45 protein-coding genes (1 of these 45 running past the window's edge) are annotated in these 57,671 nt (G+C 72.6%); 7 read left to right on the top strand and 38 right to left on the bottom strand.

All coding sequences use genetic code 11. The annotated features are described in order from the left end of the window. On the top strand, positions 1-43 hold the end of the coding sequence (locus ABT369_RS08700) for a winged helix-turn-helix transcriptional regulator (protein ID WP_350611110.1). Its footprint begins 401 nt before the window's first position; 43 of the gene's 444 nt are visible here — the last part of the coding sequence; its start codon lies beyond the left edge, outside the window; it ends in the stop codon at positions 41-43. Between the two features lie 147 nt (positions 44-190). Here the strand turns inward: ABT369_RS08700 and ABT369_RS08695 are convergent, their stop codons facing one another. From ABT369_RS08695 to ABT369_RS08685, 3 genes are all read right to left on the bottom strand, one after another. Next, positions 191-1,765 carry a methyl-accepting chemotaxis protein gene (locus tag ABT369_RS08695; RefSeq protein ID WP_350611109.1) on the bottom strand — a complete coding sequence of 525 codons (1,575 nt, stop codon included), beginning with the start codon at positions 1,763-1,765 and terminating at the stop codon, positions 191-193. Positions 1,766-1,990: 225 nt separating this feature from the next. Beyond that, positions 1,991-3,322, bottom strand: coding sequence for an aspartate aminotransferase family protein (locus ABT369_RS08690; protein ID WP_350611341.1), 1,332 nt, complete (start codon positions 3,320-3,322; stop codon positions 1,991-1,993). Positions 3,323-3,386: 64 nt separating this feature from the next. Then, on the bottom strand, positions 3,387-4,910 hold the full coding sequence (locus ABT369_RS08685) for a CoA-acylating methylmalonate-semialdehyde dehydrogenase (protein WP_350611108.1): 1,524 nt from the start codon (positions 4,908-4,910) through the stop codon (positions 3,387-3,389). Between the two features lie 108 nt (positions 4,911-5,018). On the opposite strand from ABT369_RS08685, the gene ABT369_RS08680 reads away from it, so the two are divergent. Continuing rightward, complete coding sequence (locus tag ABT369_RS08680; RefSeq protein WP_350611107.1) at positions 5,019-6,638, top strand: PucR family transcriptional regulator; 1,620 nt, start codon at positions 5,019-5,021, stop codon at positions 6,636-6,638. Between the two features lie 31 nt (positions 6,639-6,669). Here the strand turns inward: ABT369_RS08680 and ABT369_RS08675 are convergent, their stop codons facing one another. The 17 genes from ABT369_RS08675 to ABT369_RS08595 form a co-directional block, all read right to left on the bottom strand. Beyond that, complete coding sequence (locus ABT369_RS08675) at positions 6,670-6,888, bottom strand: hypothetical protein (protein WP_350611106.1); 219 nt, start codon at positions 6,886-6,888, stop codon at positions 6,670-6,672. 5 nt (positions 6,889-6,893) lie between these two features. Continuing rightward, complete coding sequence (locus tag ABT369_RS08670) at positions 6,894-7,301, bottom strand: hypothetical protein (protein ID WP_350611105.1); 408 nt, start codon at positions 7,299-7,301, stop codon at positions 6,894-6,896. 80 nt (positions 7,302-7,381) lie between these two features. Continuing rightward, positions 7,382-9,196 carry a hypothetical protein gene (locus ABT369_RS08665; protein WP_350611104.1) on the bottom strand — a complete coding sequence of 605 codons (1,815 nt, stop codon included), beginning with the start codon at positions 9,194-9,196 and terminating at the stop codon, positions 7,382-7,384. Next, positions 9,190-10,560, bottom strand: coding sequence for a lipopolysaccharide biosynthesis protein (locus ABT369_RS08660; RefSeq protein WP_350611103.1), 1,371 nt, complete (start codon positions 10,558-10,560; stop codon positions 9,190-9,192). The genes ABT369_RS08665 and ABT369_RS08660 overlap by 7 nt, the downstream gene beginning before the upstream one ends. Further along, the gene (locus ABT369_RS08655; protein ID WP_350611102.1) at positions 10,557-11,423 is read right to left on the bottom strand and encodes a polysaccharide deacetylase family protein; all 867 of its coding nucleotides are present in this window, start codon (positions 11,421-11,423) and stop codon (positions 10,557-10,559) included. Before ABT369_RS08655 ends, ABT369_RS08660 begins: the two co-directional genes overlap by 4 nt. Next, positions 11,420-13,729: a glycosyltransferase gene (locus ABT369_RS08650; protein ID WP_350611101.1), complete on the bottom strand. Its 2,310-nt coding sequence runs from the start codon at positions 13,727-13,729 to the stop codon at positions 11,420-11,422. Before ABT369_RS08650 ends, ABT369_RS08655 begins: the two co-directional genes overlap by 4 nt. After that, positions 13,716-14,729, bottom strand: coding sequence for a phosphotransferase family protein (locus tag ABT369_RS08645; protein ID WP_350611100.1), 1,014 nt, complete (start codon positions 14,727-14,729; stop codon positions 13,716-13,718). The genes ABT369_RS08650 and ABT369_RS08645 overlap by 14 nt, the downstream gene beginning before the upstream one ends. 26 nt (positions 14,730-14,755) lie before the next feature. Next, complete coding sequence (locus ABT369_RS08640) at positions 14,756-16,057, bottom strand: nucleoside/nucleotide kinase family protein (RefSeq protein ID WP_350611099.1); 1,302 nt, start codon at positions 16,055-16,057, stop codon at positions 14,756-14,758. Further along, on the bottom strand, positions 16,054-17,517 hold the full coding sequence (locus tag ABT369_RS08635) for a GH39 family glycosyl hydrolase (RefSeq protein ID WP_350611098.1): 1,464 nt from the start codon (positions 17,515-17,517) through the stop codon (positions 16,054-16,056). Before ABT369_RS08635 ends, ABT369_RS08640 begins: the two co-directional genes overlap by 4 nt. Before the next feature lie 64 nt (positions 17,518-17,581). Next, a complete protein-coding gene (locus ABT369_RS08630) occupies positions 17,582-18,589 on the bottom strand; it encodes a GNAT family N-acetyltransferase (protein ID WP_350611097.1) in 1,008 nt (335 codons plus the stop codon). Between the two features lie 154 nt (positions 18,590-18,743). After that, positions 18,744-19,676 carry a glycosyltransferase family 2 protein gene (locus ABT369_RS08625; protein ID WP_350611096.1) on the bottom strand — a complete coding sequence of 311 codons (933 nt, stop codon included), beginning with the start codon at positions 19,674-19,676 and terminating at the stop codon, positions 18,744-18,746. Between the two features lie 496 nt (positions 19,677-20,172). After that, on the bottom strand, positions 20,173-22,407 hold the full coding sequence (locus ABT369_RS08620; RefSeq protein ID WP_350611095.1) for a hypothetical protein: 2,235 nt from the start codon (positions 22,405-22,407) through the stop codon (positions 20,173-20,175). A 514-nt stretch (positions 22,408-22,921) separates the two neighbouring features. Then, complete coding sequence (locus tag ABT369_RS08615) at positions 22,922-23,809, bottom strand: NAD-dependent epimerase/dehydratase family protein (RefSeq protein ID WP_350611094.1); 888 nt, start codon at positions 23,807-23,809, stop codon at positions 22,922-22,924. Further along, the gene (locus ABT369_RS08610; protein ID WP_350611093.1) at positions 23,794-25,335 is read right to left on the bottom strand and encodes a class I adenylate-forming enzyme family protein; all 1,542 of its coding nucleotides are present in this window, start codon (positions 25,333-25,335) and stop codon (positions 23,794-23,796) included. Before ABT369_RS08610 ends, ABT369_RS08615 begins: the two co-directional genes overlap by 16 nt. Beyond that, entirely contained in the window at positions 25,332-26,507 is a 1,176-nt protein-coding gene (locus ABT369_RS08605) for a cytochrome P450 (protein ID WP_350611092.1), read from the bottom strand. The genes ABT369_RS08610 and ABT369_RS08605 overlap by 4 nt, the downstream gene beginning before the upstream one ends. After that, positions 26,504-27,256, bottom strand: coding sequence for a glycosyltransferase family 2 protein (locus ABT369_RS08600; protein WP_350611091.1), 753 nt, complete (start codon positions 27,254-27,256; stop codon positions 26,504-26,506). Before ABT369_RS08600 ends, ABT369_RS08605 begins: the two co-directional genes overlap by 4 nt. Then, positions 27,253-28,275, bottom strand: coding sequence for a 3-oxoacyl-ACP synthase III family protein (locus ABT369_RS08595; protein ID WP_350611090.1), 1,023 nt, complete (start codon positions 28,273-28,275; stop codon positions 27,253-27,255). Before ABT369_RS08595 ends, ABT369_RS08600 begins: the two co-directional genes overlap by 4 nt. A 48-nt stretch (positions 28,276-28,323) precedes the next feature. Between ABT369_RS08595 and ABT369_RS08590 the strand changes: the two genes are divergently transcribed. Beyond that, positions 28,324-29,505 carry a cytochrome P450 gene (locus ABT369_RS08590; protein ID WP_350611089.1) on the top strand — a complete coding sequence of 394 codons (1,182 nt, stop codon included), beginning with the start codon at positions 28,324-28,326 and terminating at the stop codon, positions 29,503-29,505. A gap of 55 nt (positions 29,506-29,560) precedes the next feature. Here the strand turns inward: ABT369_RS08590 and ABT369_RS08585 are convergent, their stop codons facing one another. The 7 genes from ABT369_RS08585 to ABT369_RS08555 all read right to left on the bottom strand — a co-directional run bounded on the left by ABT369_RS08585 (position 29,561) and on the right by ABT369_RS08555 (position 38,366). Further along, a complete protein-coding gene (locus ABT369_RS08585) occupies positions 29,561-30,484 on the bottom strand; it encodes an NADP-dependent oxidoreductase (RefSeq protein ID WP_350611088.1) in 924 nt (307 codons plus the stop codon). Positions 30,485-30,591: 107 nt separating this feature from the next. Continuing rightward, the gene (locus ABT369_RS08580) at positions 30,592-30,987 is read right to left on the bottom strand and encodes a MerR family transcriptional regulator (RefSeq protein ID WP_350611087.1); all 396 of its coding nucleotides are present in this window, start codon (positions 30,985-30,987) and stop codon (positions 30,592-30,594) included. 109 nt (positions 30,988-31,096) lie between these two features. After that, the gene (locus ABT369_RS08575; RefSeq protein WP_350611086.1) at positions 31,097-32,941 is read right to left on the bottom strand and encodes a sensor histidine kinase; all 1,845 of its coding nucleotides are present in this window, start codon (positions 32,939-32,941) and stop codon (positions 31,097-31,099) included. A gap of 195 nt (positions 32,942-33,136) precedes the next feature. Then, complete coding sequence (locus ABT369_RS08570) at positions 33,137-33,886, bottom strand: ABC transporter ATP-binding protein (RefSeq protein ID WP_350611085.1); 750 nt, start codon at positions 33,884-33,886, stop codon at positions 33,137-33,139. A gap of 1 nt (position 33,887) precedes the next feature. Beyond that, entirely contained in the window at positions 33,888-35,771 is a 1,884-nt protein-coding gene (locus ABT369_RS08565; RefSeq protein WP_350611084.1) for a dipeptide/oligopeptide/nickel ABC transporter permease/ATP-binding protein, read from the bottom strand. Position 35,772: 1 nt separating this feature from the next. After that, a complete protein-coding gene (locus ABT369_RS08560; RefSeq protein ID WP_350611083.1) occupies positions 35,773-36,741 on the bottom strand; it encodes an ABC transporter permease in 969 nt (322 codons plus the stop codon). A gap of 26 nt (positions 36,742-36,767) precedes the next feature. Beyond that, positions 36,768-38,366 (bottom strand): ABC transporter substrate-binding protein, encoded by a 1,599-nt coding sequence (locus ABT369_RS08555; RefSeq protein WP_350611082.1) that lies wholly within the window; start codon positions 38,364-38,366, stop codon positions 36,768-36,770. A 230-nt stretch (positions 38,367-38,596) separates the two neighbouring features. On the opposite strand from ABT369_RS08555, the gene ABT369_RS08550 reads away from it, so the two are divergent. Continuing rightward, positions 38,597-40,234 carry a DUF885 domain-containing protein gene (locus ABT369_RS08550; RefSeq protein ID WP_350611081.1) on the top strand — a complete coding sequence of 546 codons (1,638 nt, stop codon included), beginning with the start codon at positions 38,597-38,599 and terminating at the stop codon, positions 40,232-40,234. Here ABT369_RS08550 and ABT369_RS08545 read toward each other — a convergent pair. From ABT369_RS08545 to ABT369_RS08495, 11 genes are all read right to left on the bottom strand, one after another. Then, entirely contained in the window at positions 40,214-41,464 is a 1,251-nt protein-coding gene (locus tag ABT369_RS08545) for an amidase (RefSeq protein ID WP_350611080.1), read from the bottom strand. The genes ABT369_RS08550 and ABT369_RS08545 overlap by 21 nt on opposite strands. Next, positions 41,461-42,663, bottom strand: a complete 1,203-nt coding sequence (locus ABT369_RS08540) for a CaiB/BaiF CoA transferase family protein (RefSeq protein WP_350611079.1) — start codon at positions 42,661-42,663, stop codon at positions 41,461-41,463. The genes ABT369_RS08545 and ABT369_RS08540 overlap by 4 nt, the downstream gene beginning before the upstream one ends. Beyond that, positions 42,647-43,876: a methylaspartate ammonia-lyase gene (locus tag ABT369_RS08535; protein WP_350611078.1), complete on the bottom strand. Its 1,230-nt coding sequence runs from the start codon at positions 43,874-43,876 to the stop codon at positions 42,647-42,649. Before ABT369_RS08535 ends, ABT369_RS08540 begins: the two co-directional genes overlap by 17 nt. Beyond that, the gene (locus tag ABT369_RS08530) at positions 43,876-45,816 is read right to left on the bottom strand and encodes a S9 family peptidase (protein ID WP_350611077.1); all 1,941 of its coding nucleotides are present in this window, start codon (positions 45,814-45,816) and stop codon (positions 43,876-43,878) included. Before ABT369_RS08530 ends, ABT369_RS08535 begins: the two co-directional genes overlap by 1 nt. A 194-nt stretch (positions 45,817-46,010) precedes the next feature. Continuing rightward, complete coding sequence (locus tag ABT369_RS08525) at positions 46,011-47,657, bottom strand: PucR family transcriptional regulator (RefSeq protein ID WP_350611076.1); 1,647 nt, start codon at positions 47,655-47,657, stop codon at positions 46,011-46,013. Between the two features lie 82 nt (positions 47,658-47,739). Beyond that, complete coding sequence (gene menC / locus ABT369_RS08520) at positions 47,740-48,855, bottom strand: o-succinylbenzoate synthase (RefSeq protein WP_350611075.1); 1,116 nt, start codon at positions 48,853-48,855, stop codon at positions 47,740-47,742. A gap of 10 nt (positions 48,856-48,865) precedes the next feature. Continuing rightward, a complete protein-coding gene (locus ABT369_RS08515) occupies positions 48,866-50,380 on the bottom strand; it encodes a serine hydrolase domain-containing protein (RefSeq protein WP_350611074.1) in 1,515 nt (504 codons plus the stop codon). After that, positions 50,364-51,563 carry a diaminopropionate ammonia-lyase gene (locus ABT369_RS08510; protein WP_350611073.1) on the bottom strand — a complete coding sequence of 400 codons (1,200 nt, stop codon included), beginning with the start codon at positions 51,561-51,563 and terminating at the stop codon, positions 50,364-50,366. The genes ABT369_RS08515 and ABT369_RS08510 overlap by 17 nt, the downstream gene beginning before the upstream one ends. 1 nt (position 51,564) lies before the next feature. Then, on the bottom strand, positions 51,565-52,383 hold the full coding sequence (locus ABT369_RS08505; RefSeq protein WP_350611072.1) for an HpcH/HpaI aldolase/citrate lyase family protein: 819 nt from the start codon (positions 52,381-52,383) through the stop codon (positions 51,565-51,567). After that, positions 52,380-53,360 (bottom strand): MaoC family dehydratase, encoded by a 981-nt coding sequence (locus tag ABT369_RS08500; RefSeq protein ID WP_350611071.1) that lies wholly within the window; start codon positions 53,358-53,360, stop codon positions 52,380-52,382. Before ABT369_RS08500 ends, ABT369_RS08505 begins: the two co-directional genes overlap by 4 nt. Continuing rightward, entirely contained in the window at positions 53,357-54,799 is a 1,443-nt protein-coding gene (locus ABT369_RS08495; RefSeq protein WP_350611070.1) for a leucyl aminopeptidase family protein, read from the bottom strand. The genes ABT369_RS08500 and ABT369_RS08495 overlap by 4 nt, the downstream gene beginning before the upstream one ends. 190 nt (positions 54,800-54,989) lie before the next feature. Here ABT369_RS08495 and ABT369_RS08490 point away from each other — a divergent pair, with 190 nt between their 5' ends. The 3 genes from ABT369_RS08490 to ABT369_RS08480 form a co-directional block, all read left to right on the top strand. After that, entirely contained in the window at positions 54,990-56,117 is a 1,128-nt protein-coding gene (locus ABT369_RS08490; protein WP_350611069.1) for a M20/M25/M40 family metallo-hydrolase, read from the top strand. Further along, a complete protein-coding gene (locus ABT369_RS08485; protein ID WP_350611068.1) occupies positions 56,114-56,896 on the top strand; it encodes a GNAT family N-acetyltransferase in 783 nt (260 codons plus the stop codon). The genes ABT369_RS08490 and ABT369_RS08485 overlap by 4 nt, the downstream gene beginning before the upstream one ends. Beyond that, on the top strand, positions 56,893-57,671 hold a 779-nt coding region (locus ABT369_RS08480; protein ID WP_350611067.1), incomplete at its 3' end, for a M20/M25/M40 family metallo-hydrolase. The genes ABT369_RS08485 and ABT369_RS08480, both read left to right, overlap by 4 nt.

Here is a 57,671-nt window from a genome sequence, read left to right as displayed (position 1 = left end):
CGTGCTCGCCAACCGCGCGACGTACGACAACCACGTCGCCTGAACCCGGCATCACGACGTCACCCAGCCCTGCCGCCTCCATCGAGCGCACGCTCTGCGACAGGGCTTTCGCCCGGCACCGGGAGTGGCGCGAGGACCGGCGGGCGGGCTGGTGGTGCGGGGCAGGCCGGTTCGTACCGGCCGCCGCAGCTCAGTATCGGAAGCGGGACACCAGCGCCTGCATGCGGGCCGACATGCCGGCCAGGTCATCGGCGGCCTGGCGGGTGTCGCCGACGGTGTCGGTGGTCCGCCGGGTCGCGTCCGAGACGCCGGCGATGGTGGTGGCGATGCCGCTCGCGCCGCCGGCGGCACGCGACAGCGTGCGGCTCATTTCGTCGGTGGTCGCCGACTGCTCCTCGACCGCGGAGGCGATGGTGACCTGGATGTCGTTGATGCGCTCAATGATCGCGGAGATCTCGCCGATGGCCGTCACCGCGCTGGTGGTGTCGGACTGGATGGTCCCGACCCGGGCGACGATGTCCTCGGTGGCCTTGGCGGTCTCCTGCGCGAGGTCCTTGACCTCGCTGGCGACGACGGCGAAGCCCTTGCCGGCCTCGCCGGCCCGGGCGGCCTCGATGGTCGCGTTGAGCGCGAGCAGGTTGGTCTGCTCGGCGATCGCGGTGATGACCCTGACCACGGTCGCGATCTCCGTCGAGGACTCGCCGAGGCGGGCGACGGTCGTGCTGGTGGTGTCGGCGACCTGGACGGCCTCGGCGATGACGGTGGTGGCCTCCGAGGTGGAGCGGCTGATCTCGCGGATCGAGGCGCCCATCTGCGCCGAGCCGGCCGAGACGATCTGCAGGTCGCCGGAGACCTCACCGGCCGCGGCGGCGACGTGCGAGGCCTCCGCGGACGCCTGCCCGGCGGTGGTGTCGACCGCCTGCGACACGGACGTGAGCCGCTGCGCCGCCTGCTGCAGGGTGCCGGCGTTGCCGGCCAGTTCCAGCACGTCCTCACGCAGCCGCGAGATGCCCCGGTCCAGGGAGATGGCCATCCGGCCGACCTCGTCCTGCGCGAGCACGCCGGAGGTGCGGGTGAGATCGCCCTCCGCCAGCCCGTCGGCGACGTGCAGCACCCGGTTGAGTGCGCGGCGGGCCCGGCGTACGACCGCGAATCCGATCGCCAGGCTGAGCGCGATGCCGACGGCGAGTACGACTGCGATGATCCAGGATTGGGTCGCCGCGCGGTCGCTTGCGACCTTGATGCTCGCCTCGGCCTGAGCCCGCGCGGCGTCCTGCAGCGCGGTCTGGTCCGCTCCGAGCGCGGCATAGATGGTGTCGTACTGCTGGACCGCGGCCGCCAACTCCGCCGGGGTCGCCTTGGTCCGGTCAACCGCGATGAAGTCCATGTAGGCCTTCCAGTCCTGACGCGCCTTCGCCACGCCGGCGGGCCCGCCGGACGCCCCGGCCAGGCTGGTCTCCAAGCTGGCCAAAGACTCCTCGACGGCGCGCCGATTGGCGTCCAGGTTCTGGGTGAGCCGATCGGTCAGACTCGGGTACAGCCGCAGCGCCGAGATGTTGCCGCTGAACGCCTCGATGTTCTTGGCGAACGTCCCGGCCGCGGCGAGCGAGACGACACTCGTGCGCTGCGCCGCCGCCGCGTCCTGCTGCGTCGACCGGACACTGGCGATGGCCAGCCCTCCTACGATCACCCCGCTCACCGCGGCGACCAGGATCGCCGCCGTGACCTTCGTGCCCAGCGAGCGATTGTCGAACGCACCACCCATCGAGCTCTGCCCCATCGCCCTGCCTCCGGTCGCCAGCGCATCAGTAGCCGTCACAGCCACCATCGGCGGCACTCCGGAACACTGAAGGCTTTCCGGTCTCGGGCCGAATGGCAGATGGAATCCGTCGTCGGGCGGCACGTAATCAGCGCCGGCGGGCATACAGCGACGGGCCAGCCGACGGTCGCCGGGAGAGGCGGAAGATCGCCGCCGCGAAGTCGGCCTCACTCAGGCTTGGGCACCAGCGTCGGCGATGGCCGCGTCGAGGATGTCGATCGCGTCGGCGACCTGCTCGACGGTGCTGGTCAACGGTGGCACCAGGTGGATGCGGTTGTAGTTGACGAACGGCAGCAGGCCGCGCTGCTTGCAGCCGGCGACGATCCGGTTCATCGCGTCGCTGCTTCCGCCGTACGGCGCCAACGGCTCGCGGGTGACCGGGTCGGAGACGAACTCGATCGCCCAGAACGCGCCGACACCGCGGACCTCACCGATCCACTCGTGCTTCCCCGCCAGCTCGGCCAGCCGCGGCGCAAACACCTCCTCGCCCAGGGCCGCGGCCCGCTCGACGGCGCGCTCGTCCTCCATGGCCCGGATGGTCGCGACCGCCGCCGCGGCAGCCAGCGGGTGTCCCGAGTAGGTGAGTCCGCCCGGGTAGACCCGGTCGGCGAAGGTGGCAGCGATAGCCTCGTTGATCGCCACGCCGCCCATCGGTACATAGCCGGAGTTCACCCCCTTGGCGAAGGTCAGCAGGTCCGGGACGACACCCTCGGCGTGCTCGATCGCGAACCACCTGCCCGCCCGGCCGAAGCCGGCCATCACCTCGTCGGCGATGAACACGATGCCGTGCCTGTCGCACAGTTCCCGCACCCCGGCCAGGTAGCCGGCCGGCGGCACCATGATGCCGGCGGTGCCGGGGATCGACTCCAGCACGATGGCCGCGATTGTCGAAGCGCCCTCGAGCGCGATCACCTGCTCGAGGTGCCCGAGCGCCCGCTCGCACTCCTCCGCCTCGGTCGTCGCATGGAACGCGCTGCGGTACAGGAACGGCCCGAAGAAGTGCACCGTCCCGGCCGCCCCGTTGTCGCTCGGCCAGCGGCGTGGGTCGCCCGTCACGTTGACGGCCAGGTGGGTGCCACCGTGATACGAGCGGTACGTCGACAGCACCTTCTGCCGGCCCGTGTGCAGCCGGGCCATCCGGATCGCGTGCTCGTTGGCGTCCGCGCCGCCGTTGGTGAAGAACACCTTGTCCAGGCCGGCCGGGGTGTGGCTGGCGATCAGCCGAGCAGCCTCCGAGCGAGCCGCATTGACGTAGCCGGGCGCCACGGTGCACAGCTCGGCGGCCTGCTCCTGGATCGCCCGCACGATCCGCGGGTGCTGGTGACCCATGTTGGTGAACACCAGCTGGGAGGTGAAGTCGAGCAACTGGGCGCCCTCGCCGTCCCAGACGTAGGAGCCCTCGGCCCGGGTCACCACCATCGGCTTGATCTGGGCCTGCGCGGACCAGGAGTGGAAGACGTGGGCCCGGTCGAGCTCGTACGCGCGCTCGGCCGAGGAGTCGATCAGCTCGGACAACGACGGAACAGCACCGGCGGTCGTGGCAGCGGTCGGGGTGGTCAGCGTGGTGTCAGACATTGCGCGGGAACCCCAGCTCGAGGCCGCCCTCGGGTCGGTTGGCCGGGTCGATCCAGCGGCTGGTGACGACCTTGCCGCGGGTGAAGAAGTGCACGCCCTCCACGCCGTAGGCGTGGGTGTCCCCGAAGAGCGAGCGCTTCCAGCCGCCGAAGGAGTAGTAGGCCGCCGGCACCGGAATGGGCACGTTGACGCCGATCATCCCGACGTGCACGTCGGCCTCGAAGCGGCGGGCGGCGCCACCGTCGTTGGTGAAGATCGCCGTACCATTGCCATAGGGGTTGGCGTTGATCAGCTCGACCGCCTCGGCGTAGGTCTCCACCCGCACCACCGACAGCACCGGGCCGAAGATCTCCTCGCGGTAGATCTCCATCTCCGGGCGGACGTGGTCGAACAGCGTCGGGCCGAGCCAGAACCCGTCCTGCCCCCCGCGCGCCTGGGCGCCGCGCCCGTCGACGACGACCTTCGCGCCCTCCCGCTCGCCGGCATCGATGTAGGAGGCGACCTTGTCCCGGTGTGCCCTGGTGACCAGCGGGCCCATGTCCACCTCGCGCTGTGCCCCCGTTGCCTCCGCCGAGCCGTCGCCGATCTGCACGGTGCGGGTGCGGTCCGCGACGCGCGCGACCAGCTCGTCGGCCACCGACCCGACCGCCACCAGCACGCTGATCGCCATGCACCGCTCCCCCGCACTGCCGAAGCCGGCGTTGACGGCGGCGTCGGCGGCCAGGTCGAGGTCGGCGTCGGGCAGCACCACCATGTGGTTCTTCGCGCCGCCGAGCGCCTGCACCCGCTTGCCCGCCTTGGAAGCCCGCTCGTAGACGTACTCGGCGATCGGGGTGGAGCCGACGAAGCTGATCGAGGCGATCCGGGGGCTGTCCAGCAGCGCGTCGACCGCCTCCTTGTCGCCCTGCAGCACGTTGAAGACGCCGTCGGGCAGGCCGGCCTCCTTCCAGAGCTCGGCCAGCCACAGCGAGGACGACGGGTCCTTCTCGCTCGGCTTGAGCACCACGGCGTTGCCGGTCGCGATGGCGATCGGGAAGAACCACATCGGGACCATCGCCGGGAAGTTGAACGGGCTGATGATGCCGACCACGCCCAGCGGGTCACGCTTGGAGCGCACATCCACGCCCGTCGAGACCTGCTCCGAGTGCCCGCCCTTGAGCAGGTGCCCGACGCCGCAGGCGAACTCCACGACCTCCTGGCCGCGGGCGATCTCGCCCAGCGCGTCCGAGTGCACCTTGCCGTGCTCGGCGGTGATGATCGCGGCCAGCTCCTCACGCCGCGCGTTGAGCAGCTCGCGGAACGCGAACAGCACCTGGGTACGCCGCGCTATCGAGGTGCGTGCCCAGCCCTGCGCAGCAGCTGCGGCACCCGCGATGACCGCTTCGGCATCCTGAACGGACGCCAGCGCCACCTGACCCGACACGGCGCCAGTGGCGGGGTTGGTCACATCGGCGGTGCGGCCGCTGGACCCTTCGAAGATCTGGCCTGCTGCCCAGTGGGCGATCGTGCGCGACATTGGTGTCCTCTCTTGCGGGTGTGCCCATCTTCTCCGCCTCGACGACGAGAACGTGCCGTCGTTCTGTAGGCTCTGACCGAGGAAACCGACAATTCGACGGGACGTTCCATGGCAGTTTCGGTCGCGGACGTGTTGGCCATGCCGGCCGTCCGGGGCGCTGATCCCGAGGTGCTGGCCGCTTCCAGTGAGCTCGGCCGGGCCGTGCGGTGGGTCCACACCACCGAACTGGCAGACATCGCCACCCTGCTGCGCGAAGACGATCTCGTGCTGACCACCGGCATCGCACTGCCAGAGACCAAGGAGGGCCTGACCGGGTTCGCCGTCAGCCTGGTCGAGTCGGGCGCCGCCGGCTTGTTCATCGAGCTCGGTCGCCGTTGGAAGAGCGTTCCGCAGGCTCTCGTCGATGCGTGTGAACAGCACCGGCTCGTGTTGGTCGCGCTGCGACGCGAGGTCCGATTCGCGAGCGTTGCCCAGAGCGTCGGAGAACGGATCGTCGACCAGCAGCTCACCGAGCTCCGCGAGGCCCAACAGGTCCACGACACGTTCACGGCACTCAGCGTCGCCGAGGCCGGCCCGAGCGAGATTCTCGGCGCTGTCGCCTCGCTCGCGGGAGCGACCGCCGCTCTCGAGAGCGAGGACAGGCGGGTCCTCGACTACGTCGCCGGCCCCGGCAACTCGTCCGCGTTCTTCGATGATTGGCAGCGACGCTCACACGCCGCCCGGATGCAGGGTCGCTCGGAGTGGGACAGCAGCAACGGGTGGCTCCTGGCACGCGTCGGGAGGGCCGAGCGTGGTTGGGGACGACTGGTCATCGGTTGTCCCGCTCCACCCACCCAGCGCCTGATCGCCGTGGCGGAGCGAGGCGCGGCCGCCTTGGCGATGCACATGCTGCACGACCGGCAACGCATCGGCCGCGACCGCCAGCTGCATCACGAGCTCCTCGTGGCGATCATGGCCGATCCCTCCTCCCCCGACGTCGAGCAGCGCTGCCGACTGGCCGGGCTGCCGACCGCGAACCGTCAGTTCGTTGCAGTCGCCATGCGAGATGCTTCGAGCGGCGTCGCCGGCGAAGGTCGTAGGTCCACGGGACCCGATGAGCTCCTGGCATCGGTCGTCCACGCGACCGCGGTACCAGGGCTGCGGGCACTCGTGGCGGCGGTCGGTGGCGTCATCCGGGTGCTGCTGTCCCTGCCGAAGCGGCACTCGGCCACGAAGGCGGTCGACGATCTCATCGCATCCCTGCCGTCTCGGTTCTCGTTCGTCGCCACCGCCGGTACCGTCGTGGCCGACTTCGCCGTCGTCGACCGCTCGATGCGTGAGGCGCACCAGGTGATGGGTTCGCTGGGCTCCTCGGCACAGCCGACCCGGCAGGTGCTGCGCCTCAAGGACGTCCACCTTCTCGGTTTGCTGACGCTGCTGATCGACGACGAGCGTCTGTCCACGTTCAGCGAGCGTGAGCTGCACACCTTGCGCGCCGCGGACGTGGCGCACGGCGGACGCTTGGAGAAGGCGTTGCGGGCCCTGCTCGAGCACCCGGAGAGCAAGTCGGCAGCCGCCGCGAGCCTCTCGATCTCGCGCCCCGTGCTCTACGAGCGGATCGCACACGTCGAACGGCTCCTCGGCGTCGATCTGGCCCGGGGCGAGACTCGAACCTCACTGCATGTCGCACTGCTCGCCTCGGACACCAGGATGGCGGCTGATCACCGCGACCCCCTGACACAGCCGTAGCCCGCAGCGGCGCCGGGCTCGAACGCGATCGCTAGCTGAGCCCGCGAAACCGTTGCAGCACCACGACGAGAAAGACGACGAGCAGCGGTGCGATCGCCATGTTGAGCACGCGAAGGGCCTTCTGGTTCGGCGACCGTACAGCACCCTGCAGCACGACCCTGGCGACGAGCGTCCCGAGCAGCAGGGTGAGCAGGACGGCGTGGCCCCACGCCCAAGGGCCCTCGCCGGTCCACAGCGATCTGACGAGCATCGGGCTCATGAGGAGTTCACGCTCCCGCGTCGCGTCGTGCGCCTGTTCCGGACCAGTTCGGTCAGCGCCGCGACCGAACCTACGGTCACGAGGGCACATAGCCCGAGCAGCGGTGACCAGCGCCGCAGCTGCACCATCGCCTGGGCGACGAGGGTGCCGAGCGCCAGGCTGAGCGCGACGCCGAGGACGACCTGCGTGAGGCGGTCCGGCAGGCGGATCAGCCGCACGCAGGCCAGCCCCGGGACGATCGTGAGGTAGGCGAGCACGGCGACCGCTCGCACGGTGGCGGGCCCGCTCAGCAGGACGAGGGCGAGGACCCCGGCGCCGGCGAGCAGCGTCAGCAGCGGTGGCCAGACGTTGGGCGGCCGGGATCCGTCCGGCCAGCGCGGCGTCGCGGCCCGGTGCTTAGGCATTCCGGTCACCCGGCGCGGGCTGGGAATGCTCTTCCGGCTCGCCACGCTCGGCTTCGCCGCTCTCGGCTCGGTGGTGTCCGTCATCGGCTTGCGCCTCCCGGGGCGGCGAGGACGTAGATCCTCGCTTCAGGGGTGGTGTAGACCGGCCGGAACCGGCCGGAGCCGACCACTTCGCGTTCGATGCCCTCGCCCCAGCCCGCCGGTTTGCCGAGGAACGACTCGGCGAAGACGAACTGTCCCTTCGTGATGACCAGGTATGCACCACGCGGGTTGGCCCGCATGTCGTTCTCGATCTCGGACAGTGAGGCCGGCCCGAGGTCCTCGCCGAGGGGCACGTACCGGTACCGCTCGATGTTCTCCGCACGCCAGGGCACATTCGACGTCAGCGAGACGAACGAGGTGCCCGCCGGCGCATTCGCATAGAGCCAGTCCACCGCCTGCGAATCGCCGGGGCGGACCTGCTCGAAGGCCTCGTTGCCGTACCGCGCGACAAGAAATGCGGCGATGAGCACGGCGCTGAGCGCCCCGGTCAGAGCGGCGGTGAGGACGCGCCGCCGCGCCGGCCAGCCGGCCGTCGTCAGCGTGGCGACGAGGATCACCATGAACGGCAGGGCGAGGGCGTAGACACGCAGGAAGATCTCGCCGCCGTAGCTTTGCAGGGCCAGTAACAGGAACGGAGCGGCGGCGAGCGACATCAACGCGAGGTCCCCCCGCCCGCGCCGCATCCGGCGCCACGCTGCCACGGCCGCCAGACCCCAGACGGCCGCGGCGAGACCGAGCCGCGACAGCACCACGATCTGGTGGCCGGGGTCGCCCCGGACGCGCTGCACCGCTGCGCTGCTGACGGTACCGCCGACATGGCCGACGGAGCCGAACATGTCGTGCAGGTGCCCCGACCAGTACGGGACCGTGCCGTAGCTGATGTAGGCGGCGACCACGACGCCCAGCAAGATCGGCAGTGTACGCATCGTGCAGCAGCCGGTCAGCACCAGCGCGCCGGCGGAGACGACGATCGCGATCGGGGTGAGCTGGTGGCTCACGGTGCTGGCGGTGAAGATCACGAGGACCACGCTGATCAGGCCCACCAGTGACACCGGGCCCGCCGGATGCGGGTCCGGGGCAAGCCGCAGCGCCCTCGGCGGGAGCCGGAACGCGCGCAGGAGCCAGCCGGTGACCTGTCCGGGTGACCGCGGCGGGGCATCCCGACGCCGGCCGAACCACGCCACCAGCACCAGCATCAGCACCAGGTAGAACAGGTAGTTCATCCCCTGCGGCCCGAAGTAGTCCTGCCCCACCCAGTTCGCCGGCACGAACAGCCAGACGGCCAGCCACGCCGTACGCGCCCGCGACGACAGCTGCCGGGCCAGCCGGAAGACGGTCGCGCAGTACAACAGGTTGAGGAAGACGGCGGTCCAGGCGAGTAGCGGCATGGCATCCGGCATCCCCGCCGCCCTGGTCGCCATCGCCACCAGGGCGAAGAACCCGGGCCAGTTGAATCGGGCGTCGAGCTGCGGCAGCGTGTCGCCGGTCCGTGCGATGTAGTCGGCGAAGCCGACATGCAGCCAGCTGGGGATCATCCGCGGCAACGGCTCGACGACCGCCGCCGCGCCGTGCAGCAGGACGACGAGCACGACGACGTGCGCGGCGAGCAGCGGGCCTGGAGCGGGCCGGGGACGGAACACGCCGACGACGAAACTGGCGGTGAGCAACGCGAGCGCGACGTACAGTCCGGGTTGCAGCGCTGAGACGAGGCCGAGGGATCCGATGTCGGCGACGTCCGACCGCCGCAGGGACAGTAGCCCGAGCCCGAGCGCGATCACGGGCGCGCACCACACGGCAGCTGCTCGCAGGTCGACGCGCACCCGGCGCTCCGGCACGGCCGCCGCGGTCAGCATGGCTCCCTCGCCGCTCTCGGTTTGCCCCACCCCAGTCGCAGCAGCGCCGGCAGGACGGCTCCCGCTACGATCAGCTGCGCGATCAGGTAGGCGACGCCGACCCCGGTCACCCCGAGCTCGTCCACGGTGAGAAGGGTCAGCGACAGCACCAGCGTGCTCGCCGCGGCATTGACCAGAATGATGCGCCCGATCCTGCGCTGCACCCTGGATGCGGCAATGAAGACGATCACCACCACCTTGGGTAGCACCGCGACGGCGAAGAGCCGCAGGGTGTTCGCGCCGGCTCCGGCGTACTGCTCACCGAACACCTTCAGCAGCAGCGGCGCCGTCGCGCAGAGCAGGGCGACCGCCGGCGTGAAGAGGAGCAGCGCCCGGCGCAGCATCTGCCGTGTGTACGCCGCGAGCCGGGACTCGTCGGCGGCGGCCTCCACGGTGAGCGAGGTGCCGAAGTGGTACGCCACGAGCTCCGCCGAGCTGCCGAGCAGCCACGCCACGTAGAACACGCCGTTGGCCTCCGCGCCCAGTTCGGCGGTCACGATCAGGGGCAGTGCGTTCGTGCCGGCCTGCATGAACAGGTACCCGACGTAGTCCAGCGCCACGAACCGGGCCAGGGCCCGGCGGCCGGGCAGGGCGGCCGCGTCGCCCCGCGCGTGCAGCCGGGGCAGCAGCCTGCGGAACACCAGCAGGTTGATGGGGACGAGCGCGGCCACGACCGCGAGATTCCAGGAGGCGAAGATCCCGAGGCCCGGTGCCGTACCGGCCAGCAGTACCAGCAAAGCGACCTTGAGGATGCCGAAAACAGCGTTCTCGGCCGGGACCCAGACGGCTCCCCGCAGCGCGGTCAGCACGCTGTCCTGCAGCGTGAAGACGCTCCAGCCGGCGACCGCCAGCGCAAAGCAGAGGGCGAGCAGCGGGGTGCGGTGCAGGAACTTGAACTGGCCGGTGACGAGGGGGGCGATCGCCAGAAAGGCGCCGCTGATGCCGAGGGCCACCAGACAGCTGGTCCCGTAGGCGTAGCCGACCAGCCGGGTCCCCTGCCGGCCCGCGGCCGGCAGGAAGCGGGCGAGCGTCCCGTTCAGGTTGAGCTGGGACAGGTTGCTCAGGAACGTCATCGTCGAAACCGTGGCGGCGCCGATCCCCAGCTGTGCCGGGGAGTACAGCCTCGCCGCGATCGCCCAGTACGCGACGCCCAGCAGCGAACTGAGGACCGTGTTGACCATCAGCGCGTAGACGTTGCTGTTCAGCGGATTGCGCAAGTGGCGGCGCAGCCGCGTCGCGACCGGAGCGGTTTCGGCGATGAGGTCGAGGGCGGTCGTGCCGTCCGTGATCGCCGGATCTGCGACTCCAGAGTGCCGTCCGGTCATGACGCCACCTCCCGGCCGCGGTCAGGCGGCTCACCCCGGTCCGGCACGCGCGGTTGACCGGCGGCGGGGCGCGCCGCGTGCACAACCTGGCGGACCTGCCGGTACGCGCGCCAGCCCCGCGTCCGCAGGTGCTCGCCGCGCCAGGCCAGCGGCCAGCCACGCCCGTCGAGCAGCGCGTCGAGTGCCTCGGTGCCGGTGTCGCGCTCGATCAGGACCCGGGCGATGGCGAAGACGTCGTCTTCCTCGTGGCTCAGCGCGTTCTTCACGGCACAGGCCGCGGAGTAGCCGGCCGCCTGTACCGCGCGGCAGACGGCCGGGCTGTGGTAGCCGTACGGGTAGGCGAACGACGACACGGGCGCCTGGAGACCGTCCTCGAGCTCCCGCCTGCTGTGCGCGATCTCCGAGTCCAGCTCCCGGCGGTGCAGGCAGTCGAGTGCACGGTGCGTGCGGCTGTGCGACCCGATCTCCACCCCGTGCGCCCGCAACTCTGCCAGCCCGTCCCAGTCGAGCGCCGGATCGCTGCCGGTCGCCGGCTGGGTGACGCCCAGCCGGGACGTGATGACGTACGCGGTCGCCGTGAGGTCGTACCGGCGCAGCACCGGCAGCGCGGCCTCGGCGAGGTCGGGGAACCCGTCGTCGAAGGTGATCAGCACCGGTCGCGGCGGCAGCGGTGCTACTCCACGCAGCGCGGCGGCATACCGGCCGACCGTCAACGGGGTGCACCCCCGCTGCCTGATCAGCGCCATCTGCTCGTCGAAGTCGCCGGGGGAAACCGACCATCGCAGCGTCCCGTCGCGGCGCTCGTCGCTGATGCTGTGATACCCGAGCACGGGCACGACCGTCCTCGGTCGCGCGGCGCTCATCGATGGCTCCGCCGCGAACGGGCCGACCACGCGGCGGCGGCGTAGTAGGCCGGGCCCAGCGCCAGCCCGCACAGCTCCAGAGCGGTGAAGGAGGCGGGGTAGCCGTCGCGCTTCCGCGCGTTCTTGCCGGACTGTGGCAGGAGGGCGTACGCCATGCCGCGCGGCAGCCGTCTCAGCAGGTCCACGCGGGCCGAGGCATCGGTGGCGACGCACTTGGCGAGCACCGCGCTGAGGCCGGTGCCGTACTGGTACACGGTGCGCCGTAACGCCCGGACCTCACGCCGATGCGTGTGCCACACGATCGCGCCCGGTTCGTACACCAGCGCGTGGCCGGCCAGCACCAGGCGCAGCAGCACGTCGATGTCCTCGCCGCTGGGCAGTCGCGGGTCGAAGCCGCCCAGCCGGCGCAGCTGCGCGGCACGGAACGCCATGTTCGCCCCGGAGCCGTACGAGCCCGGGAGGTACGGGTAGAGCGAGCGGGGCGATGCGGAAACCCGGTGCATGCGCTGCGCCTCGAGCGTCTCGAACCCGGTCCGGTCGAACCGCCGGCGCCGGCAGCCCTTGCCGTAACCGCCGTACTGCTCGATCCAGATCTGGGCCGGCGCCTCGAGCTCACGGGCGAGCACCTGTCCGGTCACTCCGGCGACGTCGGCGTCGGTGAAGCCGTCGACGAGGGCTCGCAGCCACCACCGGTCCACCATCACGTCGTCGTCCGCGAAGGCCACGATCTCCCCCCGGGCCTCGGCGAGCCCCCGGTTGCGTGCGTGGGTGACGCCAGGTCGCGGTTCACGGGTGCAGCGGAACCGGGGATCGGCAACGGCCCGCCCCGCGACGATCCGTGCCGTGTCGGAGCGCTGAGGGGCGTTGTCGACGACGACAATCTCGTACCGGGGGTAGTCCAGCGCGGCGAGCGAGTCGAGTGCCGCCTCGAACAGCGGTGTCCGTCCACACGTCGGCACGATCACGCTGACGAACGGACTGGGCTCCTGCAGTGGCCGCCGCAGTTGGCACGACACGCCGCCGCCGACCGTTCCGGCCTCGCCGCCGTCCTCCCGCAGGTGCTCGCCGATTTCGTCGCCGAGTCGTTCCCGGATCACCCCGGCCAGCGCCGACGCGGTCAGGCCGCCGGGCGGCAGCGGGACGTCGAGTAGCCCCAGCGGCTGCCCGTGCAGCCGGACCAGGATCTGTGCCGCCGCGTACCGGCTCCCGTCCAGGCCGTCGTCGGGCACCGCGGGCAGCCCGTCGGAGAGTTCGACCGTGAGCACGCGTATCGGTGCCGGCCCCGGCTTGCGCCGTTGCCGAGCGGGCTTGCCGGCGGCGTCCGAGGCGCGCATCGCCTGACCGGAGACGTAGCCGGAGGCGGTCACGAGCAGCCCGGCGACGATTGCCCCGGCCCGCAGCAGCCCGGCGCCGTCGCCGTCGCGGATCTGACGCAGCCCGCGGCGCACCCCGTCCGGCAGCGCCTGGCGGGTGTACGCGCGCTCCGCGGACAGTCCCGCGTCGCTGCCGACCAGGCGGGCGACCACCGCCTTGGACCGCCCTTCCGAAAAGCAGCGCTGGCGGAAGTAGCGCCAAGTCGTCCGGTCCGTGGTCACCCGGTGCCGGACTCGCGCCGCAGGCTCGTACAGGACGATGCCGTCCGGGTGCTCGCGCCGGATACGGATGCACAGTTCCGTTTCCTCACAGCCGACCGGCGTTCGCCCGATCCGTCCGAGCGCGGGATTGAAGCCGGCGATGCGGTCCAGAACGGTCCGGCGGAACGACATGTTACATCCGATGACGTTGCGCACCGGGGAGACATCTATCGGTTGCCCGGTGAAGCTGCACCCGACCACCCAGTCGAACTCGGGCGGCAGCCACCGCGGGCGCTGCTCCTCCCACGCCGGGAGGGCCCGCCCCCCGACGGCCAGCACCCGCTCCTCGATGTAGTGCGGCACCAACCGGGCCAGCCAGTCGGACTCGGCCTCCGCGTCGTCGTCGAGGAAGGCGACGATTTCCCCGCGCGCCTCGGCCACGCCGGTGTTGCGGGCCGCCGAGAGGCCTCGCGGGCCGCCGTTCGGCACGACCGTCACCCCGCGAAAGGTGTGCCGGACGCGTTCCAGCAGCGCGAGGTTGTGATCCACGACGAGGACGATCTGCGTTGCCGGGGTCTCCTGCGCCCGCACCGACTCGACCGCCCGCACGATCTGCGGCCAGCGCCCTTCGGTGTACACGCAGATGATGACGGTGACGGTGGGCGCCGCCGACCCTGCGACGTGGACCGGCGATTCCGGGTCGCCGTCGCCGACCAGTTCAGATATTGGCAAGGACGCGTTCAACGTTGGCGCGAAGCCACCGTGGGTTGCCATGATCACCTTCCGAGTCGATAAACAGCCGGATGTGGCGCAGCCAGTACAGGAGCAGGGCCGCCCGCTGCGGGATCGCGTCCAGCCAGGCGCCGACCTCGGGGGCGGGAACGTTGAGCGTCTCGTCGATTCCCCAGCGCAGGGCGTGCACGACGATGTCGCCGAGCTCTTCGCCGACGGTGAGCCGCCGGGCGAGGACGTGCAGGTGCAGCAGGTCGTACAGGGGAAGCTGGCCCGGTGTGGCGCAGTCCCAGTCGACGACCCCGGTCAACCGCACGCCCGGCGGCGCGGCCAGCAGGTTGCCCGGCCAGAAGTCGCCGTGGATCCAGGACACGCGCACGGTCCGTCCGACAAGAACGGCGATCAGCTCCTCGCGCAGACGCCCGACCGCATCGACGACCCGGGCGGGCTGGGGCAGCGTGAGCGCGAACTGCTCGAGCCGCCTCAGCGGTGCGTCCACCCACCCCCGCACGGCGGGCCGGTCGAGTGCGGTCTGTTCCCCGGTTCGGGCGTGCAGGTCACCGATCAGCCTGGTGGCGGCGCGGAGGAGCATGGTTCGGCAGGCCCGCCGTACCATCAACGCCGTCGCGGAAACCCCCGGCAGCGCCTCCTCCACGCAGTAGTAACGCCCCTCGATCGTCGCTTCGGCGAGGCAGCGGGGCAGCACGGGACGCAGGTTGGGCAGCCGCGGATCCTGCTGCAGGGTCGCGAGCACCGTCGCCTGACGCCGCAGGCTGTCGGCGCCGGCGGCGGTCCACGGAACCTTGACCACGTACCGGTCGGGCGATCCGGAGCGGATGACCGTGGCGACCGCGACGGAGGTGCTGGTGAAGCTGATGCTCTCGGTCCGCCAGCCGGTGTTCCGTATTCCCGTCGCGCCGGCGACCAGCCGCGGTGCGACCGCGGCGGTCCAGCGCCGCTCCTCCCGGTGCAGCCAGCCGGCGAGGCGGTCGCGCAGCACCGGCCGGGCCTTCTGCAGCGTGGCCCTCACCGGGCCACCCGCCTCGCGTAGTACTGCCAGATGCGCGCGATCGCGTCGGCGAGCACCAGCTCCGGCGGTCGGTCGGCGTCCAGGCGCTGCAGGTGCGGGATCCGCCGACTCAGCCGGTGGTATTGCTCCCGCTCGGCCTCCAGGTGCGGGGGGTCGTACTCGCCGGACCGCAGGTGCATGACGCCACCCGGCACGTCCAGCAGCAGGACCAGGTTCGGCGCCGGGCAGAGCCGGCTCAGCAGCAGGAAGTACGGCCGTTTGAGCCACACCAGCGGCCCGCGCGGCGGCAGCAGCGCGTCGTAGACGTACCGGTCGAACACCACGACCCGCCCGAGCATCCGGTGGCGCAGTGCGGTCAGGTAGCGACGCCACACGGTGAAGGGGCGTTGCAGGATGCGCAGTCCGTGCGCGGCCACGCCGACCGGCGCCTCGTTCGACGGCCACAGTCCCATGTAGACGCGGCGCACCGGGAAGTAGAACGCCGACTGGATGCCCGTGGCGAGCGTCGACTTCCCCGAACCGTCGGGGCCGAGCAGCGCGACGCCGATCCCCCGTCTGCTCCAGGCCTGCAGCGGCCGCTCCACGAGCCGCAGCGCGGCCGAGGCGACGAGCTGGCGGGCCACGCTGACCGGGCGGGTTCGCCGCCAAGCGGCAAGCAGGGCGGGGCGCCGGGCGGCGAGGGCGTCACGTCGTCCCGCCCGCCAGTCGTGCAGCAGGGCTCGCGCGATGGTGGCCGGCATCGCGCGTGCCAGCGGGCCGTCGAGCGACGCCGCGTGTTCCAGGTCGTCCAGTCGGCGCACGTGGCGCGCCGCGAAGGCGCCCTTGTCGAGGACGCAGTGCAGCAACAGCGCCCAGAACTCGTCTCCGGGCGCGAGCACCCACACGCCGTCCTGCCGCCGGCGCCGGGCCAGGCACTCGTCGGCGGCGTCCGTACGCACCTCGAAATGGCGGCCGTAGGCGATCTCGGTCACGAGATCGAACTCGACCCAGGTGCTGGTGAACGCGTCGAGACCGAGGTAGAAGCGGTGGGTTCCCCGGCCGTGACTGCGCAGCCGGATCAGCCCGTGCGCCTCGATGACGGCCGCGGCCCGGGAGAGGTCGGCCGCCGCGACGAGGAGGTCCAGGTCGTCCCCGGCGGTGAGCCCGTCGGGGCCGCCGCGCAGCAGGCACCACCGTACGCCCGCATCGTCGAGCCCGGCCAGCACAGTACGGGCGAGCCCGAGTTCGGCTACAGCGGGTTCCGGCCACCGATGCGGATCTCCCTGTACCGTCCGATCGGTCGTGTCGTCGCTTGTCATCGAGTGCTCTCCGACGATCGTGTGGTTGCGGCTGTGAGGACGAGGCACGGATCCGCCGGTGCCGTTGCCGGCGAGGGCTGGACGGCCAGCGCGAAGTCCGCCGGCCGGTCGGTCTGCAGGGGGATGTACCGCACCTGGTACGGATCCAGCCACAACGACCGCCCCTGCACCTTGACCTCGATCCGGCTGGCGCCGAGGTGGACGAGCAGCATCGCCGTTCGGCCGCGAACCAGTCCCAGCTCCGGCATCGGCCACGTCACGGCGTTGTCCCCGGCCCGGTCCGCGAGCACCTGCTGCAGCCGCGCGACCGCCTCGGCGTACGCGAGGGGACGGCCGCCATCCGGCCGGCCGGTCGCGCTCCACAGCGCCGGCGAGTCCGCCTCGCGTTGGTCGTCGTCGCGTTGCGGTTGCCAGATGAGTGCCACGGCGGCCTTCTGATCGACCATGTGCAGCAGGGAACCGACGGCCCGGGCGGCCAGTTTCGCCTGGCCGTCCACAGTGGCCTGGCCGACGTGGAACTCGCTCCACCACACCGGCAGCGACGTCCGCTGCCGCAGCCATCGGGTCAGGGCACCGAACAGCGCGCTGCTCGTACTGGTCGCGGCGATCCGGCCGCCGTCACGGGTCGCTGAACCGGCATCGACCGCGACGAAGTCCGCGCCGTGCTTGTGCTGCAGCCAGTAGTCGAGCACGTCGAGGCTGCGCTGGTCGATCGTGCCGCAGGCGCCGGCCAGGTCGGACGGGTGACCGCCGGCGTTACGGCTCGCCCAGAGGTCGAGCACGACGTACGGCCCACCGACGGCGACATTGTGGTCGACCGCCTTCAAGGCGTCGTACACCGCGTTGTAGAGCTTCGTGTACGCTTCGTAGTCCCACCGGTTCCGGGTTTTGTCCCAGAAGCCCTTCAACTCGTTCCATACCTGAAAGTGCCGCACATCGGGATACCGGCGGGCGACTGCCGCAGCGAGCGCGGCGAAGTCGGCGTAGTGCTGCGGCTGGGGCGCCACCTCCAACTGGTCCCAGTCGGTCTCCCCGGGGCGACCGCCCTTCATCCAGTCAGGGGCGCAGCACAGTGTGATCACAGGGGTGCCGCCGGTCGACCTGATGAGCTTCATCCGGCGGTCGAGCGATGACCAGTCGAACGTTCCCGGGCTCGGCTCGGGGTTGCCGGCCCCCCACCCGTAGATGTGCTGGTTCTGGTAGGACGCCGTGGCGGTCAGGACGGCCTGCGCCGATGCGGAGGCCGTAGGGTTGCCCCAGTCGTCGATCGAGTTCTGGGTGTGGGTTACGCCCACGGCCAGGGTGCCCGGGTCGGGACGGTGGATCTTCGGCGCGGACCAGTCGTAGCCGACGGGGTCGGCGGGGTCCGACGGGTCGGGCAGCGGGTCCGACGCGTGTCTCTGGCCGGTGCTCCATGCGACGATCAGCAGCGCGGAGACCAACGACATCGTGATCAGCACGACCAGGACGCGACGGCGTCCGGCGCGGGGTTTCGGCAACCGCGATGATCTGCGGAACACGGGCCTACCCACGCCCTCTCATGCGCCGTAGCGTCGCGCTGGCCAGGCCACGCGCACGACGCGCCAGCGAGCCCATGGGGATTCGATCGAGCCGGTAGCCGGCGTAATGCTGTTCAGCGGCGCCGAAGCGGCTCTTGAAGAGCGCCAGCGACGAGCCGGGGGCGGAGTCGCCCAGGTGGTAAGACACGCACCCGGCCTCGGCCGCATCCTCGATGGCGGTGCGGTGCAGCAGGTAGGTGGCGTACGTGGGGCCGACGAGCTCCTCGTCCATCGCGCCCCGCCACATGCAGGCCACCGTTTGGCCGAGCAGTACGACGATCGCAGCGGCCGGCCGCCCGTCGACGAACGCGGCGTAGATCCGGCAGCGCGGACCGAGGACCTGGGCGACCGTAGGCAGCTTGTGCGGCGGCTCCAGGCGCGCCGCCCGCCAGCGCGCCAGCGGAAGCGGTACGCCGTCCTGGTGTGCCCACCGGTCGACGGATCTGGCGTACAACTCCTGCACGACCGGGACGAGCCGGCCGGTGTCGTCCCGCTCGACGACGACGTCGGCGCGTTCCGCTCGCCGGACCCGGTTACGGGTGTCACTGCGGAACCGAGTCCGCCAGACCTCGTCGAAGCCACCGGCGAGGGAGAGAGTCTGCGCCATGCGCGGCTCGCGCTGAACCCAGGGCGGACAGCCTTGCTCCCAGGACTCCACGGTCGAAGGGTCGGGGCGGAACGAGACACTGACCGTGCGTCGCGCGGCAAGGTCGGCGACGACCATCTGTACGTCCTCCGGCCGGACGGTACCGCCCTCGCCGAGCAGACCGGCCGCACCCCAACCGGTCGGAAGCGAGGATTCCATCGCGATCAACGGGGCGATGAGTGTGCGGCGCACCAGCGGCAGCACCAGCCGCCGGCCGTCCGGGCTGCGGTAGAGCCGCGAGGCGTTCGCGTACCCGTCGACCGCACAGACGCACTCCAGCCATTCCGGGGACTGCGTCGGCAGCGCCCGCGGGGCGGAGGCGAGCACCTCCTTCCACACGTCGGCCGGTGCCGGGCTCATCACAGACGGTGCGCTCGTGCCGGCGGCCCGGCCCGGCCGGGGCCGCAGGCCAGGACCCGCGCTCACGGCGCCGCGCACAGCGCACCCGTCGAGTCCTTGGCGGACGAGCCCGCGTAGCCGGTCACGGCCGGACCTCCTCGGTGAGCGCCGCGACGTCGGGCAGGTCGACGGTCTGCGACTGCCAGGTGTGCAGGACCCGGTGGTCGATCGGGTCCACGACCGGCCGCGGCCGCCGCACGATCCGCTCCCGGATCAGCGTGCGGAGCACCCGCTGGCCGTCGCGGAACGTGTGGAGGTTCGAGGTACCGCACCGTCTCGGCAGTTCGGTGCTCGGCACCTCGGCGATGCGCAATCCCGCCTTCAAGGCGTGCACGACGAGTTCGGTTTCAATCTCGAAGCCGTGCGCCGTGAGGGCGAGCGCCGGCAGGCACTCACGACGGAACGAGCAGAACCCGTAGCACAGATCGGTAAAGCGGACCAGGAACATGCTGTTCGTCATCCGGACGAGCATCTGGTTGCCGATCCGCCGGAGCGCGGTCAGATCCGTCGAGCCGCCGGCGGTGAGGAACCGGGAGCCCTTCACGAAGTCGTACCCGTTCATCAGCGGCGTGACGTACCGGTGGATCTCGCTCGGGTCCATGCTGCCGTCCGCGTCGATCATCACGATGAGGTCGCCGCTCGCCGCGGCGAAGGCGACCCGCGCCGCGTCTCCCTTGCCTCGGCAGTGCTGGTCCAGCATCACGATGTCGGGCCGGACGGCGCGCGCGACCTCTACCGTGCGGTCGGACGAATGCCCGTCGACGAGGACCACCTCGTCCACAATGGATGGCATCCGGTTGAGCACCCAGGCGATGTTCCGCTCCTCGTTCAGCGTGGGGATCACCACGCTCACGGTCTGCCGCCCGGGAACCCCGCTGATGGGTTCGGCCGGTATGTGGTCGGTCCAGTCCCGCATTCGCGGGAGGCGCATCGACGACTCGTCGTCCCGTTCCGGCTCGGGGGACGCACCGACGGCGGAATCCAGGGCATTGTGGATGTCGCCGGAACCCGTCATCGGTTCCCCCCAATGCAGCGGACCGCTCGGCTGCTTCCCAGCACGCCATTGGTCGTTCGCGTTTCACCCAGACCGAAACGCGCAGTAGTTCTCATCAAGCCCCTCCCCCGATGGGCGCCAGAACGATTGCATCGGTACGCAGGGCCGAGCTGGCCGCCGCGCCCTCGCTTGAACGCGACGTTAACAGCCGGTGAACGCCCGTAACCGCGACATCGGCGACGTCGCTGGCTGTATCACCCGGGATCGCGAGCGACTGGACTGTCCGATGTGGACTGTCGCAGGGCCGGGACACTCCCGACGCCCTGGGCCTGGCCATGGTGATCAGGTTTTACCGCACGCGCCCCGGGCGAGAAGACGGGTGAGAAGGCGGCCGAGCGGGAGTAAGCCCGCGCCGCTGGGATAGCGACCACACGGGTCGCCGACCGGCCGCGCGGTGTCCACGGTGGCCAGTGCCTTGATGAGGTCCTACGCCGGCTCACCGGGCTGCCCTCATTAATCACCCCAGCGGGATGTCCGCGTGCCAGTACCGCTGCGTCGTGTCGTTGCTGGCCATGATGACCAGGCCGGTTGCGCTGGTGACCGACTGTTTGCTCGAGGTCACGTTGTTCAGGTGCGGCGACACCGCGTCTCTGATGACTGGCGTGCCCCGGCCCAGCGGGAAGGAGACGCTGCCCATCGGGGAGCTCTTCATGAAGATCGTCCCGTCGGACCCCGAAAAGGGACACCCGCTGTCCGGCGCGGTCATGAACACGTAGATGACCTGGTGCTCGGAGTCGAGCATGACGACCGGCCGGGTGTGGCAGTCGCTGAGGCGGCCGACCGGATAGCTCGCCCAGCCACCGGTCGAGGGGTCCCGCACGAGGAGCATGATCTGCGGCACGGACCCCGAGCCGCCGACGTCGTCCAAGCTGGTCTTGACCGCTGCGTACACGCGCCCGGACCGATCGGCCTTGAGGTTGATGTGGTCGTCGGCCCAGCCGGGACCGCCGAGCACCGTGGTGGTCGCCGACCACGTTGCCGCCGCCGCACCGTCGGCGTGGGTGGCGAAGTACATCGCCGAGTCGGCCTGGTTGCTCCACATCACGCCGACCTTGTCGCCCATGGCGACGATGGACGAGATGTCGTCGGGGTCCAGCGACGATGCGCCGGTGACCGGGAGCACGAAGGGCGTGCCCCACGTCGTGTCGCTGCCCGTCGTGGAGTTCGCGTAGACCTTCGAACCTTGGGTCCAGGTCGCCCACAGCGCGCCGGTGGAGTCCTTGTCGATGGTCAACGTCTCGCTGGAGTAGTTGTCGATCTGGACCGGAAATCCGGTGTTCAGGGTGTACGTCCTCGTCGCGGGCGTGTAGCTGTAGCGGTAGAGCCGCGCTGGGTTGCCGGACGTGGCCCCGCTCGACGAACTGGCCTTCACATGGGAGGCGACATAGAGGTGGGTACCGTCCCACAGGGTGTCGGAGTGCGTCGCCGCCCTGTTGTCAGTCTGCGTTCCGGTGTCGATCCAGGTCTCCGTCGACCGATCCAGCCGGAAGATGTGGTGGGTCTGGCTGATTGTGTCGTAGAGCGTTGCCCACCAGACGCCGTCGTTCCACCACACCTTGCTCTCCGGCTTCTCACCGGTCGCGGCCGCTCCCGATGTCGACGGCCCGACAAAACCGATGCTGCCCGCAGCGCTGGTGGTGAAGGTGGCGTCGGAGCCGTTGGTGGTGCCTGCCGAGTTGGTCGCGACAAGCCTGTAGTGGTACGTCGTGGCGGCAGTCAGACCGCTGAGACTGGCCTGCACCTGGGTCCCGGTCGTGCCGGACCCGGCCGAGCCGTCCGGTGAGGGCGTCGGGGTGCCGTAGGACGTGGTAGTGCCGTACTCGAAGTGATACGTGGTGCTCAACCCATTGGGGTTGATGGTGCCGGCGATGGTCGCGGCAATGCCGGTAACGCTCGTAGCGCCGCCGGTGGTCACCGTCGGACGCCCCGGCTGCGGCGCCTGACCGCTCGGCTTGATGTTCCCGGCGAAACTCACCTGCACCGACGTGCCGCCCGACTCAGTACTCGAGTAGGTGATCGGGCTCCCGGTGGCGATGACACCGTTCGAGTCATTGATCTCGAGTACGGCCTGGGCCGATGCGGCGGCTTTGGTTTCGGAGCGTTCGGTCAGCCCCGCTCCCGGCGTCCAGGTCTCGGAGGCGCGGGAGGCGAAGGCGGCGAAGCCCCAACTGCCTGCCACCGTGGGCGTGAAGGCCGGGGCAGTGTGGGTGGTGGTATTGGTCCCGCCGGGTTCCGCTTTGTAGCCGTACTTCTCGAACGGATAGACGCCGTTCGTCGTGTTGATCGTGGTGTCGGCGCCGGAGTACGCCAGCACCGAGATCACCATGCCGGCCGGCGCGCTCGCGAACCCCCACGTGCCGGACTCCGTTCCCCCTACCGCCGTCTTCACCACCACTGCCAGGTGCGAGCCGGTAGTGATCGAGACATCGAACAGCTCACCCGGAATCTTGGTCCAGCCACTCGGCGCCGTGTTGGCGATGTCGGTCAACCCCGGAGTCTTGTACGACAACGACGCGACGAGGAGGTCGCCGGCCACCGCCGCGCTGGGCGTACTGAACGACTTGGAGACAACGCCGCCGGTGCTGTCGGTGGTGTTGACCGGTACACCACGCAAGGCCACGCCCGCGGCATCAGCTGCCGCAACCGTCAAGGCGGCGTGTGCGACCTCCGAGCTCGCGATGTTGCTGACCACGACCACCACCACGGCCGCGGCGACACGTCTCCAGCCAAGTCTCATCATCGTGGGCCCCGGACTGATGTGCCCGCGCGGGCTCGAGCTGCGGCACCTCGGCCACGATCACCGCCGCTGGGGCGCATCACCGCTACCCGCTGACCCGACGATTCACGGGATGCCGTGCGCGTGTCCATGGCGCCTCCATGCGACGAGGCCTCAGGCGACTAACGCGGCCACATCGCTCGAACGAGGCGTTCCTACGCATCACAAGGTGACGTGAGAAGCGCGTCCAAACACCTGCGGACGCATTGACACCCAAGTATGCACCCGCCCGCCCCGCCCCGGTAGCGAAGTGTCACTGACGTGACGTGCCATTTCCACGGGCGGCAACAACAGGGCCATGAGGACTCCGCCTCGGCGCAGAGGAGATGGGCCGACTCCAGGAGTAGTTCGGCGCATTCCTCGCCGACACCTGCGGCGGGCTCCTGGACCACTGCGGCAGCGTGGCTCAGCCGGCGGAGCGCGCCGGACCTCACCAGGTCTCGGCGCCGGCGAAGGACGTCGGCGCCGGTTGCAGGCCCATGCGGGTGCTAACGGCGGTCAGGTCGAGGGTGCGCTCCATGGCCAGGTGCGCGATCGCATACCGGGTCAGCCGGGGTGGTCGGCGGCGGCGGGCCAGGCGCCAGGCCACTTCGGCCGCACCCGCCACGACCCACGCCGGGCGAGCCGGCAGGTTGCGGACGCCGACCCGCAGGCCGCGGGCGGCGAGCAGCTCGCGCAGCGCGTCGGTGACGGCGACCGGCTCGGCGTCGGCGACGTTGTAGACGCCGGGTGGGGCATCGGGCTCGCAGGCGCGCAGCGCGGCGTCGACCAGGTTGCCGACCGCGGTCAGCGACTGCCGGGTGCGGCCGTCACCGACGATCCACAGGTTGGGACCGCGGATCGCGCCGAGGATCCGCGGCAGCAGGACCCGGTCACCGGGGCCGTAGACCGCGTGCGGGCGCAGCACCACCGTGTCCGGTCGGGAGGTGAGGAAGCGCTCGGCCGCGGCCTTCGACGCGGCGTAGGCGGTCAGGTACCGCGAGACCGGGGCCGCATCCTCGCGGGCGCACACCGTCGGCACGAACGGGTCGTAGACACTGGCCGAGGAGATGTGCACCAGGCGTACACCGGAAAAGGTCTGCGCCACGTGCCGGGTGCCGTCGAGGTTGGTGCGCCAGGTCGGCGCGGCCGGGCCCCAGTCGTTGACGCTCGCGGCGCAGTGCACGACCGCGTCCACGGCCGGCGGGTCCGGTAGCGGGCCGCGGTCGATGTCCCACTGCGCGCGGCCGAACGCGTGCACCTGCCAGCCGGCTTCGGCGGCGGCCCGGGCCACGGCGCCGCCGACGAAACCGGTCGCGCCGGTCACCGCGATGCGCACCGCGCCTCCAGCAAGGTTCGCAGGGCGTCGCGGTCGGGCTTGCTGGTGCGGCCGGCGACCGGGATGGCCGGCACGACGTACACCGCGTCGGGCAGCGCGCCCGCGTCCAGCACTCCGGGCAGCGCGGCCCGCACCGCGGCGGCGAGGCGCTCCGGCGAACCGGCGGCGTCCTCGGGGTCGGAGGGCACCACCGCGAGGGCCACGCGCTCGTCGCCGAACGGGCCCGGCAGGCCGACGAGGACGGCCTGCGCGACGCCGTCGAGGCGGGCGATCGCCGGTTCGTACAGGCCGGGGTAGATGTTCACCCGGCCACGGATGATCATGTCCTTCTTCCGTCCGATGAGGACGATCCGGTCGCCGTCGAGACGGGCCAGGTCGCCGGTGGCGTGCTCGGTCATCGGGGGCTCGCCGAGGTACCCAGAACACAGGTTCGGCCCGCGGACCAGCAGTTCGCCGTCGTCGGCGAGGCGGGCCCGCACGCCGGGCAGCGGCGCGCCGGCGAGGTCGCCGGGGCCGCGATGGGCAAGCTTGTCCTCGGCGGTGGCGGTGGCGACCGGCAGGATCTCGGTCATGCCGTACACGCTGAGGATCTCGGTGCCGGGCAGCACCTGCCGGGCCCGGCGCAACAGCGGCGGGCCGACGGGGGCGCCGCCGAGCAGGACGTGGCGCAGGCCGGCCGGCGCGGCCACCCGCCCGGCGTCGATCGCGTCGAGGACCGCGGCGAAGTCGGCGGGCACGCAGAACGTGTGGCTCACCCCGGTCAGGCCGGCGGCGTAGCGGACCGGGTCGGCGGCGGGCGCGAGGCCGTACGGCGGCATCGTCCACAGTGCGCCGGCGACCAGCGCGGGCAGGCCCAGCATCAGCTGATCGGTGTGCACCACGTCGTGCGGGCCGAGGGCGCAGCGGCCGGCGAGCACGGACAGGCCGGCGCCGAGCGAGCCGCGGGTGTGCACGACGGCGCGCGGTGCCGCGCTGGTGCCGGAGGTGAACACGATGAGCGCCTCCCGGTCGGCGGCGTCGTCCACTGCGGACATCCCGGGAAAGCGGGCGAGGCGGGCCGCGCTCAGCGCGCCGCGGGGTACGCCGGGCAGCCATCGGCCCGCGTACACGTGGCGGACCGGCAGACGGTCGTACGCGGGCAGCAGGACTCCGCGGCGGCGGGCGAGGCTACGGGTCGCCCGCCAGGCGCTGACCCCGTAGAGCAGCGACTCGGCGGCGGCCCAGCGGGGCGCGGTGTGGGCGAGGCGGGCGGCGAACAGTTCGGGGCCGGCGCCGGGGTCGGCGAAGACGACGGTGCCGCCGGCCGCGACGATGCCGAGGGCGAGCACGACGCCGGCGGGCTCGGGGCGTACCGAGAACAGCACCCGGTCGCCGTCGGCCAGCCCGGCGGCGCGCAGCCCCGCCGCCGTCGCCCGGATCCGCGCGCCCAGTCCGCGGTAGGTCAGGCGCGCCGAGTCCGCCCGCAGCGCCGGGGCGTCGCCGCGCGCGTCGCAGGTGGCGAGCAGAGCGGTGAGCAGGTCGGTCACGACGGGCGGCCGAGGACGAGCCGGGCGTACCCGGGGATGAGCACGCGCGCGGCGGCGCGGCGTTCGCGGATGACGAGCGGGCCGACCTGCCGCCAGGCGTCGAGGATCGCGTCGAGGAAGGCGTGGATCTCGGCCAGCGCGAGCGGCATGCCGAGGCAGAAGTGCGCGCCGGCGCCGAACCACAGCTGGCGCAGCTCGGCCGGGTGCGGCCGTTCGGGGTCGAACGGGCCGTGGGCGCGGGCGCAGGACAGGGTCATGATGACGACCCGATCGCCGGGGGCGACGGCGACCGGGCCGACGCGGCCGGCGGCCGCGACGCCGCGCAGCATGACCGGCGACGGCACCGTGTAGCGCAGGGCGTCGGCCACAACTGCGTCCGACCAGGACGGATCGTTGGTGAGCCGGGCCAGCCAGCCGCTGTCGATGCCGAGCGCGACCAGCCGGGGCACGAACGACACTAGCGTCTCGGTGCCGGTGAGGACGAACGCGGCGACGGCGCCGCGCGCCTCGTCCTCGGTCAGGCCCAGCTCGCGCATCCGGCCGGGCACGGTGCGGACATCGGCGGCGCGGTACGCGGTCACGGCCGGCGCGGTGAGCTCCGCCATGACTGTTCGGGCTCGCTTGACCTGGCGCGGGGTCAGGCCGCGCCGGGTCAGCCGCACCATCGACGTGACTTCCGTGCCGCGGGCGAACATCTCGTCGAAGCGGGCTGTTGGTCGGGTTTCGTGGGTTGGCAACCCGACCAGCTCGGCGATGACCGCGCCCGCACAGCGGCGGACCTCGGTGACCACGTCGACGCCCTCCCCTCCGGCGAGGCGGCGGGTCATGTCGGTCAGGGTGGCGGCGAGCACCCGCTCGCACAGCCCGCGCACCGCGGCCGGTGCGAACAGGCCGGACAGCTGGCGGCGCAGCTGGGCGTGATCGGGGCCGGCCATGTTCAGCAGCACGCTGCGTCCGAGCACCGGGGTCCACAGGTCGGCCGGCGAGCCGGGCGCGGCCTTGCTGAACGTGTCGGTGTCGGTGAGCACCGCCCGCGCGGTTGCGGCGTCGTTGACCACGACCCCGAGCCCCGGCACCCGCACCACCGGGCCGAGCCGGGCCAGGGCGCGGGCGAGCGGGTACGTCAGCGGGTGCGCCGCGAGCTGGATGCGCCGCTCCCATCGGGCGGTCATCGAATGTCTACAATGGATGGGCGGTAGCGGTGGTCGGCGTACCACGCCAGCGTCCGGCGCAGCCCCCACGCCCGCACCCGCCGGGTCGAGCCGCGGACCTTCACGTCGCGGCGCAGCCCGTAGGCGGGGGTCAGCCGGCGCACCGCGTTGACCAGTGCGCGGTCCTCGTGCAGCTCCTCGATCGCGGTGCGTGGGAAGCCGCCGGCCCGCTCGTACAGCCCGGCCTCGATGGCCATGTTGCAGCCGGCCGCCATGACGTACGGGCCCAGATAGGCGGGGTCGCGGTTGGCGGGGCGGAACTTGCCGAACCACGCCGCCACCTCGACGGCGCCGACGAGCAGCCATCGGTACCGGCGTGGCAGTGGCCCCTCGTCCGTGCGTGGGAGCAACTGCCCGGAGACCAGCTCGAGGCCGTCGCCGAACGCGGCGCGGATGCACGCGGTCCAGTCCGGGTCTGGCAGGCAGTCGGCGTCGGTGCGAGCCAGGTGGGTGGCGCCGTGGCTGATCGCGTGCCGCATGCCGGAGTCGGCGGCCGCGCCGGTGCCCTTGCGCGCCTCGGCGATGACCTGCACCGGCCCGGCACCGACCGGCCCGGCGAACCCGCGGACCACGTCGGCGGTGCCGTCGGTGGAGCCGTTGTCGACGACCACGACCGTGAAGTCGCGGTCGGTCTGGGCGGCCAGCGCGTGCAGGGTCGCGGCGATGCCCGGCGCCTCGTTGTACGCCGGTATCACCACCCACAGCCTCACAGCCGGATCACCGTGATGCCCAGGCTGATACCGCCGCCGAGCCCGACGAGGGCAACCAGATCGCCGGGGCCGGCCCGGCCGGAGCGCAACGCGAGCGACAGCTGCAGCGGCAGGCTCGCCGAGGCCAGATTGCCGTGCTCGGGCAGGGTCACCACAAGCCGGTCGGCGGCCACGCCGATGCCGGAGCGCACCGCCTCCAGCAACGTCAGCGACACCTGGTGCACCCCGACGACCGCGAAGTCGTCCCAGCGCAGCCCGAGCCGATCCACGGTGTCGTGCAACACCTGCGGGCCGAGCGCGGAGAACGCGTCGCGCAGCCGCCCGCCGTCGATGCGGAAATAGGTGTACTCCTCCTCGCGCGGGTGCGCCGAGCCGCCTGCGGGCAGCGTGCCGACGTCCCACACGCGCGAGTTCGCGGCGGCGCCGAAGCCGAGGATGCCGGGGCCGCCCAGCCGCGCGGGCGCTGCGTGCAGCAGCAGCGCGGCGCCGGCGTCGGAGAGGGTGTAGCCGGCGAACGCGGTGCGGAACGCGCCGATGCCGGGCACCCGCCAGCGTGTCGCCCGGGACGGGGACTCCCCGCAGGCGATGAGCACCCGGCGGTACCGGCCGGAGACGATGAACGCGTCGGCGACCTCCATCGCGTTGAGGACGCTGTTGCACGCGTTCTTGACGTCGAACACCGGGCAGCCCAGGCCGAGCTTCTCGGCCACGATGTGCGCGGTCGCCGGCTCGACCATGTCCTGGCTCGCCGAGGCGAAGATGAGCAGGTCCACGTCGGCGGGTCCGGTGCCGGTATCGGCCAGCACCTTCTGCGCGGCCGCGACGGCGAGGTCGGAGGCCTGCCAGTCGGCCGGCATCAGGTAGCGGTGCTCGACGCCGGTGAGGCGGCGGATCAGCCCCACCGGCGGGGCGAACCCGTCGCTGAGCGCGGCGACGCGCCGTTCGACGTCTCTGCTGGACAGCCGGTCCTCGGGCAGGTGGACCGCGACCCCGCCGAGCGCGGTGATCCGTCGCTCCACACCCGTACCCCCACTTCGGCCAGTGCGTCATTGTAATAGCGTGGCGGCGTGGCACTCGATCTTGCCCAGCGTCATGAGCTGCGGTTACTGGCGGCGAGCCGGCCCGCACTGCCCGTGCTGCTCACGCTCGGGCGCTTCGCCCGCCCGATCCGCCGGATGCCGGGCCTGGGCTGGCTGGTCGCGGACCCGGTGACCGCGCGGCGCATCCTCAACGACCCCGAGCACTTCACGCTGCTCGGCGAGGGCGGTGTCGGCCATCTGTGGGCCCAGGTCCTCGGCGACTGGGTGTACGACGCCTTCGACGGCGCCGGGCACCACACGCTGCGCACGAAGGCGCGCGAGCTGTTCACCGAAGACAATGCGGCGGCGCTGGTCGCCCGGGTCGCCGGGCCGCGACTCGACCAGTGCACCGCCGCCCTGGCCGCCGGCGAGACCGTCGACATCGCCGACCTCGGCCGGGTCGTCGTCGGGCGGATCGTGGCCGACCTGCTCGGCCTGCACGTCGCGGCGCCGGACGACGACGCGGCGTACCGCGACATCTTCGAGACCGGCGAGCGCCTGGCCGCGCTCGCCCTGGGCAGCACCGCCTCCACGCACCTGCCCGAGGCCACCGTCGCCGCCGCCCGCACCATCGTGGCCCAGATGACCGGCGGGGTCGCCGCCGCATGGCGCGACGCGCCCGCCGACCGGCTGCTGGGCCGCTGCCGGGAGCTGGGCCTGGGGCTCCGCGAGACCGAGGGCCTGGCGGTACTGCTGATGGTGGCCGGCACCGAGACCGCGGCGAGCGCGATGGCGCGTACGGTCGCCCTGTTGCACGACACCGCCTCCCAGCAGCGGCTGCGCGCCGAGCCGCACCGCATCGCCGACGCGGTCCGCGAGGGCCTGCGGGTCACCACCCCCGCCCCGGTGATCGGCCGCTCGGTGAGCGCCGACGTGCAGGTGGCCGGTCGGCGGCTGCGCGCGGGAGAGCGGGTGCTGATGCTGACGTACACGGCGAACAATGCGCCGGGCGGCTTCGACCTCGACCGCGAGTACCTGCCCGATAACCGTCAGCTGTGGTTCGGTGCCGGCCGGCACCTGTGCCTCGGCGCGCCGGTGGCCCGGGCGGAGCTGACCGCGTTGCTGCGTGCGCTGCTGGCGACCGGCCGCCCATGGCGCATCGTGGAGCGCCGCTACGGGCGGCGGGTGCTCATCCCGACGTACGCCCGCCTGCGCATCGCACTGTCCTGAGGCTCGCGCCGGCAGCACCGCCACGCACCGCCCATGTCGGCCGGCCGGGCACTGCTCATGCCACCTTGATGACAACCTTGCCCGAAGTGTGACCGTTCTCGACGGTGGCGAGGGCGGCCGGGGCGTCGGAGAGCGGATGGACCGCGGTGATCACGGGCGCGAGGACTCCGTCGAGGGCCAGCCGGGCGGACCGCTCCAGGTTCTCGCGGTCGAGGCGACGCTCGACGAAACGCCCACCGAGATCGGGCACCGACAAATCACCCACGGCGATGACGTTGCGGGGTTCCCGGGCCAGCGGAGCGACCGTCCGCAGCGAGGCGCCTCCGACCAGGTCGACGATCCCGTCGAAGCCGCCCGGAACCAGCTCGCGTGCCGCGGCGACAACGTCCCCGGCGGCGTAGTCGATGAACCGTACCCCGATGGTCTCGGCATGCTCGCGCTTGGCGGTACTCCCGGTGCCGATCACACGCAGCTTGCGCCCGACGGCCAGCCGGGCGACGGCGAGGCCGACCCCGCCCCCGACCCCGTTGACCAGGAGCGTGGCACCGGCCGGGAGGCCGAGTTGGTCGAGCGCATCCACCGCGGTCGTCCCGGCCACCGGCAGCGTTGCCGCCACGGTCGCGGACAGACCCGCCGGGATGCGCGCGGTGTTCGGTGCGGACAGCACCGTCGTCTCGGCGTAGGTGCCGCCACCGGTGAGTGCGAAGCCGAAGACCGCGTCACCCACCTCGAGCCCGTCGACGTCCTCGCCCCGGGCGAGAACGGTTCCCGCCGCCTCCATGCCCAGCACGCGGGGAAACGGACGCCCGCCGTCGAGCCCGGAGACCAGACCCGAGCGCAGCATGTGGTCGAGGGGATTCACGCCGGCGACGTCGACCCGGATCAGCACCTCGCCGCGACCGGGGACGAGGTCGGGACGTTCGAAGAACTCCTGCACCTCGGGCCCGCCATACCGGCCGAAACCCCACGCCTGCCCCATCTTCTCCTGCCTCTCGTGCGACCGGCCGCGGTGGTTCCGGGCTCTGTCGCCATCCTCACCGCTCACACCGATGTAAGGGGCAACCGGCTGAGGTGCAGGTCACAGCATCAGGCCAACCGTGCCACCGGTTCCGGCGCCGTGGACAGCTCCGCCCGGTGCTGGCTGTTGGCCCTGATCAGCGCGTCGAGTGCATCTCGGGTCTCGATCAGGTGCGCGATGTCGGCGTCGATCCGGTCGCGCACGCGCGTCATCGTCGCGAACGCCAGCTCGACGACGCCCGCGTCGCCGGGGGTCTCCACGCATGGCAGCACAGTCGCGATCACCCGGCTCGACATGCCCGCATCGAACAGCTGCCGGATGAGCGACACGCGCTGGACCTCGGCATCGGAATAGTGACGCTGCCCGGCTTCGGAGCGTGAGCTGGTGAGCAGGCCCTGCGCTTCGTAGTACCGCAGTGAGCGCGGACTCACGCCCGTGCGCTTTGACAGCTCGCCGATCCGCATCCCTGAGAGCCTACGTCCGCGTGTTCCAGGTTCAGGCCGCCGCCCGCTGCAGCGGATGGCGAGACCAGCTGGATGGAGCTGACCGCATCACAGGCCCGCTGCGGTCCGCTCAATCAGGAGCAGCGCAGGGGATGGACGTGGTCGGGATGGTGGCCAGCAGCCGGGTGCCGCCGCCGGTGGGGCTGGTGATGGTGAGGTGTCCGCCGAGTGCCTCGACGCGATCCCGGAGGCCGGTGAGGCCGGTCCCCCGGTGCAGGTCGGCGCCTCCGATGCCGTCGTCGTGGATCGACAGGTGCAGGACGTCGTTCCGGGATGTCGCCTGCACGTGCACGACTGTGGCGCGGGCGTGTTTGGCCGCGTTGGTCAGCGCTTCGGAGACGACGTAGTACGCGGCCATCTCGACCACCGGCGGCATGCGCCGGCTGGTGTCGAGGTCGAGGTCGACCGGCACCTGCGATCTACGAGCGAGTGCCTTGAGCGCGGTCGGCAGGCCGCCTGAAGCGAGCAGCGTCGGATGGATGCCCCGTGAGATCTCGCGCAGGCTGTCCATGGCACTGTTCAGACCGCACAGGGCGTGTGCCAGTTGCGCCTTGGCCTGCCACATTTCCGGCGGCAGGTCGGCCTGGGTGACACCAAGGTGCATCGCGACGGCGAGGAAGTGCTGCATGGCGCCGTCGTGCAGGTCGCGCTCGATGCGCTGCCGGGCCTGGTCCGCGGCGGCTACGAGCCGGGCCCGGGACGCGGCGAGCTCAGCCTTGCTGTCGGCGTTGGCGATGGCGGTTGCGGCGAGGTCGGTGAAGTCCGCGACGCGTGCCTCGGTGTCGGCCGGCAGAGGCTCGGGCCGGGCCCACGCAACGCCTGCCACGCCCCACAGCCGCCCGTCAACCACGATCGGCACCCCGACGACGGAACGGATGCCCAGCTCACGGGCGAACGCAGCGAAAGGGCCGGGCGCGTCCTCGAACCTGTCCACCCTGGCGGCGCGCCCTGTGTCGTGCACCTTGACCAGGACGTTCTCGCCTTCGATCGGCCAGCGCGCCTGGTCGGTGTTCTGGTCGGTAAGGTTGGTCGCGACAACGCTCGCCATGCCGTCGGGCTCATAGCGACACAGCCACGTGCTGTATTCACTCAGCAGTCCGTGCAACTCGGTGGTGATCGCCCGGAAGACGTCGGACGGAGGACTGCCGTGGGCCACGAGCTTCGCCACTCGCCCCAACGCCGCTTGCTCGGCGGCGAGCCGGCGCAACTGCTCCCGGCTTGATTCCAGCGAGTCCAGCACGCCCGCACGTTCCCGGCCGGCGCGCAGCAGCGACGCCAAACACGGCACGACGCACTCCCGCAGCCGCCGCGTCGTCCGCTTCGGCACGCCGACCGGCACCACCAGGGTCCCGAACTGGGCAGTGCCGGAGCACAGAGGAAACGCCGTGTGCCGGTCATCGCCAGGGACGGCCGCGAGGTGGATCGCGGCGTCCGGCAGTTCGAGGGATCGCGCAATGCACCGTGCGACAGCCGGCAGCGCCGGTTGCAGGTCGTCGGCGTGCATCAGTAGCCGGGCCATCTCAGCGGTGAGCTCAGACTCCTGGGCTTTGGCGGCGCGCAGCCGGTACAGGTCCGCCACCGCGCTCATAGGCACCACGACGAGGAGCAGGACCGCCACCTCGACGACCTGCCGCATGTCCGAGACGGCGAACGTCTCGACGGGCTGGACGTGGAAGAAGACGAACGCCAGCGTGCTGGCCACCGCGGTGGCCAGCCCGAGCCACATACCCCACACCACTGAGGTGACCAGCACGCCGAGGACGTAGATCAGGCCCGGGATGTACGGTGGCATGACCTGCCGGAGCGGATAGACCAGCAGGGTCTCGACCATGATCAGCAGGGCGGCGACCGAGATCCCCAACCCACGGGGCGGGGGTGTCGGTCGCACCAGCCGGGACAGCGAACCGACATGCACTGAAAAAATTCTAGTCCGGCTGCCGCACCTCGGGTGCTTGCCGTCGCCGCGGTCGCCGTACGGCGGACATCCCACGTGGCGATGCACCGGCGCAGGGTGACCGGACCGCGGCCAGCCGCCAGTTGTGTGCGCGCAAACTGGCTGATGTGCTGGTGGGCTGAGTCGGCCACGTGTCACTCCTCCGGCGCACGTTCGCTATGAGCGGCCACTGCCCATCGTCATTGTCGGGACGGCTTCGAGGAGCTGCTTCGTGTACGGGTGCGTGGAACGCTCGATGACGTCCTCCGTCGTGCCGTGCTCGACGAGCCGGCCGGACTTCATGACCGCGATCGAGTCGGCCATGTAGCGGACCACGGCGAGGTTGTGCGAGATGAACAGGATCCCGACGCCGGTCCGGGTCTGGATCTCCTTGAGCAGGTTGAGCACGGCACCCTGGACCGAGACGTCGAGCGCCGACGTGATCTCGTCGGCGATCAGGACCTCGGGCTCGGCGGCGAGGGCGCGCGCGATTGCGACGCGCTGCCGCTGCCCGCCGGAGAGCTGCCGGGGCCGCTTGTGAACGTCGCCAGGATCGAGCCGGACCATCTCGAGCAGCTCGGTGACCCGGGCCGGCCGATCCCGCCGCCCGCTCGTCCGGGGCAGGCCCTCGGCGATCGACGCGCCGACGCTCATCCGCGGGTTGAGCGACGCGTACGGGTCCTGGAACACGTACTGCAACGGCGGGCGGCCGCGCGGGTCGAGCGCCGCCCCCTTCCAGAGGATCGTGCCCGAGGCGAGCGGCGCGAGGCCGACCGCCGCCCGGGCGAGGGTCGACTTGCCGGACCCCGACTCACCGACGAGCCCGACGATCGAGCCGGCCGCCACGGTCAGGCTGACCCCGTCGACGGCCGTCACGGCGCTCTGACCGTGGCCGTACCGGATGACGATGTCGCGGAGCTCGAGCACGTCACGCCTCGCTTTCCAGGACCGGCAGCAGCGGATGCCAGCAGGCGACGGCGCCGGCGCCGCCCGAGTCGGACAGTTCGGGACGTTCCTGCCGGCACCGGTCGTCCGCGCGGGCGCACCGGGGCGCGAACGCACAGCCCGGCGGCAGGTCAGAGGCGTGCGGCGGACGCCCGGGAATGTTCGCGAGCGGCCGCGACCGGTCCGTCGACATGTCCGGGATGCTCGCGATCAACGCGCGGGTGTACGGATGCGCGGCCTCGGCGAGCCCGCTGACCGGCAGCTCCTCGACCACCCGGCCGGCGTACATGACGAGGACCCGGGACGCGTTCTCAGCCACCACCGCGATGTCGTGGCTGATCAGCAGGACGGCGGCGTCGGTCTCCCGGGAGATGCGCCGCAGCAGGCCGAGCACCTCCTTCTGGACGGTCACGTCGAGCGCGGTGGTCGGCTCGTCCGCGACGATCAGCGCCGGCTGGGCCATGAGGCCCATCGCGATCGACGCGCGCTGGCGCATGCCGCCGGAGAACGCCATCGGGTACTGCTTCGCCCGCGCCTCCGGGTCGGTGATCAGCACCGCGCTGAGGCGGTCGACGGCTCGCCGCCACGCGTCCCGGCGGCCGAGGCGTTCGTGGGTCTCCGCGACCTCGGCGAGCTGGCGGCCGACCTTGAGGGTCGGGTTCAGCGACGACATCGGGTCCTGGAACACCATCGCGAGCGAGGTTCCGAGCAGCCGCTCGCGGTCGCGGGGGCGCATCCGCCGCAGCTCGTTGCCCTTGATCCGGTGCACGTCGGCGTCGGCGACATTCGGGTACGAGGTGAGCTGCGCGGCCGCCATCGCGGTGAGGCTCTTGCCCGATCCCGACTCGCCGACCAGCCCGACGATCTCGCCGCGGCGCAGGCGCATGCTGACGTCGACGACCGGGGCGAACGGCGCGGTCTCGCCGGGCACGGTGACGGTCAGGCGCTCGAGCTGGAGCACCTCGTCGCCCGGTGGCGGCGTCTCGGCCGGGGCCGGCTCCCGGCGCGGGAACCTGAGGGACGGCATCCGGAGGTGACCGTGCTGGCTGCCGCCGAGGACCTGGGTCAGCAGCTCGCCGGCGAGGACGAACGCGAGACCCGCGACGACGATCATGATCGACGGCGCGAGCGCGGCCGCCGGGTTGGTGTAGATGGCCGGCAGCCCGTCGGCGAGCATGCGTCCCCAGTCGTACTGCGGCGGTTGCACGCCGAAGCCGATGTAGGACAGCGCCGAGATGCTGAGCAGCGCCGCACCGACCTGGCTGGTGGCGTTGACGACGAGGGGCTCGGAGATGTTCGGCACGACGTGGCGGGTCAGGATCCGCCACCGCGGGACCCGCAGCAGTCGCGCGGCGGAGACGTAGTCGGCGTTCGCGACGCCGCTGGCGGTGGTGTGGGTCAGCCGCGCGAACGAGGGCGCGAAGGCGATCGCCATCGACAGCACCGCGCCGCGCGCCCCCACTCCGAAGATCATGGCGAGGAACAGGGCGAGCAGCAGCCCGGGGAAGGCGACCATCAGGTTCAGGCCGGCGACCACCGCCCGGCCGGCGCGCCGGCCGAGCACGACGGGGACGGTGCCGATGATCAGGCCGCAGGCCACGCCGATGCCGACGACGAGCACGGCGAGCACGAGGGACAGCCGGGTGGCCACCAGCGTCCGCGCGAGGACGTCGCGCCCGAGGGCGTCGGTGCCGAACGGGTGCGCCGCCGACGGTCCCGCCTGCAGCGAGCCGCCCGCGATCTGCGTGGCCCGGTCGCCGAACAGCCACGGCGCCACGACGGCGGTCGCGACCAGGAGCAGCAGCAGGACGACCGTGACCACGCCGAGCGGTGAGGACAGGTGATGGCGGGCACGCGACCGGGACACGTCAGCTCTCCTTGATCGTCGAGCGCGGGTCGATGACGGCGATCACGATGTCGACCGCGAGGTTGATCAGCAGGATGCCGGCGCCGAAGAAGAGCGCGACCGCCTGGACGACCGGGTAGTCCTTGGCGAGCACCGAGTGCACGAGCTCGGCGCCGACGCCGGGCCAGGCGAAGACGTTCTCCACGAGTACCGTGCCGGCCACCATCGACGCGAGGATCATGCCGGAGACGGTCAGCGTCGGGGTCAGCGTGTTCGGCAGCGCGTGGCGCAGGTAGATCAGCCGGGCCGGGAGGCGCTTCGCGCGCGCCGCCCGGATGTAGTCCTCGCCGAGCACCCGCTGGGTCTCGGCCCGCACGATCCGTGCCAGGTAGGCGACCGGCCCCACGACCAGGGCGGTCACCGGCAGCACGAAGGACTCGGGACCGGACAGGCCCGCGACCGGCAGCGCCTTGAGGGAGACGGCGAAGACGAACACGAGTCCGACCGCCACCAGGTAGTCCGGCACGGAGAGCGCGAGCCCGGTCACGCCGCCGAAGCCGAAATGCAGGCCGCGGCCCCGGCCGTCCCGGGTGGCGATACCGAGGAGCAGGCCCACCGGTATCGCCACCACGAGGCAGACCACGAACGCGGTCAGGCCGAGCTGAAGGGTCGCGGGCACCAACTGCGCCATCTTCTCCAGCACCGGCGTCTGGGTGTCCAGGGAAGTGCCGAGGTCGAGGTGGAGGAGGTTCCAGAGATAGTCCAGGTACTGCCGCCACAGCGGCTCGTTGAGCCCGAGACGCTCCCGGGTGGCCGCGACGGTCTCCGGGGGCGCCATCAGGCCCAGGGCTGCGCGGACCGGGTCGCCCGGCAGCGCGTGGACCATGGCGAACGACGCGGTGACGACGACCGCCAGCGAGACGACGAACCTCCCCAGCCTGCGGATCAGGAAGACCAGCCACGGGTGCCTGGTGCGCAACGACGACCTCACAGAACCTCCCATCCTCCCCGCCGGGCCTAGCGCAGAACCCGCAGCGAGGTGGGCTCCAGCACGCGGGCGACGACGTCGAACTTGGCCCCGTTGCCCCAGTAGAGGTACGGCGTGACGGCGATCGGCGTGATGTCCGCGTTCTTGATCAGGGCGCCCTCGCCCGCGTTCCAGTCGGCGCAGCCGCCGGTGCCGGACTTCGCCTGCGCAACCTTGATCGAGCTGTCGTAGACGTCGTTGTGCATCGAGCCGTAGTTGACGCCGCCCTGCGCCGGGGTCGCGCCGGAGAAGAACGGCACGAGCGTGGCCGGGTTCGACACGCCGAGGCTGATGAGGGTCGCGGTCCACGGGCCCTTACCGCCGAAGACGACCTCGGACCGGGCATTGAACGACTGGCCCTTGAGGTCCACCTTGACGCCCAGCGCCGTCCACTTCTGGCCGATGTACTCGGCCGTCGCGGCGGTCGTGGTGTCCTCGTTGTCGTAGACGAACGCGACCTCGAGCGGCTTGCCGTCCTTGGCCCGGGTGCCTCCGCCGGCGGCCGTCCAGCCGGCCTGGTCGAGCAGCGCGGCCGCGGCGGCCGCGTCGTACGCCGGCTTGTTCGCGGTGACGGTGTCACCGCTGCAGATCTTCGGGTCGGTCAGCAGGCCGTTGGCCTGCTGACCGAGGCCGCCGGTGGAGACCTGGGCCAGTTCCTTCATGTCGAGGGCGCCGACGAGCGCGCGCCGGACGTTGACGTCGGCGGTCGGCAGGCCGGCGGCCTGGTTGAAGGTGAGCTCGTCGTCGATGATGCTGGCGCCGTCCGAGAACACTTTTGCGGCCTTGAGCCGCTGGGTGTCGGCACCGGACAGGTACGAGATGTTGACGCCCTTGCTCAGCAGGAGGTTGGCCGTCGTGGTCGCGCTCGTCACGAGCTTGAAGGTCACCTTCGCAGGCAGACCCTTCTCGGCGGTCGAGGCGCCGTTCGGCCCCCACGTGTACCCGTCGCGGCGGGTGTACGTGTACTGGTTGCCGGCCTGCACGCCGGAGAGGACGAACGGACCGGAGCCGGCGGAGGCGGCCTTCAGGGAATCGCGGTTCTTGATGGCGCTCGAGCAGACCAACGGCAGCTCGGCCAGGTTCTGGAAGAAGAAGGGTGCGCCCGCGGTGAGCTTGACCGCGACGGTGCCGGCGGCCGTGTCGGCCGTTGCCGTGGCGTCGGCGGGGACGGCGGCGCCGCGCATGGGCGAGCCGTTGGCCTTGGTGGCCACGTAGTTGATGTTGTCGGCCACCGTCTGCGCGTCCATCGGCGAGCCGTCCGAGCAGGTGACGCCCTCGCGGACGGTCAGCGTGTAGGAGGTACCGTCGCCGGTCCACGACTTGACGACGCTGGGCGCCACCTCGCCGGAGTCCAGCAGCTTGACGGGCGTGTCGTAGGCGAAGTTGGCCATCATCTTGTTGATGCCGTTGACCGAGCGCTGCGGGTCGAGCGCACCGGGGTCGCTGTCGATCGCGATGGTGAGCGAGCCGCCGTCGGCATAATCGTCGCCGGAGGAGCTGCCGGTGCTGCCGCCGTTGGAGCAGGCAGCCAGCGCGACCGTGGAACACAGTACGGAAACCGAGACGCGAAACGGGCGATTGCGGACCATTGGCGTGTGACTTCCTCTGCGGCCGGCGGGACGAGCCAGCTCGGCGCCGGGTGATGTAACCCACGATTGAAGCCACGGCGCGGCGGTGATTCTTGTCCAGGCCCACAAAGGTGCCCGCGCTCGATCGTGGCCAGACCCAAGCCCCACGGTCGCCCCTCACTTTAACGTCGTTCGTCAGACCGTACGCGACCAGGTGAAACATTGGTCAATTGACGGAGGGGTCCGGGTTGGTGGACATCGAAAGCCTCGGCAAGCGGTACCAGGAGCTGCGCTACCGCACGGCGCCCACCTGGGCGCACCTGATCGGCGAGTACTCGGTGGCAGGGCACTTCGAGGACGTCAGCGCGACGGCCGAAGCGGCCCAGCTCGGCGAGCTGCGCGAGGTGGCACGGGCCGCCGCCGCGCTGGCCCGTACGCCGGACGGCACGCCCGCGTCGCTGGACGGCGCGGTCCTCGCCTGGCACGCCGCGACCAGCGCCGACGTGCTCGAACACCGGTTCGCCGAGCTCGACGTCGACCCGCTCTTCGGGCCGGTGGCTCAGTTCCCGGGCCGGGTCGCCAAGCTGGCGCTTCCGTCCGCCGAGGTGGCCGGCGCCCTGCCGGAGAAGTACCACGGCTTCGCGCGCAATCTCCGCGACCGGCTGGAGCGTCTCGCCGACGGGCGCGCGGCCGGCCGCTCCCCGGTCGCCTTCGCGGTGGCGGACACCGTGGAGGGGGCGCGCAAGTGGCTGCGCACCCCGCTCGACGACGACCCGCTGCTGGCCGTCGACCGCTCCGCACGCACGGACCGCCTGCGCGCGGCGGTCGGCGAGGTGGTGCGCCCCGCGCTGGCCGACTATGCCGACGCGCTGGCGCGGGAGGTCGCGCCGTCCGCGCGGCCCGACGAGCGGTGCGGGCTGTGCTGGCTCGACGACGGCGAGGCGGTGTACGCCACACTGGTCCGCTCGCACACCACCACCGACCTGCACCCCGACCGCATCCACGAGCTCGGGCTCGCGCAGGTTGCGGCCCTGGACGAGGAGTACGCCGCCCTCGGCCGGAAGGTCTTCGGCACCTCGGACGTGCCCGCCGTCATGGCCCGGATGCGCGACGACCCGGCCCTGCACTTCGACGACGCCGCCGGCCTCGTGCGCGCCGCGGAGGTCGCCGTGGCCAGGGCGAGCGACCGTGCCCGGGACTGGTTCGGGCGGCTGCCGCGTGCCGCGTGCGCGGTCGAGGCGGCGACGAGCGGATCGCTCGGCCAGTACATGGTCGCGCCGAAGGACGGCTCTCGGGGCGGGACGTTCGTCGTCAACGTCTCCGATCCGCGGGCCTGGGCCCGGTACGAGGTCGAGGCCCTCGCCTTCCACGAGGGCGTGCCCGGGCACCACCTGCAGATGGGCCTCGCCGCCGAGCTCACCGAGCTGCCGGAGTTCCGCCGTACCACCACGGTCACCGGCTTCCTCGAGGGCTGGGGGCTGTACGCCGAACGGCTCGCCGACGAGATGGGCCTCTACAGCGGCCCGCTGGACCGGCTGGGCATGCTGTCGTTCGACTCGCTGCGGGCCTGCCGCCTGGTCATCGACACCGGCCTGCACGCCAAGGGCTGGAGCCGGCAGCGGGCCAAGCGTTTCCTGGCCGAGCACTCGCCGCTGAGCCCGGGGCACGTGGACGCGGAGGTCGACCGGTACATCGTCACGCCGGGCCAGGCCCTGGCCTACCTGGTCGGCCGGCTCGAGATCGTGCGGATCCGGCGGGAGGCGGCGCAGCGGCAGGGTGCCGGCTTCGACCTGGTCCGCTTCCACGACGTGGTGCTCGGCGCCGGGCAATTGCCACTGCCCTTGCTGGAGGCGCACGTCGCCGCGGCGCTACCAGGCGTCGTCGGGTAGCGCGCAGGGCGGGCGGCGGCGGTGCCAGTCGCTGACCGCCTGCACGGCTTCGCCGACGACGAGCAGGGCCCGGTCGGCACCGCGCCGGCCGACCAGCTGTGCGCCGACCGGCAGCCCGGCCGGCGAGGGCGACACCGGCAGGCCGAGGACGGGCAGGCCGGTGAGCGACCAGCAGCCGGTGAGCTGGTTGATCCGACGGCTGACGAGGGTGAGGTCGCCGTCCCCGGCGACGGGCGCGACGAAGGGCGTGGCCGGCACGGCGATGACGTCGGCCTCGGCGAGCACCTCGCCGACCCGGGCCCGCCAGGCGAAGGCCACCGCGAGGGCGTTCTCGATCTCCTCGGTGGTGACCCGGCGGCCCGCGTCGATCCGCCCCTTGATCCCGGCGGAGACGCGGGCGTCGTGCCAGTACGGCCAGAGGTGGCGGATCGCCTCGGAGTTCTGCAGCGCGGCCATCGCCTGGTGCACCCGATCGACGTCGCGCAGGGCCACCCGCCGGACCTTCGCGCCGTGCGCGCCCAGCAGGTCGAGCAGGTCGCGGAAGCCGTCGGCGACCGCGGGCTGCAGGTCGTCGAGGAAGTACTGCTCGGGCACGGCCACGGTCAGGCTGGACAGCTCACACGGCGGAAGCGGCCGCGACCCCGTGCCGGCCATGACCTCCAGGGCGACGCGGGCCTCGGCCGCGCTGCGCGCGAGCGGCCCGACGACGTCCATGCTGGGGCTCAGCGGCGTGACGCCCAGCGTCGGCACCAGCCCGTGGCTCGGGCGCAGCGTGGTCACCCCGCAGAACGCGGCCGGATTGCGCAGCGAGCCGCCGGTGTCCGTGCCGATCGCGAGCCGGACCAGGCCCGCGGCGACTGCGACGGCCGACCCGCCGCTCGAGCCGCCGGGGATCCGGTCCGGGTCCCACGGGTTGCGGCAGGCGCCCCACGTGTCGTTCTGTGTGGTCGCGCCGAAGCTGATCTCCTCGAGGTTCGCCTTGGCGACGATCCGCGCGCCGGCGGCCCGCAGCCGGCGCACCGCCTCCGCGTCGGTCACCGCCGCGGGCGGATGCGGGCCGCGGAGCCCGTCGGTGCGCACCGTCCCGGCGACGTCCATGTTGTCCTTGACCGCGACGGTCCAGCCCGCCATCGGGCCGTTCTGCTCGGCCGCGATGCCGTCCTCGACCAGCTGAGTGAAGGCGTTCAGCCGGGCGGCGAGCGCCCCCACTGCGGCGGGAGCACCGCTCACCGTTCACCGCCGAAGGCGCCGCCCTGGGCAAGGTCGGCCATTTCCTCGGCGCTCATGCCGAGCTCGTCCCGGAGGATCTGGTCGCGGTGCTCGCCGAGCCCCGGCGCGCGGTCCGGCGCCGGGTTCTCCCACCAGGCGCGTCCTGCCGTGCGCACGTGCCGCACCGTACCGAAGCCGGGGTGCTCGGTGTCGACGACCAGGCCACGCTCCGCGGCCTGCGGCTCCTCGAAGGCCTCGCGCAGCCCGTTGACCGGGCCGCACGGCACGCCCGCCGCCGACAGCAGGCCGACCCAGTGGTCGGTGCCGTGCCGGGACAGGGCTGAGTCCAGCACCGCGTCCAGCTCGGCCTGGTGCGCCTGGCGGCCGGCGAGCGTCGCGAACCGGGGATCGGCGGCGACCTCACGGATGCCCAGCACCTCGGTCAGGCGCGCGAAGAACACCGGCTTGACGCAGGCGAGCATCAACCAGCCGTCCGCGGTCGGGTAGGCGCCGAACGGCACCACCGAGGGGTGCGCCGAGCGGGCCTTGCGGCGGGTCTCGTGCCCCCGGGTGAGGAACCAGGTCGCCGGGTAGGAGAGCATCGCCATCGCCGTGTCGAAGAGGCTGACGTCGCACTCTCCGCCGACGCCGTCGCGCCGGGCGACGTGGACCCCGGCCAGCAGCGACATCGCCGCGACGACTCCGCCGCAGTAGTCGACCAGCGAAAGGCCGCTCTTGGTCGGCGGTCCGGCCGGGTCGCCGGTCAGGTCCATCCACGCGGCGCGACCCTGGACGACATAGTCGTACGCCGGCTCCGCCCGCCGTGGCCCGGTCATCCCGTAACCGGACAGCGAGCAGACCACCAGCCGCGGATTGAGGTGGCTCAGGTCGGCGTACCGGAGGCCGAGCTTCTCCGGCACGTCCCCGCGCAGGTTGTACATGAGCGCGTCGGCGCCCTCCAGGAGGCGGTGCAGCACGGCCATCCCGGCCGGAACCGAGAGGTCGAGGCAGATGCTGCGCTTGTTGCGGTTGAAGCTCTGGAAGAAGAGGCTGTCGTCGTCCTCGGTGAACGGCGGGACGTGCCGCCCGATGTCGCCGCCCGTGCGCGCGTCCTCGATCTTGATCACGTCGGCGCCGAGCTCGGCGAGGTGCAGCGATCCGAACGGGCCGGCGCCGTACTGCTCGACGGCGATGATCCTGATGTCACTGAGTCCGGTCACGGCTGCTCCTGTGCTCGATGACCGCCTGGGTGCGTGCCATCTCGTTCCTGGTCACCATCACTGCCTCGTCGACACCCATGCCGGGCCGGGCCAGCAGCACGTCCGCCCCCGCGCCCATCGCGACGTGGGTGGCGACGCGGGCCGACAGGTCGGTCTCGGTGCACGACCCCCCGACGTACGCCGCGACGCCCGCGGCCCGGCAGGCGAGGACGGACCGCACTGCGTCGTCGAGGCTGCCGACGTCGGGCAACTTGATCTGGATCATGTCGGCCGCCCCGGCGTCGAGGAAGGCCAGCACGTCCTCGTGGGTGTTGCACCACTCGTCGGCGACGATCTGGACGCCGGTTTCGTGTTTGCGCAGGCGCAGGAGGACGTCGATCTGGGCCTCCCGCGACGCCGCGCGCACCGGCTGCTCGACGCGCAGCGGGAACGGCGCGCACTGCTCGGCCAGCCGGGCGAGGAAGCCGGCCACGTCGGCCGTGGAAGGGAAGACGTCGCCGAGCGTGCCGTAGCAGTCGATGTGGATCACCGGCTGGTAGTCGTCGTCCGCGCGCCGCGCCAGCACCCGGTCGCGTACCCAGCCGGCATAGTCCAGCAGCAGGTGACCGCCGGGACCGACGAGCAGATCGGCGTTGTTGATCAGCCCGTGCGGCAGGCTCTCGACCCGGCGCAGCACCATCCGGTCGACCGCGCCCCGCCGGTCCTCGCCGGACTGGGCGAGCAGCGGGACCGGACCGATCGGATCGGCACCGCCGTACTCGGCGGCGACCACCTCGGCCATCGTGCGCCGGGTGGCGTGCGCGGCCGCGTCGAGCAGGGCCTGGCTGACCCCGTACGCGACCGCACGCGGCAGCCCGAGCGGCGCGATCAGGGCGGAGGTCGCCCGGAACGAGTCCACGGTCGCGTCGAGCAGAACGTCGCGCAGCACCGGCAGCCAGCGGTCGCGGGCCGCCTCCGCCAGCAGGACGGGCTCGCGCCCGGAGCCGCCGGCGTACTGCACCGACACCCCGGCCCCGGCGGCCACGCGGTCGTCGTCGAGGAAGAGCAGAACCTGCAGCGACTCGCTGGGCTGGCGGATCGCGCGGTAGCCCGGCGTGAGCGGCGGGCCGTCGTAGAAGTAGCCGTCGCGTACCGCCCCGGCCTTGATCGCCGCCTGGTCGTCGTTGCTGTAGGTGCCGATGCCGGGCACCGCCAGGATCCCTGAGACGCGCATCAGCCGGCGTACCTCGTCACCCAGTCCACGACCCGGGCGTTGTAGTCGCGCCGGAACCGGGGCGGGCTGTTGAACAGCATGTTGTGCGACGCACCCGGGTAGATCACGATCTCGGTCTCCACGCCGAGCTCGCGCAGGGCCGTGTGCCACTGCCTGGCCTGGTCGAGCGGGCAGCGGACGTCCGCACCGCCGTGCAGCAGCAGCGTGGGGGTGCGCACATCGGTCACGTGGGTGATCGGCGACATCGCCGCGTAGTTCTCGGCGTCGGCCCAGAACGCGCCGCCCCACTCGCTGGTCGACAGGGCACGCCGGTTGTCGGTCGTGCCGGCGGCGCTGCGCAGATCGCTGATGACGCCCCCGCCGACGGCCGCGGCGAACCGGTCGCTGCGGCTCGTGAGGTAGCAGGTCATGTAGCCGCCGTAGCTGTAGCCGGTCACCGCGATGCGGTCGTTGTCGACGAGCCCGTCGGCGACGAGCTCGTCGAGGGGCTCGAGGAAGTCCGCGGCGTCCGAGGTACCCCACCGGCCACTCACGGCGCGGGCGAACTCCTCGCCGTAGCCGTCGCTCCCCCGCGGGTTGAGCAGCAGCACGGTCCAGCCGCGCGCGACGAGCTCGTGGTGGTAGAGGTGCACGGCCTCGGCGGCGCCGTTCCAGGCGTTGTGCGGGCCGCCGTGGATGTCCAGCAGCAGCGGCTGCGGGCCGGTGGCGTCCGGGTCGCGCATGAGCCATCCGGTGACGGCCGTCCCGTCGGAGATGGTGAACGTGCGCTCGGCGCGCGGGGCGAGACGGCGGTCGCCGAGCCCCTCGCGATGGTTGGTCAGCCGGGTCGGCCTGCCGGTCGTGAGGTCCAGGACGTAGATCTCGCCGAGCGTGTCCGGCCCGCTGCCGAGGAACGCGACCAGCGTGCCGGCCACGCTCAGGCTCGAGACGTTCCGGTCGGGCTCCGCGAGCAGCGCGGTGGGGGTGCCGCCGGCCTCCGGCATGGTGTACGGCACGACGTAGCCGCCCTCGCGCACGCAGAACACGACCGTCCCGAGCTGCGCCACCACGCGCGGCGTCGAGCCGGGATAACCGGGCGCGCCGTACATGACCTGCCGGTCCATCCGCTCGGTGAGGTTGCGGGCCGTGCCGTCCGACGGGTCGACGAGGAGCAGGCCGGTGAAGCGCGCGGGACTCTCGGGGTGGCCGCAGACCAGCAGCCGGGTGCCGTCGGCGGTCCAGGCGAGCGGCCCGGCGCTGCCGGATTCGGGGCCTGCCGGGCGCGGGACCCGTCCGGGGTCGCCGAGGTCGATGACGTACGCGGCGGACCGCCGGGTGAGGTCGGCGTCCGCGGCCATGGCGGCGGAGAAGGCGATCCGGGCGCCGTCCCCCGACCAGGCCGCCCCGGATGCGCTCCACGCGCCGGTGGTGATCTGCTCGCATGCGCCCGTGTCGGCGTTGACGACGTGGATGTGCTGCCGCGGGGCGCTCAGCACGCCGGCGCCGTCGGCGTAGTAGTCGAGGCGACGGCTCACGACCGGGGCGCCCCACGCCCACGCGCCGTCGGACTCCGTGGGGTCGGCCGGCGCGGTGAACAGCAGCCGCGATCCGTCCGGGCTGAACGCCGGGGCGCCCGCTCCGCCGGGCCGGCGGGTGAGCTGCCGCGCCTCGGACGTCCCGACGTCGAGCAGCCAGATCTGGGGCCGGCCGTCGGTGGTGCGCAGGAAGGCGAGCAGCCGGCCGTCCGGCGACCAGGCGGGGGCGGAGTCGTCCACGCCGTCGGTCAGGCGGCGCGGGTTCCCGCCGCCGGTGGGCACCAGCCACAGGGTCTGCTCGACGCGGTCCGCGTCGAGGTCGTCGGTCTGCACGACGTAGGCGACCGCGCTGCCGTCCGGGCTGATCGCCGGTTGCCTGGGTACGTCGATCCGCCGGATGTCCTCGACAGTCAGATAGCGGTTCACACCGGTCCTCTCGTCGGTTGCCTCGATGCCGGACGCCGCTGATCGTGGGGCTCGCGGCGGTGCCGGACACCGCTGATCGTGGGGCCTGCCGCGGTGCCGGACACCGCTGATCGTCACAAGTTCGGGGGCGGCGGCGCTGGTGCCGCGGCACGAAATCGCGGGCACCGGGTAGCGCCGCGCGACGAGGCTGCCGGTCAGGAGCGCATGAAGAGCCGGAACTGCAGCATCAGCGACAGCCGCTCGTCGCGGTCGTCCAGGTTCATCCCGGAGACCTCCGCGACCCGCTTCAGGCGGTAGCGGAACGTGTTGGGGTGGACGTGCAGCGACGCCGACGCGGCGATGTTGTCGCCGAAGTGGTCCAGCCACGCGCGCAGTGTCGGCACCAGGTACCCGTGGCGCTCGTCCTGCTCGACGAGGCGGGCGAGCGGACCGCTGAGGCCCATTCCCCGCGCCGACACCAGGTCGGCCATCTCCATCATGAGCAGCTCGTACGCGTGCTCGATCGTCGAGCAGACGCGGTCGCCCTGCTGCGCGCCGCGGGCCAGCCGCAGCGCGCGGTCGGCCTCCTCCCGGGCCCGCGGGAGGGCGTAGGCGTCGGGCGCGACGGCGCTGACCCCGACCACCGCGGCGGAACGCCGCCCGACCCGGGCGAGGAAGTCCTTCGCCATCCGCTGGCCGCGGTCCGAGTTCGGGTCGGCGGCCGGGGGCAGCGGAACGATCCCGTACACGATGTCGCCGACCAGTGCGGCGGAGGCGCCCGGCTGGCTGGTGCCGAGGTGCATGTCGAACGCGTCGCCGATGCGCAGCAACTCGGCCGCGCGGTCGCCGCGCAGGCGTGCGGGCTCGTCCTCGCCGTCCGGCAGCGCGACCGCGAGCACCAGCATCGGGCGGCGGGGCAGGCCCAGCCGGGCCGCGACCTCCTCCGCCTCCGGGCCGCCGGCCAGGACCTGCGCGGTGAGGTCCGAACGCATCCGGCGCTCCACGTTGGCGTTCGCGCGGTGGCTCAGCAGGTGCACGGCGATCGTGCCCTGCAGCTCGCGGAAGGCCTGCATCCGCTCGTCCGAGAGCGGAGCGGGGACCGCCGCCCACACCGAGCCCAGGATCTCGTCGCCGGCCCGGATGCCCAGCACGACGCGGGGCATCGTGAAGCCGCCGTACCCGCTCACGGGCGGATCGACGAAGAGCGGCTCCTGGGTGCGGTACAGCTGGCGGAAGATGCCGCGCTCGGTGAGATCCTGCGTGGCCCAGGGCGTGACCTGCCGGTTGAGGATCGCGCCGATGCGCGACGGGTCCGCCTCCTCCTGCCGGATCGAGAAGGCGAGCACCCGGGAGTCCCGGTCCTCGACCGTGACCGGCGCGTCGAGGATCTCGGCGATGGCGTTCGCCAGCGCGAACAGGTCGCCGGTCGGGACGCCGCCGAGCGGTGCCGCGAGCGCGGGGCCGGACGCGCCGCTCACCAGCGGCGCGAGGGTCGCGGCGAGCTGGATCCAGGAGTTCTCGTTGCCGAGCGCGAGCACCGGCGCGCCGGTCCGCGGGCCGGCCAGCGAGGCGACGGCGCTCTCGTGGACGATGAGCGCGCCGCCCTGGCGGGCCACCCGCTCGCGGAGCGCGGTGAGCTGCTCACCGGCCTGGACGCCGACGGCGAGCACCAGGGGGCGCCGCGACCAGGCGACCTGGTCGGCCGGGTCGAAGATCACCAGGCCGTCGACGATCCGGTCGAGGTCCTGGCCGTCGAACGCCGGGCGGAGCAGGGTGTGGCCCGCGTCCTCCAGGATGCGGGCCAGCGTGGTCGACGGTCCGTCCACCGCGACGGACGCTTCCGGCTGTTCCGGGCGGCCCACGGCCATGATTCTAACCACGGTTGATCACCCGTTCTTGTGCCACGACACTACCGGCCGGCCCAATCTGGTGCGGCGGCACCACCTACAGGGGTAGCCACTCGGTGTGAACCGTTGCCGCGGCGAGGGCTTCGGGGTCGGGGGTGACGCCCAGGCCCGGGCCCTGCGGGACCGGCATGTAGCCGTCGCTGAGTTCGAGGGGCGCGGTGATGTCCCGGTGGTAGAAGCGCGACGAGGCGGAGACGTCGCCCGGCAGCCGCATGCCGGGCAGGGCGGCCAGGGCGGCGTTCGCGGCGCGGCCCAGGCCGGTCTCGACCATGCCGCCGCACCAGACGGGGACGTCGTGGGCCTGGCAGACGTCGTGCACGCGCCGGGCCTCGAGGTAGCCGCCCACCCGGCCGGCCTTGATGTTGACGATGCGGCACGCGCCCAGTCTGATCGCGTCGGCCGCGGCCCGGGCGGAGGTGATCGACTCGTCCAGGCAGATGGGGGTTCGCAGGTGGCGGGCCAGCTCGGCGTGGCCCAGCACGTTGTCCTCGGCCATCGGCTGCTCGATGAGCAGCAGGTCGAAATCGTCCAGTTTCCGCAGCTGGTCGACGTCGGCGAGCGTGTACGCGGCGTTCGCGTCGACCTGCAGCGCGATGTCGCCGAACGCGTCCCGGATCGCGCGCACCGCCGCGACGTCCCAGCCTGGCTCGATCTTGAGTTTGATCCGCCGGTACCCGTCGGCCAGGTAGGCGCCGACCGCGCTGACCAGCTCGTCGAGGGTGTCCATGATGCCGACCGAGACGCCTGCCGGCACCGACGTGTGGACGGCGCCGAGCGCGCGGCTCAACGGCATCCCCAGGCTCCGCAGCTCGGCGTCCCAGACCGCCATCTCGAGCGCCGCCTTGCTCATCCGGTGCCCGCGGAAGCGGTCCAGCGCGGCGCCGACGAGGTTGACGTCGACGGCGGGCAGGTCGCGCAGCGCCGGCACGAGGAAGTCGCGCAGGGTGATCATCGCGGCGTCGACGTACTCCGAGGCGTACAGCGGATGCTGCGCGGCGACGCACTCGCCCCAGCCCTCGGCGCCGGCGGTGACGGCGCGGAGGATCAGCACGTCCTTGGTCGTCTGGGTGCCGAAGGAGGTGCGGAACGGCGACACCAGGGGCAGCCGGAGCCGCCGCATCTCGATGCCTTCCAGCGCGGATGCCTTACCCATCGGGGTCACCTCAGTCCTCGGTCCGGGTCAGGGGGATGTTGGCGTAGGCCGGTCCGGTGTCGCCGGCCGTCAGCACCTCGCCGGTCGCGGACAGGTAGCGGCCCGGGGCGACGGCGGTGAGCTGCAGGGTGATCGGGTCGTCGAGGGAGCCCCGGCGGGGCAGGTCGATCACGGCGCGGTCCCCGTCCTGCCGCAGGCGGTACGGCGCCATCGGCACCTCGCCGACCCGGGACTCGTAGTCACCGGCCAGACCGGGTTCGAGCCTCGACGGGCCGAGCTCGGGCACGACGGTCCGGTACCGGACATCGCCGGTGGCGGCGTCGAGCAGGTAGCGGACGTGTCCGGCCGCGTCGCGCAGGAAGACGGACCGGGGCTCGACGCCGTGAAGCTCACCGTCGCGGGCGACGATGTCCCGCATGTCGCCAAGGCGCCCGACGTACCGGCCGGCGGCGTCCTGCGGGTGCGGCGAGGCTGCCGCCGGGGGCGGGGCGGCCTGCGAGCCGTGGCCGTCCGCGAGCCGCCGGACGATGTCGGCCGCCAGCTCGTTCTGCAGGTCGTGGTCCACGGAGTTGGTGAGCACCGCGCCGCCGATGCCGAGGTCCGGCAGCCAGAACACCTGGCAGAGGAAGCCGAAGCCGGACCCGCCGTGGTGCAGCACCCGGACCCCGGGCGCCCAGCGGTCGACGTAGAGCCCCAGCCCGTACCCCTGGATCTGCTCCTCGGTCAGCCTCGGGAACTCCAGGTGCTGGCGGGCCAGCTCGGGCCGCAGGACGCCGTCGCCCTCGCGCAACTGGAATCGCAGGTAGCGCAGGACATCCGCCACGCTGGTGTAGAGACCGCCCGACGGCACCATCGGCACCCGCCGGGGCACATCGCGGCCCGCGCGGGCGAACGTGCGGGAGTGCCCGAGCGCCCTGTCCTCGTCGCCGTCGAAGGTGCCGAAGTCGAACGTCGACCGGGTCAGACCGAGCGGCTCGAACAGCCGCCCGCGCATGAACTCGGCGAACGTCTCCCCGGCGGCGGTGGCGACCACCTGGCCGGCGAGGTCGATCCCGAGGTTGGAGTACTCGTGGTGGTGGCCGACGGGGAACCGCAGCCAGGTCTCGGGGATGCTGGCGAGGTGCTCCTCGAACGTGGCGTCGCCGACCTCGTAGTTGGACCCGACCGGCGCCTCGTGGGTGAAGCCGGCGGTGTGGGTCAGCAGGTGGCGCAGGGTGATCCGGCGTTCTGGCCGCTCCTCGAAGTCGCTGTGCACGGTGAAGTCCGGCAGGTGGCGCAGGATCGGCTCGTCGAGGTCGACCAGGCCCTCCTGCACGGCCAGCAGCACGCCGGTCGCGGTGACCAGCTTCGACGTCGACTGGACGCTGAACATGGTGCGCACGCCGATGCCGCTGCCGAATCCCTCGGCCCACAGGTCGCCGTCGGCATCGCACAACCCGACGGCGACGCCCGGAATCCCACGCGACCTCGCCTCGCGGGGAACGGCTTCGCTGAGGTACGCGATGAGCTCATCGACCTGCGACATGACCAGCCCCTTCCTTGGTGCGACCCCGCGCCGTCGAGGACAGGACCGCCTCGTATGCGGCCGGATCGGTGACCCCCTCGGTGTCGAAGAGGACGAGCGTGGAACTGGGCCGCAGCAGCGAGCCCGCCCGCGAGTCGAGCCGCAGCCGCCGCAGACCGGCCAGGCCGGCCGCGCCGCTCTCGCTGGTCGCGACGCCGATCTCGGCGAGGTCGCGGACGGCCACGGCGACCTCGAGGTCGGAGAGCCGGGTGGCGGCGCGGACGCCCCGCTGCAGGGCCGGCCATGCCACCAGCGAGACCTCGCCGCAGTTGAGCCCCGCCATCGTCGACTCGTGCGGCCCCGGCACCGTCACCCGTTCCCGGGCCGCCAGGGACTGCCACAGGCAGTCGGCCGCCGCCGGCTCGGCTGTGACGACGCTGCACGACCCGCTCGCGAGGCTGCGGACCGCGGCCGAGGCGAACGCGCCCACGCCCACCGGGACGAGCGCCAGGTCGATCGACGCGTCCGGGCCGAGCGCCGCGGCGAGCTGCCGCCGGGTCTCGGCGAAGATCGTCGAGTAGCCGGCGACCACGGCCTCGGGGATCCGGGTGTACCCGGGCCAGGACGTGTCCGAGACGAGCAGCTCGCGCCGGCCGTCGGGCCGGTCCCGCTCCGCGCTCTGGGCCGATCGGCGAACGGCGTCGTCGTACGACCCGGCCACCACCTCGACCTCGGCGCCCTCGCCGCGGATCGCGTCGACGCGCGCCTCGGCCATGTCCGCGGGCACGAAGATCCGGCTGTTCAGGCCCAGCCGGCGCGCCAGGTACGCGACGGCGCGGCCGTGGTTGCCGTCCGTGGCGGTCGACAGGACGATCGAGGCGCGCAGGGCGCCGGCCGCCTCGGCGAGCGCGTCGAACGCCGGGAAGGGCGCGCGGCCGACGTGGTCGGCGATCGCCACGCCGACGGCCCAGCTCGCGCCGATGACCTTGAACGACGGCAGGCCGAGGCGCTCGGCCTCGTGCTTGACGAACACGTGCCCGACGCCGACCTGCTCGGCGATCGCCGGCGCCGCCACCAGCGCGGACTCGGCGAATCCCGGGATCGATCGGTGAAAGTGCTCGATCATGTCCGGAGGGCGTTCCGCCCAGCCGTCGAGGGCCGACCACGCCGGGTTCCACAGGACGTCACTCTCGAAGTGCGCCATCTCAGTCCCCAGTTCCCCTTTTCTCATCGATGGCCGAGCCGGCCAACATCCGGCGCGCGCGCTCGACGACGGGGGCGTCGACCATGACGCCCCCGACGGCGACCGCACCCTGCCCGGCCGCCGCGATCACTTCGCGCGCCCAGGACACCTCCTGCGGCGACGGCGCGAAGGCGGCCCGGATCGCGCCGGCCTGGACCGGGTGGACCGCGAGCTTGCCCGCGTAGCCCTCGCGGCGCGCCCGCCCGGCGTCTGCGAACGTTGCGTCGTAGTCCCGCAGCGCCATGCTCACCCCGTCCACCGGCGCGGGCCGCCCGGCCGCGCGCGACGCCAGCGCCAGCCGGCCGCGGACCTGCCGGACGACGTCGGACTCCTGCTCGCAGCCGAGATCGAGGGCGAGGTCGACAGTGCCCAGCATGAGCCGCTCCACCCCTTCGACGGCGAGCATCCCGGCGACTCGCTCGACGCCGGCCGCGGACTCGACGAGGGCCGCCACCGGCACCTGGAGCAGGTCGCACACGCCTTGCAGGTCCGCTGCCGACTCGGCCTTGGGCACAACCACGCCCCGCAGGCCCGCGCGGCCCACCAGCGCGCGCAGGTCGTCCGCATGCCACGGTGACCCTGCCGGGTTCACCCGGACCCAGGCCGATCCGCCGGCGGCGAGCCAGCCCGCGACGTGGTCCCGGGCCGCCGGCTTGGCGTTCGGCGCCACGGCGTCCTCCAGATCGCAGATGACCTGGTCGGCGGCGCTCGCGGCCTTCGCGAAACGCTCCGGGCGGTCGCCCGGGACGAAAAGCCAGGCCGGGCCCGGCGCGATACTCATGCGATCAGCGCCGCGAAGGTCCAGTCGAGGACGGCTCCGCGGCCGGCCACCGACGCCTGGGTGTTGAGCACGGCGATCGCGGTGCCGTCCCGGTAGGGCGTGACGCCCCGCACCGTGACGCGGCTGCGCACCGTGTCGCCTTCGAAGACGGGCGCGACGTGGTCGCAGGCGAACCACTCGGTCACGGTCACCAGGCCCGGGACCATCCGGCAGGTCTGGCCGAGCGCGAGCCCGATCGTGTGGCCGCCGTAGACGAGCCGACGGCCGCCGGCGGCCTCCGCATCATGGTGCACCGCCGCGACGTTGACGGTGAGCCGCGCCAGCTCCGGCGCGCTCGAGACGACGTCGCCGGCCGCCAGCTCGAAGGTGTCGCCGGCCGCGAGCGGACCGCCGGACGCGGGCGCCAGCGGCTCGAGCGACCACGGCTCGAGCCAGTCGGGGGCCGCTGCCACGTCCGGCACGGACGGTGCGATGAAGAGGCCGTGCACGTCGGGGCCCGCCTCCGGGGCCGGGCCGGTCCCGTCGCGGCAGGGCAGCAGGGCGCACCGGTCGAACGCGAGGATGACGCGTCCGGTCTGGTCGCGGGTCACGATGCTCAGCACCGCCTTGCCGCGCTCGGGCCGGTCGGGCCGGGACCGGACCCGGCGCAGCGCGACGACCTCGGTCGAGGTGGCGAGGGTGTCGCCGAGGTACGGCGTCGCCCGCGGCCGCAGCCCCCGGTAGAAGAGGTTCGCCACCACCTGGCGGGTCACGACGCTCGACTGGCCGACGGCCACGTCCCAGACCACGCCGGGATGCGCGAGGCCGGCGCGCCCGGTGACCCGCTCGGCGAGCGTCTCGTCGAGGCAGAGCCGGAGCCGGTCGCCGAGGATCGCCCGGTGCTGGGCCTGGAGCCCGGCATCCAGCGTGACGGCCGGCGCGGTGAAGGTGTCACCGACGGCGAGGTCGTCGAACCAGGGACCGTCCACGATGCTCATGCTTCCTCCTGCGGTTCCGGCGTACCGGCGGTCAGGTACCGGGTCAGCAGGCGCACCCCGCGGCCGTTGGCGCCCGCGGCCCACCGGGCGTCGGCGGCCGGGCGCATCACCGTGAGCCCGAGGTCGAGGTGCGCCCACGGCACGCCGGACGCGAACGGCTCGAGGTACAGCGCCGCGGTGATGGCGCCGTACGGCTGGGGCGCGTCCGGGTCGAAGTTGCGCGTATCCGCCACGTCGGAGGCGAGGGTGGCCCGGTAAGGCTCCCACATCGGCATCGCCCACCCGGGCTCCCCGGCCGCGGCGCCGGCCGCCAGCACCCGCGCCAGCAGGGCGTCATCGGTGCCGAAGCCGGCCCACATGTCGGGGCCGAGGCCGGTGACCGAGGTCAGCGTCGCCAGGTCGACGATCGCGGCCGGGCCGGCCTCCGCGGCGTACGCCATGGCGTCCGCGACCACGAGCCGTCCCTCGCAGTCGGCGTTGGTCACCTCGACGGTCCGGCCACCGCGATGACGCAGGACGTCCCCGATCCGGACCGCGTCCGGGCCCGGCATGTTCTCGGCGCACGGCAGGTAGGCCCGCACCGGCGCGTCGCAGCCCAGGCGGGCCAGCGCAACGAGGGCGCCGAGAACGGCGGCGGCGCCGGCCATGTCCGCTTTCATGGTGAGCATGCCCCGGTTGGACTTGAGCGACAGGCCGCCCGCGTCGAAGGTGATGCCCTTGCCGACGAGCGCCGTGTGCGGGCCGTCGCCTCCGCGCCGCAGCTCGATCAGGCACGGCGGATGCACGCTCCCGCGGCCCACGCCGGCGATGCCGCCGAATCGCTCGCGCGCAAGCGTCGCGGCGTCGTGTACGCGTACCTCGAACCCGAGCGCCTCGCCGAGCTCCTGGCACACGGTCGCCAGCCGCGCCGGGACGAGCTGGCCGGGCGGCGTGTTGATCAGGTCCCGGGCGAGGTTGGCGGCCGCGCCGAGCGCAATCCCCTCCCGCACGGCCCGCTCCGGTCCCCCGTGCCGATGCGGGCCGGGGTCGAGCCGGGCGAGCAGGTCGGCGACGGTCCAGTCGGGGCGGTACCGATACGTACCGAGGGTCCAGCCCTCCGCCGCGGCGACCGCGCAGCGCGGGTCGGCGTCCCAGCACCCGATCGCGTCGAGCACCCCCGGCGCGGATCCGCAGCGCCGGGCCGCCGCCATCGCGGCCGCCCGCACGTGGTCGAACGCCAGACCCGGCCGGGGATCGCCGACGCTCACGCACACGAGGTCGGGGCCATCGAGGACGGGGACCCGGGCGACGTCGCCGGGCTCGGCCGGGCCGAGGCGAGCCCCGATCGCGCGCACGTCGACATCGACGCCGGCCTCCACGAGGAAGCCGGTGACCGGGGCCGGCACCGCCCCACCGGTCCCGACCGGCACGACGACCACGTCCGTCACCCGCTCCGTCACCTGGTCCTCCTGAACACGCGGGCCGCCCGCCGCGACCCGTGCCGTTGAGCAGGCTAAACCGGCGCAGACGGCCGCCGTCGGTGTCGGACACCCAACCTCGGGGCCGCCTTTCATGTCGGGCCACAAGAGTCGCCACCGCGCCGGATGAAACCTTGTCGGCGCCGTCCAACGCGCCGGAGGAAAACACCCCATGAACGCACCGTCCGCCGGCTCCCGCTCCCGGGTCGCCGACGTCGTCGCGGCGTCGGCCCGGATGATCCGCTGCGAGTCACCGTCCACCGACCTCGCCGCGGTCGCCCGCAGCGCCGAGCGCGTCGCGCGGGTCGGCGAGGAGATCCTGGGCCGCCCCGCCGAGCCGATCGTCACCGCCGGCCGCACCCACCTGCGCTGGCGGTGGGGAACGGAACCACCCCGCGTGCTCGTGCTGGGCCACCACGACACCGTCTGGCCCCTGGGCACGATCGACACGATCCCCTTCACGGCCGGCGACCGCATCCGCGGGCCGGGGTGCCTGGACATGAAGGTGGGCCTCGCCCTGGCCTTCCACGCCATCGCCGCGCTCGACGACCCGTCCGGGGTCACGTTGCTGGTCACCGGCGACGAGGAGCTCGGCTCTCCGACCTCCCGCGAGCTGATCGAGGACGAGGCCAGGGGCTGCGCCGCGGTCCTGGTGCTGGAGTCCGGCGACGACTCCGGCGCCCTGAAGACCGAGCGCAAGGGCCGCGCCCACTACGAGCTGACCTTCTCCGGGCGCGCGGCCCACGCCGGCCTGGAACCGCACCTGGGCGCGAACGCGCTGGTCGGGCTGGGCGCCGCCGTCGGCGCCGTCGCCGCGCTGGCCGACGACGCGGCGGGGACCAGCGTGACGCCGACGATGGCTCGCGCCGGTACGGCCGTCAACACCGTGCCGGACCGGGCCACGCTGACGATCGACGTCCGCGCCCGGACCGCCGAGGAGCTGCGGCGGGTCGACACCGCGATCCGCGGCCTGACGCCGGCGAACGGTGACGTCACCGTCGAGGTGGCGGGTGGCATCGACCGCCCACCGCTCGAGGCCACGATGACGGCCGGGCTGTTCGAGCGGGCCCGCGCCGTGGCGGATCGGCTGGGCATCGGCCCGCTCACCGGTGTCGCGGTCGGCGGCGGATCGGACGGCAACCTCACGGCCGCCGCCGGGGTGCCGACCCTGGACGGCCTGGGCGCGGTGGGCGGCGGGGCGCACGCCCGCCACGAGTGGGTCGACGTGGCCCGGCTCGGCGACCGCCTCGCCCTGCTGACCGCGCTGCTCGACGACGTGCTCGCCGAGGCCCCGCGATGACGCCGGAGCACGGGGTGTCGGTCCGCGAGGCGGCCGGGCTCGCCGACTTCGAGGCGATCGCCGCCCTCTTCAACCGGGTCTGGGACGACGCGCCCGGCTCCAGCCAGATCACCGTCGCGTTGCTGCGCGCCTTCAGCATGACCGGCAACTACGTCGCCGTCGCGTTCGTCGGGGAGCACCTGGCCGGCGCCGCGGTCGGGTTCCTCGCGCCGCACAACGGATCCCTGCACAGCCACATCACCGGGGTCGAGGCGAAGTACCGCGCCCAGCAGGTCGGCTACCTGCTCAAGCGCCACCAGCGCGACTGGGCACTGCGCCACGACATCGGCTCGATCACCTGGACGTTCGACCCCCTGGTCCGCCGCAACGCGTACTTCAACCTGGTCAAACTCGGCGCCCGGGCGACGGCTTACCTGCCCGACTTCTACGGCCCGATGCACGACGGGCTCAACCGCGGCGAGGCCAGCGACCGGCTGTTCGTCGAGTGGGACCTGCTCTCCCCCGCCGCCGTCGAGCCGCCCGGGGGCGACCATCCGCCGCTGATCACGGTTCGCGGCGACGCGCTGGCGGCGGCGCCGTGGACCGGCGGGCCCGCCTTCGTCCCGGTTCCCGAGGACATCGAGCGGGTCCGGGTCGAGAACCCGGGCCTCGCACGGGCCTGGCGTGCCCACGTGCGCGACGTGCTGGCCGGGGCCCTGGCCCGCGGCGCCGAGATCGCCGCCTTCGACCGGCGGCACGGCTACCTGATCACCTACCCACCCAAGGCAGGAGAACGATGACAGACCACCCGGACGTCGTGACGATCTGCTCCGATCTCATCGCGATCGACACCAGCAACTACGGCAGGGCGGGCAGCAAGGGCGAGCTGGCCGCGGCCGAGTACGTCGCCGGCCTCCTGCGCGGGGCGGGGTACGACCCCGAGATCATCGAGTCCGAGCCGACCCGGGCCAACGTCGTCCTGCGGGTCCCAGGCGCCGACCGGTCGCTGCCCGGCCTGCTCGTCCACGGGCATCTCGACGTCGTCCCCGCCGAGCCGGAGCGGTGGACGGTGGCGCCGTTCGAGGGCCGGGTGGTGGACGGATACGTGTGGGGCCGCGGCGCGACCGACATGAAGGACACCGTCGCGATGATGCTCGCCACCCTGCTGCGGTGGGCGGCCGGCGCGACCGTCCCACGACGCGACGTGGTCTTCGCCTTCGTCGCGGACGAGGAGGAGGACGGTGCCCTCGGCGCCGAGTGGCTGGTACGCAACCGGCCCGAGCTCTTCGCCGGGGTCACCACCGCCGTCGGCGAGTCGGGCGGGCGGGCCGTGCCGGTGCGGGCGCCCGACGGGACGGTACGGCGGTTCTACCCCATCGCCGTCGCCGAGCGTGGCTCCCTCCACATGCGCGTCCGCGCGACCGGCACGGAGGGCCACGGGTCACGCCCCAACCCGGACAACCCCGTCGCCCACCTGGTCACCGGCCTGGCCCGGATCGCGGCGGGCCGGGGGGCCCAGACCCAGGCGCCCCCCGGGCGCCCGCGGCGAGGCCCCCCCCGGCGGGGCCGCGGGCG

The organism is Dactylosporangium sp. NPDC000244 (genome assembly GCF_040300725.1).
Lineage (GTDB): Bacteria > Actinomycetota > Actinomycetes > Mycobacteriales > Micromonosporaceae > Dactylosporangium.
Note: the sequence above shows the minus strand (reverse complement) of the source record. Positions and strands in the feature narration are given on the sequence as shown.

Excerpts from the sequence above, each read along its gene's own strand:
- ABT369_RS08500 (WP_350611071.1), bottom strand. The coding sequence starts at position 53,360 with ATGAGCATCGTGGACGGTCCCTGGTTCGACGACCTCGCCGTCGGTGAC.
- ABT369_RS08675 (WP_350611106.1), bottom strand. The coding sequence starts at position 6,888 with ATGCTCGTCAGATCGCTGTGGACCGGCGAGGGCCCTTGGGCGTGGGGC.
- ABT369_RS08655 (WP_350611102.1), bottom strand. The coding sequence starts at position 11,423 with ATGAGCGCCGCGCGACCGAGGACGGTCGTGCCCGTGCTCGGGTATCAC.
- ABT369_RS08625 (WP_350611096.1), bottom strand. The coding sequence starts at position 19,676 with ATGACGGGTTCCGGCGACATCCACAATGCCCTGGATTCCGCCGTCGGT.
- ABT369_RS08505 (WP_350611072.1), bottom strand. The coding sequence starts at position 52,383 with ATGAGTATCGCGCCGGGCCCGGCCTGGCTTTTCGTCCCGGGCGACCGC.
- ABT369_RS08670 (WP_350611105.1), bottom strand. The coding sequence starts at position 7,301 with ATGCCTAAGCACCGGGCCGCGACGCCGCGCTGGCCGGACGGATCCCGG.
- ABT369_RS08680 (WP_350611107.1), top strand. The coding sequence starts at position 5,019 with ATGGCAGTTTCGGTCGCGGACGTGTTGGCCATGCCGGCCGTCCGGGGC.
- ABT369_RS08695 (WP_350611109.1), bottom strand. The coding sequence starts at position 1,765 with ATGGGTGGTGCGTTCGACAATCGCTCGCTGGGCACGAAGGTCACGGCG.
- ABT369_RS08555 (WP_350611082.1), bottom strand. The coding sequence starts at position 38,366 with ATGGTCCGCAATCGCCCGTTTCGCGTCTCGGTTTCCGTACTGTGTTCC.
- ABT369_RS08515 (WP_350611074.1), bottom strand. The coding sequence starts at position 50,380 with ATGTCGCAGGTCGATGAGCTCATCGCGTACCTCAGCGAAGCCGTTCCC.
- ABT369_RS08535 (WP_350611078.1), bottom strand. The coding sequence starts at position 43,876 with ATGCGCGTCTCAGGGATCCTGGCGGTGCCCGGCATCGGCACCTACAGC.
- ABT369_RS08640 (WP_350611099.1), bottom strand. The coding sequence starts at position 16,057 with ATGACAAGCGACGACACGACCGATCGGACGGTACAGGGAGATCCGCAT.
- ABT369_RS08580 (WP_350611087.1), bottom strand. The coding sequence starts at position 30,987 with ATGCGGATCGGCGAGCTGTCAAAGCGCACGGGCGTGAGTCCGCGCTCA.
- menC (WP_350611075.1), bottom strand. The coding sequence starts at position 48,855 with ATGGGTAAGGCATCCGCGCTGGAAGGCATCGAGATGCGGCGGCTCCGG.
- ABT369_RS08490 (WP_350611069.1), top strand. The coding sequence starts at position 54,990 with ATGAACGCACCGTCCGCCGGCTCCCGCTCCCGGGTCGCCGACGTCGTC.
- ABT369_RS08660 (WP_350611103.1), bottom strand. The coding sequence starts at position 10,560 with ATGACCGGACGGCACTCTGGAGTCGCAGATCCGGCGATCACGGACGGC.
- ABT369_RS08685 (WP_350611108.1), bottom strand. The coding sequence starts at position 4,910 with ATGTCGCGCACGATCGCCCACTGGGCAGCAGGCCAGATCTTCGAAGGG.
- ABT369_RS08585 (WP_350611088.1), bottom strand. The coding sequence starts at position 30,484 with ATGGGGCAGGCGTGGGGTTTCGGCCGGTATGGCGGGCCCGAGGTGCAG.
- ABT369_RS08605 (WP_350611092.1), bottom strand. The coding sequence starts at position 26,507 with ATGACCGCCCGATGGGAGCGGCGCATCCAGCTCGCGGCGCACCCGCTG.
- ABT369_RS08510 (WP_350611073.1), bottom strand. The coding sequence starts at position 51,563 with ATGGCGCACTTCGAGAGTGACGTCCTGTGGAACCCGGCGTGGTCGGCC.
- ABT369_RS08665 (WP_350611104.1), bottom strand. The coding sequence starts at position 9,196 with ATGCTGACCGCGGCGGCCGTGCCGGAGCGCCGGGTGCGCGTCGACCTG.
- ABT369_RS08485 (WP_350611068.1), top strand. The coding sequence starts at position 56,114 with ATGACGCCGGAGCACGGGGTGTCGGTCCGCGAGGCGGCCGGGCTCGCC.